Consider the following 57671-nt stretch of genomic DNA (forward strand, 5'->3'; position numbering starts at 1 on the left):
ATGCGCGTGAAGCGTGACACGGAGCGTCACGAGGCCCGCGAGCTCAACGTCACCGTTCTGCTGACCGGCGCGTTCGACGCCTCCTACACCTCGGACGACAATTCCTCGGTCATCGCGACGGACTCGATCAAGAATATCGTCAACATCGTCGCCCGCGACAATGTCGGCGCCGAGACCGAACCCTTCGCCGCCGCGCTGGCGACCTATTTCCTCGACCGTTATGCCCATGTCACGCAGGTCGACGTGACCGCGACCGAGACGAAGTGGGTGCGCATCGCGGTCGACGGCGTTCCCCACGAACACAGCTTCGTGCTGGATGGCAACGGCAATCCCTTCGTGAAGCTCGCCGCCACGCGCGAGGGCGTGAGCATGACGTCCGGCAACAAGGGCTTCACCTTCATGAAGACCACCAACTCCGGCTGGGAGAACTACTGGTTCGACGAGGCGACCACGCTGAAGCCGACCGCCGACCGCATGTGCGCCACCGCCATGGACGCCTCCTGGCGCTGGGCGAAGGCGCCGGCCTCCTACCCCGAGGCGAACGCGGCGGTGCTCGCCACCGTGCTCAAGGTCTTCGCCACGACCTACAGCCCGAGCGTGCAGAACACGATGTACCTGATGGGCGAGGCGGTGCTCGCCGCCGTGCCGGAGATCGCCGAGATTTCCATGGCCTGTCCGAACAAGCACTATCTGCCGATCGACCTCTCGCCGTTCGGCCGCTCCTCCGACGGTCAGGTTTTCACCCCGACCGACGAGCCCCACGGCCAGATCGAGTGCACGGTCGGCCGGGGCTGAGCGCGGGGAGCGAGCCGGGGAACAGCGGGGGGCGGCCATGGATCTCAACACCATCGATGCCGTCGTCCGCCCGCGGCATCGCGCTCAGCTGGGCGCTCTCGGGCCGGGCGATGCCTGGCTCGCCGGCGGCACATGGCTGTTCTCAGAGCCGCAGCCGCATCTGACCCGGCTGTTCGACCTCTCGCTGACCGGCTGGGAGCCGTTGCGCGCCGACGAGACCGGCCTTTCCATCGCCGCCACCTGCACCGTCGCGACGCTCGACGCCTTCGAGGCGCCGCCCAGCTGGCGCGCCGCGCCGCTGATCGGCCAGTGCTGCCGGTCCTTCCTCGCCTCCTTCAAGATCTGGAACATGGCCACGGTAGGCGGCAATCTGTGCATGTCGCTGCCCGCCGGGCCGATGATCTCCCTCTGCGTCGCGCTCGAGGGGATCTGCACCATCTGGACGCCGGACGGCGGCGAACGCCGCCTGCCGGTGGTCGATTTCGTCCAGGGGCCGCTGCAGCCGGCGCTGCGGCCGGGCGAACTCTTGCGCAGCATCGAGCTGCCGCGCGAGGCGCTGGGCCGGCGCACCGCCTTCCGCCGCGCCTCGCTCACCCGGCTGGGGCGCTCCGGCGTCCTGCTGATCGGCACGCTGCCGGCGGCCGGCGGCCTCGTGCTGACCGTCACCGCCTCGACCCGCCGGCCGGTGCGGCTTGCCTTCGCCGACATGCCCGGCGCCACCGAGCTGTCGGCCCGCCTCGCCGAGGCGATTCCCGACGCGCTCTATTATGACGACGTCCACGGCCGTCCCGACTGGCGCCGCCACCTGACCTTCGATTTCGCCGAGGAGATCCGGCAGGAACTGGCGGAGGCGCGCGCGTGAGCCTCACCGTCAACGGCCAGACCCACGATGCGACGCCCCGTCCGGGCCAGTGCCTGCGCACCTTCCTGCGCGAGCTCGGCTGGTTCGGGGTCAAGAAGGGATGCGACGCCGGCGACTGCGGCGCCTGCACCGTGCATCTCGACGGGCGCCCGGTGCATAGCTGCCTCGTCCCGGCCTTCCGCGCCGAGGGCCGGGCCGTGACCACCGTCGAGGGGCTGGGCGGCCCGGCAGCGCTGCACCCGATGCAGCAGGCCTTTCTCGACGCACAGGGCTTCCAGTGCGGCTTCTGCACCGCCGGCATGCTGATGACGGCCGCCTGCCTCGACCAGGCCCAGCGCAACGACCTGCCGAATGCCCTCAAGGGCAATCTGTGCCGCTGCACCGGCTACCGGGCCATCGGCGACGCCATTGCCGGCCTGAACCATGTCGAGGCCGAACCCTTCGGCGGCCCCTGCGGCCACAACCTGCCGGCCCCGGCCGGCCCCGGCGTCGTCACCGGCAAGGCTCGCTACACCATGGACGTCGCGCCCGAGGGCGCGCTCTCCGGCCTGCTGCACATGAAGATCCTGCGCTCGCCCCACGCCTCGGCCCGCATCCGCGCCATCGATGCGCGGGCCGCGCGGGCGCTGCCGGGCGTGGTCGCCGTGCTCACCCATGAAGACGCGCCGGACCGCCACTTCTCGAGCGCGCGGCACGAGCACACCACCGACGACCCCGACGACACGCGGGTGCTCGATCCGGTGATCCGCCATATCGGCCAGCGCGTGGCCGCCGTCGTCGCGGAGAGCGAGGCCGTGGCGGAAGCCGCGTGCCGGCTGATCGAGGTGTCCTACGACATCCTGCCGGCCGTGTTCGATCCCGAGGAGGCGATGCAGCCCGGCGCACCCGTCCTCCACGACAAGCCGGCTTCCTCGCGCATCGCGAACGCCGGCCGCAACATCGCCGCCGAGCTTCATGGCGAGGTCGGCAATGTCGAGCGGGGCTTTGCCGAAGCTGATCTGGTGCATGAAGCGGTCTACCGCACGCAGCGCGTCCAGCATGCGCATCTGGAGACGCACGGCTGCATCGGCGGGTACGACACCGACGGCCGGCTCACCATCCGTACCTCGTCGCAGACGCCGTTCCTCACCCGCGACGCGCTCGCCACGCTCTACGATCTGCCGCGCGACAAGGTGCGCGTCTTCACCGAGCGCGTCGGCGGCGGCTTCGGCGGCAAGCAGGAAATGCTGACGGAGGACATCGTCGCGCTGGCCGTGATGAAGACCGGCCGCCCGGTGAAGCTCGAATATTCGCGCCCGGAGCAGTTCGCCTCGTCCACCTGCCGGCATCCGATGCGGATCACGGTCAAGGTCGGCGCCAAGCGCGACGGCACGCTGACCGCCATCGCCGTGCGTATCCTCTCGAACACCGGCGCCTACGGCAATCACGGGCCCGGCGTGCTCTTCCACAGCGCGGGCGAATCCATCGCCCTCTACCGCTGTCCCAACAAGAAGGCGGACGGCTATGCCGTCTACACCAATACACCGCCCAGCGGCGCCTTCCGCGGCTACGGGCTGAGCCAGTCGACCTTCGCCATCGAATCCGCCATGGACGAGGTGGCGCGCAAGCTCGGCATCGATCCCTTCGCCTTTCGCCGGCTCAACGTCGTGCAGCCCACCGACCCGATCCAGTCCGCCGGCCATGCGGAAGACGACCTTTTCTTCGGCAGCTACGGGCTCGACCAGTGCCTCGATCTGGCGGAGAAGAGCCTCGAGCGTGCCCCCGCGCCCGATCTCGGGCCCGACTGGCTGATCGGGCGCGGCATGGCGGCGTCGATGATCGGCACCGTTCCGCCACGCGGGCATCGGGCCGAATGCCGCATCCGCCTCGCCCCCGACGGCACATATGAGCTTTCCGTCGGCACCGCCGAATTCGGCAACGGCACCACCACGGTCCATGGCCAGATCGCCGCCGCCATGCTCGGCGCAATGCCGGCTCAAATCCGTATCCGGCAGTCCGACACGGATGTCGTGACCCACGACACCGGCGCCTTCGGCAGTGCCGGCACGGTGGTCGCCGGCGCCGCCACACGGCTGGCCGCCGAAGCGCTCGCCGGAGCGATCCGCAACTACGCCAGCGCCTATGCCGGCGTGGAACGTGCCGCCTGCCGGCTGTTCGGCGGCGAGGTGGTGGCCGGCAAACGCCGCATCCCGCTGTCCGAGCTCGCCGACGCCGCGCGGCGGGACGGCCGGGGACTGTCCGGCATCGGCAGCACCAACGGCACGCCCCGCTCCATCGCCTTCAACGTGCAGGGCTTCGCCGTCGCGGTCCACCGCCGCCATGGCGAGATCCGCATCCTGCACAGCGTGCAGGCGGCCGACGCCGGCTTCGTCATCAACCCGATGCAATGCCGCGGGCAGATCGAGGGCGGCGTCGCCCAGGCGCTCGGCGCCGCGCTCTACGAGGAACTGCTGGTCGACGAGGAGGGGCGGATCGCCAATCCGACCTTCCGCGGCTACCACATCCCGACCTTCGCCGACACGCCCCTGACCGAGGTGCTGTTCGCCGAGACCACGGACCGGATCGGCCCGCTCGGCGCCAAGTCGATGAGCGAAAGTCCCTACAATCCGGTGGCGGCCGCCCTCGCCAATGCGATATGCGACGCCACCGGCGTACGCCTGCGCGAGACGCCCTTCACCGCCGACAAGCTGTACCGGCTGGTGCTCGACGCGAATCAAACCCGCGCCGACGCACCGGCAATGACCGACATCGCCGGCAACAACGCGGCGTTTCCACCAGAGGGGTGAGCTAACATGCTCGAGAAACTGTTCGCGCTGAAGGATCACGGCACGAACGTCAGAACGGAAATTCTGGCGGGCATCACGACCTTCGTGACGATGGCCTACATCATCTTCATCAACCCGATCATCCTGGGCGATGCCGGCATGCCGCAGGGCGCGGTCTTCGTCGCCACCTGCATCGTCGCCGCCGTCGGCACGCTGATCATGGGCCTCTACGCCAACTACCCGATCGCGCTGGCACCCGGCATGGGCCTCAACGCCTATTTCGCCTATGTCGTGGTGCTCGGCATGGGCTACACGTGGCAGGCGGCGCTCGGCGCGGTGTTCATTTCCGGCACGCTGTTCCTGCTGGTGACGCTGTTCCGCCTGCGCGACATCATCGTCAACGGCATCCCGCATTCGTTGCGCATCGCCATCACGGTCGGCATCGGCCTGTTCCTGGCGATCATCTCGCTGAAGAACGCCGGCATCATCACCGGCAGCCCGGCGACGCTGGTCACGCTCGGCGACCTGCACAAGCCGGAAGTGGTGCTGGCGGTGATCGGCTTCATCGTCGTCGCCGTGCTGTCGGTGCTGGAGGTGAAGGGCGCGCTTCTGATCGGCATCCTGACGGTGACGGTGCTGAGCTTCATCTTCGCCGGCAACACTTTCAAGGGCATCGTCTCGGTGCCCCCTTCCATCGAGCCGACCTTCTTCGCGCTCGACGTGAAGAGCGCCCTCTCCGGCGGCATTCTCAACGTGGTGCTGGTCTTCTTCCTGGTCGAGCTGTTCGACGCCACCGGCACGCTGATGGGCGTCGCCCGCCGCGCCGGCCTGCTAACGCCCGAACGCGAGGGCCGGCTGAGCAAGGCGCTGATGGCGGACAGCAGCGCGATCTTCCTCGGCTCGCTGCTCGGCACCTCCAGCACCACCGCCTATCTGGAAAGCGCCGCCGGCGTGCAGGAAGGCGGGCGCACCGGCCTCACCGCGGTGACGGTCGCCGTGCTGTTCCTGGCCTGCCTGTTCATCTCGCCGCTCGCCGGGTCGGTTCCCGCCTACGCCACCGCGCCGGCGCTGTTCTACGTCGCCTGCCTGATGCTGCGCGAACTGGTTGACCTCGACTGGGAAGACACGACGGAGGTCATACCCGCCTGCGTCACCGCGCTGCTGATGCCCTTCACCTACTCGATCGCCAACGGCGTCTCCTTCGGCTTCATCAGCTATGCCGCGCTGAAGCTGCTGACCGGTCGCGCGCGGCAGGTGCATCCGGTGGTATGGGTCATCGCCGCCGTGTTCCTGTTCAAGTTCATCCACGAGACGGCGGGGCACTGAACGCCACTTCCGGGTGTCGGGGATCCTCCCCGGCGCCCGGCTCACGGGAAGCTAACATGGTGTCCTCCCTTGCGGCTCTTCGCGGACCCGCCGTCACCCTCGTCGACGATCCGTTCGCACAGGCCTCGCGGGCCTGCCTCCAGTATCACGAGGATGCGCTGGTCCTGATCGAGGACGGAACGATCCGCGCCTTCGGTCCCTATGCCGAGCTCAGGGACATGGTGCCCGATGGCATCACCCCGGAGCACTTTCCCGGACACCTGCTCGCTCCCGGCTTTATCGACACCCATGTGCATTATCCGCAGCTGCAGATGATCGGCGCCTTCGGCGCGCAGCTGCTGGAATGGCTCGACACCTACACCTTCCCGGCCGAGATGAGCTTCGCCGACGCCGCTCATGCCGAACGGGTGGCGAAGCTGTTCCTACGCGAACTGCTGCGCGCGGGCACCACCACGGCAATGGTGTACTGCACCGTGCACCCTCATTCCGTGGATGCCTTTTTCGCCGAATCCGAGCGTTTCAACACGCGGATGATCGCCGGTAAAGTGCTGATGGACCGCAACGCGCCGGCGCCGCTGCTCGACACCGCCCAGCGCGGGCACGACGAGAGCCTCGCCCTGATCGAGCGCTGGCACGGGCGCGGGCGGCAGCTCTACTGCGTCACCCCGCGCTTCGCGCCCACCTCGACCGACGCGCAGCTCGAGGCGGCGGGCGCGTTGCTGAAGAGCCGCGACGGCCTCTTCCTGCAGACGCATCTGTGCGAGAACCCCGGCGAGGTGGAATGGGTGCGCGAGCTCTTCCCCGCGCGCTCCTCCTATCTCGACGTCTACGCCCATGCCGGGCTCGTGCGTCCACGCTCCATGTTCGGCCATGCCGTGCACATGCACGAGCACGATTTCTGCACCTGCCACCAGACCGGCGCCGGCCTCGCCCATTGTCCGACCTCGAATCTCTTCCTCGGCAGCGGGCTGTTCAAGCTGTTCGAGGCGACCGATCCGCGCCGGCCGGTGAAGGTCGGGCTCGGCACCGATGTCGGCGCCGGCACCAGCCTGTCGCAGCTCCAGACGCTGAACGAGGCCTACAAGGTCGCCGCGCTGGCCGGGCACAAGCTCGACGCGGTGCAGGGCTTCTACCTCGCCACGCTCGGTAGCGCCCGGGCGCTGGGCCTCGACGACCGGCTCGGCAGGCTGGCGCCGGGCCACGAGGCGGACATTTGCGTGCTCGACCCGCACGCCACTCCGCTCATGGCCTTCCGCGCCGGCTATTGCGCCTCCATCGAGGAGCTGCTGTTCATGCTGATGACGCTGGGCGACGACCGCGCCGTGCGCGCGACCTATGTCGCCGGGCAGCGCGTCTATGATCGCGACCGTGCCGGCGATCCCTTCCATCTTCCCGATGCCGCGTGAGCATTCCCGTGAGGCAGCCGTGACCGACCGCATCCACCTCGACGCCCTCAACGCCCTCGACGAAGCCGGCTTCGTTGCCGCCCTCGACGGCATCTTCGAGCACACGCCCTGGGTCGCCCGCGACGCCTTCGCCAGCCGCCCCTTCGCCACGGTGACCGACCTTCATGCCGCCCTCACGAGGGCTGTGGAGGCTCGGCCGGAAGCAGCGAAAGCCGCCTTCATTGCCGCCCACCCCGACCTCGCCGGCAAGGCCGCGCGCGCCGGCGATGTAGCACCCGCGTCGATCTCCGAGCAGGCGGGGCTCGGGCTCGACCGGCTTTCCGATGCCGAATACGAACGCTTCGAGCGGCTGAACGGCGCCTATCGCGCGCGTTTCGGCTTTCCCTTCGTCGTCTGTGTGCGGCGCCAGACCCGCGACGCCGTGCTGGCGGCCTTCGAGACGCGCCTCGCCCATGATCGCCCGCAGGAACTCGCCACGGCGCTGCGGGAGATCGGCTACATCACCCGCCTGCGGCTGGTCGAGCGCGTGGAGGGCCCCGGCGTACCGAACGTCGCCGGGCGGCTGTCGACCCATGTGCTCGACACCCATCGTGGCGGGCCGGCCGAAGGCGTGCGGGTCGAACTGCACGAGGTCGGCGCCTCCGGCCGGGCCCTGCTGAAGGACACCCTCACCAATGCCGACGGGCGCACCGACACGCCGCTGCTCGGCGGCGACCCGCTGCGTGTCGGTACCTACGAACTGGTCTTCCACGTGGGACCGTACTATGCCGCGCGCGGTCTCGATCTGCCCGAGCGTCCGTTCCTCGACGCCGTGCCGATCCGCTTCGGCATCGCCGAGCCGGAAGGCCACTATCACGTGCCGCTGGTCGTCACGCCCTGGAGCTACGCCACCTATCGCGGCAGCTAGCCCGTCAATCGGCTCGCAAGCGGAGCCCCGGCGAGATACGCCGGATCAGCTACCGGCTGCCTGCGCGACGGATATCGCGACGCAGGTCGCTTCCGACGGCAGCAGCATGACCTGACCCCCGCCATTGGCGAGATCGTAGACCCGGACCGCGCCGAGATTGGTGGCCAGCGAGCTGTCCTGCGGCAGCGCCGCGACGACGGCGTCGCACGACTTCTGATAGGGCACGACGCGCACCAGCGCGCCCTCGCACCCCGTTCCCGTCGGCGCAGCATAGACGATGCCCGCCGCCGGCCCGGAATAGTCCGGTGAGGTAATGTTCAGGCCGAGCACGGAATGCACCGCGTGCTTGTCGGGCTCGGCCGTGTTCCAGTGCGACTGGATACTGTATTGCGCGGAGCCGGAGAGAAGCTGGCCGAGCACCGGAAAGACGGTGCCGCAGGCCTTCAGCCCGGCCTCGCGCGCATGGGCGAGGAAGGGCGTTTCCGGAAGCTGTGGATCGGCCGCCGTCGCGCCCGGCATCGCCGGCCGTCCGAGGAAGCCACGCACGGCCGGAATCTGCGTCGCTCCGAGGACCGCCGCCACAAGCACCGCCGCGCCAAGAAGCGACAGCAGGACCATCCGCTGCCCCGGCCGCGGCGCCACGCCGACATCCCTCTTGGCGGCGTCAGGCGCCGTGGCAGCCCTCGACATGATCCGGTCGCGGATGGATTGCTGCGTCATCGCTTCATTCATTTCAGTTGATCGTCCCGAGCGCCTTGGCGAGGCCTTTCAACGAGGCCGTCACGGTGACGCGCTCGCCGGATGCCATGGCATAGGAGACGGTTACCGGGGCTTCCTTCCCGATCTGCTCGCGCAGGACCGGCCCGACAGGGACCATGCCGACGCAGACCGCCTGGTTGCAGCCCTCGAGCCGCACGGCGACGGGCTGCTTGCGCCCGGAAAAACCGAGCGAGATCTCGCCATTCGGGTCCGCCTGCGGCGCCGTGCGCAGGATCATGAAGGGCTTGCCCTCCTGCGTCGCCGCCAGCGACCAGCTGAAAACCAGCGCGCCAGAGCGATCCTCGATCACCTGGCTCACATTACAGACCATCTGCTTGGCCTTCAGGTTCTCGTCGCAGACGAGCGTCCAGTTCTCGAACGGCGTGGTGACGCGACGATACTGACCGAGAGGCACGCCCTCGGGGACCACCACCTCGGACGCACGGATGCGGTAGGCGGCGGGGGCCGGTGCGGAAGCTGCCGCCGGGGCCGAAGGGTTCTCCTGTCCGACGGCGCGCGCGCCGCCGGACAGGAGCAGACAGGCCACCAGCATCAGGTGGGGGAGTGGGGCCTGCCTGATCACGACAACCTCAGTTGAGCGTGAAGCTGATGCCGCCGCCGACGCCCCAGTTACCGCCGGTGGTCGTGCCGGAAAGGTTGCTGCGGATGCGGCCGTCCTCGCTGGTGTAGCCCGCGCCGATGGCGACGGCCCCCTCGCTGCGCCAGTAGCCGCCGCCGACCGCCACGCTCGCCTTGCCCGGGCGGTCATCGTAGCGCAGCGAGGCCGCCGCAAGACCGATCGCCGCCGCCTGCCGCGCCTCGGTGCGGACTTCGCTGATGCCCTGATTCAGCTGGCCGAACATGTAGTCGGTGTAGGCGTTCGCCTGGTTCAGAGTCTGCGCCGCCACCTGGTTGGTGTAGCTATTGGCGGTCTGGACCGCCGCGGCGGTGCGGTTGTCGGTGTAGGTGTTGGCCTCGATCAGCGTGTTGCCGAGACCTTCGTTGAGCTGGCCGACATTGACCGCATCGGTGTTCTTCACGCCGGCGGCGACGTTGGAGATCAGCACCGGCGCGTTGGGGTCGCCGCCGAGCAGGGTCACCGTGTTCGACTTCGTCCCGTCGGGGTTCTTGTCGTACTTGACCGTGAACTCGTCGAGCTCGCCGATGCCGGTCTCCACCGCCTCGATCGCCTGATTGGTGGCGTAGAGCTGCGAACCGTTGATCGCGTCTGTGCTGGTCGACGAGATCCGGCCCGCCGCCACATTGGTGACCGTCCGCTCAGCCCCCTCGGCACCCACGCTCACCGTACCCACCGGCGCGGTGCCGGCGAAGGCATAGTCCACGCCGTTGATGGTGGTGCCGGAGGTGCCGACCGCCGCCGCCGTGGTCGAACCCGCGCCCAACGCCACAGAATTGGCGGTGCCGGCTGTGGCGCCCTCGCCGATGGCGACGCTGCTGGCGCCGCTCGCCGCGGCCCCGGAGCCGACCGCCGTGGCACCCGCGCCCGAGGCGGAGGCGTTCACGCCGGCCGCCAGCGCGTTCGTGCCGCTCGCCCCGTCATTGTTGTAGTTGCCACCGGTCACGCCGCCATCATTGACGCTGTAATAGTGCGTCTTGTTGGTGATCACCGTGGTGTTCAGTGTCTCGATCGCCTGGTTGGTGGCATAGAGCTGCGAACCGTTGATCGCGTCCGTGCTGGTGGCCGAAATCCGGCCCGCCGCCACATTGGTGATCGTCCGCTCCTCGCCCTCATCACCCACGCTCACCGTGGAGAGCGGCGCGTTGCCCGCGAAGTTGTAGGTGATGCCGGCAATGGTCACGCTGGAGGTGGCGACCGTCACTGCCGTCACCGAGCCGTAGCCGAGGGCGACGTCGCCCTCGAACAGCGCCTGCGCGCCCTGGCCGAGCGCCGTCGAATAGTCGCCGCTCGCCGTCGAAAACTGGCCGAAGGCCGAGGAATAGTTCCCGCTCGCCGTGCTCGCCTGGCCGACCGCGGTGGAGTTCTCGCCCGTCGCCATCGCGACCTGACCGAGCGCGGTCGCGTAGTTGCTGTTGGCGATCGCCCCTTCACCGACCGCCGTCGTGAAGTCGGCGGTCGCCTGGCTGTTCTGACCGATGGCGGAGGAGAAATCGCCCGTCGCCGTGGCGACCTGACCGATGGCCGTGGCCGCCAGCCCTTCGGCCCGCGAGTACATGCCGACCGCCGAGCTGAGATCGCCCGTCGCGTTGGCGCCCTGACCGAGCGCCGTGGCGTACTGGCCGGAGGCGAGGGATTCGTCGCCCACCGCGGTGGTTGATTCGCCGGAAGCCTCCGACTCGCCGCCCAGCGCAACCCCGCGCGGCCCGCTGGCAATGGCTCCGCGCCCCAGGGCGATCGACTGATAACCGCTCGCTGAGGCATCCATGCCGATGGCAACGGCATTCCAGCCGGTGGCGCCATCATTGTTGTAGTTGCCGCCGCCAACCGAGTTGACGCTGAAATAATGCGTCTGGTTGTCGATGACGTAGTCATTCAGCGACTTCAGCTGCGCCACGTTCACCGCGTCGCTGTCCTGCGTGCCCGCCGCGACGCCGGTGATCTGGCGCGTCACGCCGTTGGCCGCGTCGCCGACGCTGACCGCGCCGCGGGTGCTGAACCAGGCCGCGCCCGTGTCGGTCGAGGCAAGACCTGTTAGCGGATCGTAGCCGGCAATACCGGCAGCCGTATTGGCAACCGAGCCGGAACCAAGCGCCACGCCGTTCTCGACGGTCGCCTGGCTATTTTGCCCCAGCGCGGTGGCTCCTACCGCCGTCGCGCTCGCCAACTGACCGATAGCCGTCGCATTCTCGCTATCTGCGGTGGAGGAGTGACCGACGGCCAGGGTATTGGCGCTCAGCGCCTTGCTGAATTGCCCCAAAGCGCTCGAATTGTCGCCCGTCGCCTCGGCGGCCTGCCCGAGCGCGGTCGCATAGGAGCCACTGGCTATGCTGTATTGCCCCATGGCCGTGCTGTAGGTGCCTGTGGCCTCCGCGTGCTGGCCGACGGCGGTGGTGTTCTCACCCGATGCAATGGAGCCTTCACCCACTGCGGTCGTCCAGATATTCGTCGCCTTGCTGTGCTGGCCCAATGCTGTCGAATGATCGCCGGATGCTTCGGCGACCTGGCCCACGGCCGTGCTGGCCAGTCCGCTGGCTACCGTGCCCATACCGACGGCCACCGACAATTCACCGGTGGACTGGGCTTCCTGACCCAGCGCCGTGGAGAAATTGCCGTCCGAGCGCGAGGCCATGCCGAGCGCGGTCGAGCGCTCGCCGATGGACTGGCTGAACTGGCCCACCGCGGTGGAGTACACCCCCGTGGCCTGGGCGGCCTGGCCCACGGCGGTGGTGTTGTAGTTGTTGGCGAGGGCGCCCTGGCCTATGGCGGTCGCATACTCCTGCGTGGCCTGGCTGAACTGGCCCAGCGCGGTGGAGAAAGCGCCCGTGGCATGGCTGTCTTGGCCGAGCGCGGTCGTGTACTGCTGCGAGGCCTCGCTGAACTGGCCCACGGCGGTCGATTCCCCGCCGGTGGCGCTGGCTTGTTGCCCCACCGCCGTATCCCGGTAGTCCTGGGCCAACGAACCCTGCCCCAGCGCTGTCGACTCCCCACCCTCGGCGCGGCTGAACTGGCCCACCGCCGTGGCGTGCCAGCCGGCCGCGCTGAACGAACCCACGGCCGTAGCCAGCTCGCTATAGGCATTCGAGGCTTCGCCCAGCGCGGTCGATGCAAATCCTTGCGCCTGCGCACCTCGGCCGAGAGCGGTCGCGGCCACATCCCATGCGGCGGCGTCCGTACCGACCGCCGTGGTGCCCCAGGCGGTGGCATTGGACCGCGTACCCAGTGCGGTTGAGGCGTCGCCGGTCGCCTGGGCGTTCTGCCCCGCCGCCAGCGTGTCGATGCCGGTGGCACCGTCATTGGCGTAGTTGGTGGCGTCCACCTGCCCGCGCACAGCGCCCGTGTCGTTGACGCTGAAGTAATGCGTCTGGCCGGCAACGACGGCGGCGTCCAGCGCCTTGAGCTGGGCGACGTTCACCGCATCGGTGTCGAGCGAGCCCGCCGCCACGCCGGTGATCTGGCGCGTCAGGCCGGTGGCGGCGTCGCCCACCGAAACCGCCGCCAGCGTGCTCACCCAGGTCGGGTCCGTGTTGGTGGAGGGCAGGCCCGTCGAGGGATCGTAGCCCACCGCGCCCGCCGCCGTGTTCGCCCGCGAGCCGGAGCCCAGCGCCACGCCGGTGCTCTGCGTCACCACCGCGCCATTGCCCAGCGCAACGCCGCTGTCGGCCAGTGCTTGCGCCAGGTAGCCGGACGCAACCGAATACTCGCCAGCCGCCTGCGCGCCAGCACCCAGCGCGGTTGCGCCCAGTGCCGAAGCATTGGCGTATATGCCCAGCGCGCTGGCATCGGTGCCGATGGCGCTTGCATTCGAACCGATGGCGGTGTTGCCGCTGGAGATCGGATGCAGCGGCGGATCGTCCACGCCACCCGCGATGGCGTTGGTACCGATCGCCACGTTGAAATGACCATCGGCGTTGGCGGCGTTGCCCAACGCCAGCGTGCCGTCCCCCTGGGCGCTGGCCGACCGGCCAATGGCAATGCCGCCATAGTTCAGGCCCGCTATGCCATCCGTCGCGATCGCGTCGCTGCCGATAGCAATGGTGTAGTCGCCCTGACCCTTGGCGTTCACGCCGATGGCCACCGCGTTAACGCCCGTGGCACCGTCATTGTCGTAGTTGCCGCCCACCACGCCGTTGTCGTTGACACTGAAGTAGTGGACTTCGTTGGCTTCCACCACGCCGGCCAGCGCGGTCAGCTGCGCCACGTTCACCGCGTCGCTGTCCAGCGAGCCGGCCGCGACGCCGGTGATCTGGCGGAACTGGCCATTGGCCGCATCGCCGACCGACACCGCGCCCAGCGTGCTGGTGGTGGCGTTGACCGCCGCGGCCTGCGTCGCGCTCGCGCCGGTCGGGACGAAGCCCACCGCGCCCGCTGCCGTGTTCGCCACGGAGCCGGAGCCCAGCGCGACGCCAGTGCTCTCGATCACCGTCGCGCCATTGCCCAGCGCCGTGCCGAGCGTGATGCCCGTCGCCGCGCTCAGGGGCGTGCCGCCGGCATCGGCGTTGTCGCCGAAGGCCGCGCCGCCGCCGCCCGCCTTGGAGCCGGCACCCATGGCCACCGATCCGGTGGCCAGAGCGCCGCGGCCGATGGCGATGGCGTCGACGCCGCTCGCCTCGCTGTCGGTGCCGAGCGCCAGCGCGTCCTCGGCCGTCGCCTGCGCGCGGGAGCCGATGGCCACCGTGCGATCGGCCGTCACATAGGCCTGGTTGCCGATGGCGACGACGTCGTTGAGCGCGACGGACGGGAGCGCCGTGACCTCATTGCCGTTGAAGTCGTAGAACCGGTCGGTCGTCTCGTCATAGATCATGCCGGTCGCCGCGCCGGAACCCAGTGCGACATTGTTGCTGCCCTGGATTCCAAAGCCGGCGACCTTGCCCGCCGCGTAGTTGTTGTCGCCCGTCACCGCCCATCCGGCGAACCGGCCCTGGGCGAGGTTGTCGTCGCCCACCACCTGCCAGCCGGCCTGCGGTCCGAGAGCGACATTGTAATCACCGGTCACGAACTCGCCGGTCGCGAAGCCGAGGGCAATGTTGCCGTCGCCGGTGACGCCGCTGCCCGCCACTGTGCCGAAGGCGCTGTTGTTGTTGCCCTGCGCGGTGCCGCCGGCGCTCGCCCCGACATAGGTGTTGTCGTTGCCGCCGGAACCCACGCCGGCCCCGGAGCCGATGAAGGAATTGCGGTCGCCCGTCGCCCCTTGGCCGGCCTGGACGCCCAGCGCGAAAGTGCCAAAGCCGCTGGCGACGGCACGGTCGCCGATGGCGATGGAACTCGCGCCGCTGGCGACGTTCCGGGTGCCGATCGCCGTGGCGTTGAGCCCGCTCGCCGTGTTGCCCGTGCCTATGGCCGTGGAGAAGTCGGCGGAAGCCTCGTTGTCGTAGCTACCAACCGCCGTCGCGTACCAGCCCGACGCCGAGGCGCCCACACCCGCCGCCAGCGAATTCTGGCCCGTGGCGCCATCATTGTTGAAATTGCCGCCGACCGTACCGGCGTCGTTGACGCTGTAATAATGCGTCTGCGCGGCCTTGAGCTGGGCAACGTTCACCGCATCGGTGTCCTGCGTGCCCGCCGCGACACTGGTGATCTGGCGCGTCCAGTTGGCAGCGACGTTACCGACGCTGACCGCCCCCGCCGTGCTGTTCCACGCCACCCCGGCCGGCGTGGCGCCGCCCGTCGGATTGTAGCCGGCGACGCCGAGCGCGGTGTCCGCCAGCGAGCCGGCGCCGAGGGCAACGCCGTACAGAGAGGAAGCGGTCGAGCTCGCGCCCACGGCAAGCGTGTAGTCGGCGCTGGCCTGCGCGCCGGAACCGAATGTCGCCGCATAGGTGCCGGTTGCCAAACTGCGGTAACCGGCCGCGACGCCCCCTTCCTTGGTCGCTTCGCTGCTGTTACCGAAGGCGGAGCTGTAGAGCGCCGTCGCCTTGTTGGCGTAGCCGACCGCGCTGCTCATCGTGCCGGTAGCCTGATTGCCCATGCCCACGGCGGAGGAGCCGGGACCCGACGCCGTGTTGCTGTTGCCGAGAGCCGCGGTGTTGTCGGCCGTCGCCTTGTTGTCGTAGCCGACAGCCGTCGAAAACCAGCCCGATGCCGTGTTGGCCTGACCAAAGACATTGCTGTTGGTGCCGCTCGCCACATTGTAGTCACCGACGGCGATGCTCGAAGTGCCCGTGGCTTGATTGCTGTAACCCGCGGCAAGAGACTCCATGCCGCCGACAGTATTCGCGACACCCACGGCAGTGGCGCGGCTTCCCGAAACCTGATTTTGACTGCCGACCGCGACGCCGTCCTCGCCGCTGGCAACCGCGTTCACGCCGATCGCAATGGAATTCGCGCCGGCGGCGCTCGTCCCCATGGTGCCTTGTGCGATGGCACCGGTGCCGAGATTCGTGGCGATCCAGTTGTTCAACACGGCCAGATCGACACCACCCAGAACGGCGGGAACGCCGCTCACCGTGGCGAAAGCGCCATTCGCGGTCGGCACCTGACACGTCCAGGCAGTCGTATCGAAGGGACCACCGAACCCGGGCCGCGAGCAGGTGCCGCTGGGAGTCACTGTCATGTCCGCCAGCGCCGGCGCGGCAAAGCCGAGACTCGCCACCAGCGCCCCGCCGATGCCCAGCATGCCGAGCGCACGGCGCCGATCCATACCGAGCTGCGCGGAAGCCAACCGGAGCACCGCCATCAGCCTCCGCCGGACGGAACGGTTGTCCGCCGCCCCCAGCACCCAGTCATTCGCGAAAGTCCGCCCGGAAGCCCGCTTGCCGGTATCGTTGGCGTCGATCTTGTTGTTATCGATCATGCTGATGCTCCATCCTGATGCGGCTCGATCGACCGAGGCGGCGTGGTTGGCGTCTTGATGGGGGAAGCCGCATCGGCGGCTCTTTGCTGTTCACGCAGGTTCTGGCCGTCTCGCAGCCCGATCTGCTCGATGGCCTCGAAGGCCTTGGCGACCCAGTCCGTCGAAGGCTGGGGCACCTGTTCCAGAGCCTGCGTCGCCTCGGCCGGCGGCAGCACCCGCAGAAGCAGGTTGCGGCAGGCCGAAAGGTGCAGGGAGGGCGCCCCCTCGCCATAGAACGGCGTGGTGAGCCCGAGAATGAAGCGTGCGAAGAGGTAGCCCTTTTCCGGCGTGGAGAGTTCCTTGCCGTAGCGCACGTCCAGCGCGTTCCAGGCCGAGACGGCCTTCGGCGCCAGCATCTCGACGACCGGGTCGAGCCGGGGTTTCGTCAGCGCGTTCATGCGACGCCTCCGACGGTCTCGAAGGCATCCAGCGCGGCGATGTGATAGCCCTGAAGATGCGTCGCGCCCGCCGCGCTCGCGCAGGCCGCCTGCTCGGATGTCTCCACGCCCTCGACGACCACGATGGGCGCGAAGCTCAGCGCGAATCCCACCATGTGGTGGAGACTGTCCTGTCCGCCGGAGGACGGGCGCACGTCGCGGACGAACGACTTGTCGATCTTGATGATGTCGAAATCGATGAGCTGGACGAGGCGCGGCGAGGAGAAGGCGACACCGAAATCGTCCATCGCGACCCGGCAGCCCCGGCGACGGATCTCGGCGATCAGGCGCGCGGCCAGCGAGAGGCAGCCCAGTGCCTGCGTTTCCGTGAGTTCGAGCACGAGGCGCGACAGCAGGTGGGGACGCTGCAGCAGCGGCCCCAGAATCCCGTCCCAGGTCGTTTCGTCGGCAAGGCTTTCGGCCGATAGGTTACACCCGAGCACCGCGCTGGCATCGGCGTCCAGCCGGTCGAGGATCAGCGCCACCACATGGCGATCGAGAAGGGGAAGGCTGCGCGACCGCTCCAGCACCGGAAGGAACTGGTCCGCCCGCCAGACGATGCCGTCGCGGTCGCACAGTCGAGCAAGACACTCATTGTAGAGCGTCGCGCCCGCCCCGTCGGCCGCACGCACGGGTTCGGTGGCCAGTGACAGCCTCCCCTCCGCAAGAACCTCGTGCAGCACGACGACATCGAACACTTTCGGAAGAGCCCCCACCCCTCGCGCGGATATCCGACAATTCAAGTATTTTCGAGAGCCCCCGCTCCCTCCTCAAGTCATCCTGAGGATACCGAATTGCTTCACGCCCCCAGCGTGCCCTCTATCAAAATCGGGCATTGGCCGATGACCACGCACAAACTCTGATATCGAATATGTACGGAGAATCGAGCAGCTGTATATCTCGGAAATACCGGATTTTTTACTTGAATTAACTATTTTGTTTCAAACCTATCGCAATTTCCGCTGCGATCACAATTTTGCGCCAAAGCATCGCAAGCGACCGAAATTGATAGGGCGACAGATGGCGAGACTGAGAGAGAGGCAAGGGGTATCTAGGTACGATGGATCGGCGTCATGCAGGTGTTCATCCAATGCTTACGCAAGGGATAGAATGTCGATCGTAGTCCTATGGACGACTTTTGTCGTATTCCTTCTTCGGACTTTGCGATTCGTGCGGGTGCGAAGACCGGAATGGCATCGGCCTGGAAGCGCAATGAATACGAAATGCCAGATAAATATCCGCTGGAACTTCAAGTCAGCACCGATCTCGCCGACAAAGCTGGATCGCCACCCTGTGTTCCGAGGGTCCACCTTTCTGCCACAAGCAGGCGTATCAGCCTTCCTCGGAATGATGCTCGGAGTCGCTCAAGCCGCTGCCGTTCAGCGATCCCAGATCAGGAGCGATGTCATCCACCTGCCGCAGCCGGCGATATTCCTTCGGCATGGTGCCCCACACCCGCTTCATCATCGCCGTCATGTGGCTGTTGCTGGAAAAGCCGGCGATTTTCGCCACTTCGCTCAGCGGCGCCTCGGTCTTTATGATCAGGTGCCGGGCGTAGGTGAGCCGCGAGGAGATCACGTACTGGTGCGGCGACTGGCCGGTCGTGTGCTTGAAGGCCCGCGCGAAATGGCTGGGCGATAGCCCGGCGACCATCGCCAGACGTTCCAGCGGCAGGCTTTCGGTCAAATGGGCCTGGATGAAGTCGTTCACCCGCCGCCAGGCGTTCGGCGAAAGACCTCCGTTGAACATCGACGTGGATCGTCCCTTCAGCGACGAATAATTGCGAAGCAAATAAGTTGCGAATACCGTGACCAGCGCGTCGAGACTCTCGGCACAGCCAAGCTCGGTCGTCTCCACCTCGCGACGCATCCAGCGTGCCAGCGTGTGCGCCTGCGCATCGACGAAGCCGAGCTTCGGCGGACGCAGTTCGAAAGTGTCGCGATCGAACTCCATGCCGGCTAACCGCTCCAGACGGGCGGGCTCGACGGCGACGAGCAGATTCTGCTTTTCCACCAGCCAGCGGGCAAAGACCTCGCTCTCGACGGGAATGATCTCCAGCGCGCCCGCCGGCGCGAGACCTTCCATCCGGCGGTCGCTGTTGAGCGCGACCTGCCGGTCGGGCTGCGCCGTGAACAGAACCAGCGCCATGTGTGACGCGGCCGTGAACTGGATGGAGTTCGGTCCCGTATGGGTACGGGTCACCGCTCCGCCATTGAGTTGGAACTTCGGGCCCCACTCGTCCGGCACACCACTCAGCATTGAAAACGCCCCTGCTATCCAACCCTGGCTGGATGCCGGCCTTTCATCCCCGCAAAAGGTGACGCCTCTCCGACGTGTCCTTCCAGGGACACGAACAGGCTTCGCCGGCTCAACAAGCCCGAAGCACGTCGGATTCTGGTCGAGGAAAAACCGTTCCAGCAAACTAAAGCCCGGCTAATGCCGAGGCTAGTTCCGCAGTCACGGACTATTTCAGATTACGCTGTATCGGAATACTGCTAATTTAAGAGCACCGTGCTGCCGAATAGGCAGCAGGAATATGACAGCCGCCGCACGGGGCGCCACCATGGCTCTCGTTCATATTGAGTGCGTGTTCAAGATACCGGCTACTGCCTGATATTCAATATTTTTCTTTCGATAATTTGCATAGAAACGCCTCGAAAAACCGACCGGAGCGACACGCAAACAGACTCGTTCCAGGCGATCGGTAACGAAGGACGGATAATCGCTATGCCGGCAAGATAGTTTGCAGGCACGCGATCCCCCCCTTTCGCCAAGCCCTGCACCAGCGACAGGACCCATCTCGGAAAGGCGGGCCGGGCATCGCTCCACGCGAGGCCCGGCCGGTTCTCAGGAGCGATACCCCCGCCCACTCTGGATGCGTTTCAGCGCAAGCTCGAGCGCGTCCACGTCATCCTTCGTATTGTAGAAGGCGAGCGAGGGGCGCACCGTGCTCTCCAGCCCGAAGCGGCGCAGGATCGGCTGCGCGCAATGATGCCCGGCGCGCACCGCGATGCCCTCGCGGTCGAGCGCGACGCCCACATCCTGCGTGCGGCAGCCGTCGAGCACGAAAGAGAGCACGCTCGCCTTCTCCTTCGCTGTTCCGATCAGCTCCAGCCCGGGGACGGTGAGCAGCTTCTCTGTCGCGTAGAGCAGAAGCTCGTGCTCGTAGCGGGCGATCACCTCCATGCCGATGGCCTCGACATAGTCGATCGCCGCCCCCAGCCCCACTGCGTCGGCGATGTTGCCGGTGCCGGCCTCGAAGCGCTCCGGCGGGCCATTGTAGATCGTCTTCTCGAAGGTGACGTCGGCGATCATGTTGCCGCCGCCCTGCCACGGCGGCAGATCCTTCAGCACCTCGGGCTTGCCGTAGACGACGCCGATGCCCGTGGGCCCGAACACCTTGTGGCCGGAGAAGACAAAGAAGTCGGCATCGATCGCCTGCACGTCGACCGCCATATGCGAGACCGACTGTGCGCCGTCGACCAGCGCCCGGACGCCGTGGCGATGGGCGATGGCAACCAGCTCCTTCACCGGCACCACCGTGCCGAGCGCGTTCGACACCTGCGTCACCGCCACGAGCCGGGTGCGCGGGTTGATCAGCTTCTCGTATTCCTCGACGATCACCTGGCCGGTGTCGTCCACCGGCGCCACACGCAGCTTCGCGCCCTTTTCGGCCGCGAGCTGCTGCCAGGGCACGATATTGGCATGGTGCTCCAGATGGGTGACGACGATCTCGTCGCCCTCCTTCACATGCCGGCGGCCATAGGTCTGGGCGACCAGGTTGATCGCCTCGGTCGCCCCGCGCACGAAGATGATGTCCTTCACCGAACCGGCGTTGAGGAAACGCCGCACCTTCTCGCGCGCCGCCTCATAGGCGTCGGTGGCCCGTGCCGCCAGCGTATGGGCGGCCCGATGGATATTGGAATTCTCGTGCTCGTAGAAGCGGCTCAGCCGGTCGATCACCGCCTGCGGCTTCTGCGTGGTCGCGGCATTGTCGAGCCAGATCAGCGGCTTGCCGTGCACGCTCTGCTGCAGGATGGGAAAGTCGCGCTTGACCGCGTGCGGATCGAAAGGCCGCGAGGCCGGACCGAAGTCGGGCACCAGCTCGGGACGCAGGCCCGAGGAGAGGCCACCGAAATCCGGCGTCCGCTCTGCCGGATGCGCCAGTTCGGACGGCAGCGCCGGAACGCCGCCGGGAAGCGATGCGCCCGCAGGTACGGGAGCACGCGTTTCTCCTTCCCTTAGGAAATAGAACCCGTCCGCACTCGGCTGGGCGATACTTCCGGGAACGGACGGCGCATCGGCGCCCGTCGGAGGACGACGGGAATCGAGCGCCACCACATTGCCGAGCCCCGCCGGCACGCCGCTGAAATCGAACGGAGCCGAGAAGGCCGGGAAGACCGAACCGGAAAGTCCCGATGCCGGAGTACCGCCCAGCTGCGGCAGGCCGGGCGAGCCCGGCACCGCGACGGCGGCGGGCGCGACCGATGCCGGGATGTTCGGCGTCGGCACCGCGGAGGGAATGGTGACGGGCGGCACATCGGGCGGCCCGACCGGCGGCTGCACGGGAATGTGCGGGGCCACGGTCGTCACCGCCGAGGCGCCGGGGATGTTCCCTGGACTCGGCGGCGAAGACGGCAGAGTGACGACATGCGGCGCCGCATCAGGAGCCGACTGGAAGAAGGCATTCGCCAGCTGTCGGAGCACGCCCGGATGGGGCCAACCCGGTGCGGCCTGCGCGCCCTCGCCGGGAAGCTCCAGCGAAAGCGGCTCCACGCCGCCCTCCGGCGCCGGGACCACCGCATCGGCCGCGAGTACTGGATCAGGCGTAGGTGTCAGGATAGGCATGATACTTGCCGACCTCGACGTTCTCTAGCACCGCCAGCGCATCGTGCGTCAGCACGGCCGCCGAGCAGTAAAGGGAGATGAGATAGGAGGCGATCGCCTTGCGGTTGATGCCCATGAAGCGCACCGACAGGCTCGGCGCCACCTCGCCCGGCACGCCCGGCTGGAACAGGCCGACCACGCCTTGCTTCTTCTCGCCCGTGCGCAGGAGCAGGATGTTGGTCTTGCCGTCCTCGTCGACGAACAGCTTGTCGGACGGCACCAGCGGCAGCCCGCGCCAGGTGAGGAAGGGCGTGCCGAACAGCGTCACCGTCGGTGGCGGCACGCCGCGACGGGTACACTCGCGCCCGAAGGCGGCGATGGCGCGCGGATGGGCGAGGAAGAAGGCGGGCTCCTTCCACACCTTGGTGATCAGCTCGTCGAGATCGTCCGGCGTCGGCGCGCCGGTGCGGGTGCTGATCTTCTGCGTCGGCGCCGCGTTGGCGAGCAGGCCATACTCGGCGTTGTTGATCAGTTCGCTCTCCTGCTTTTCCTTCACCTTCTCGATCAGCAGACGCAGCTGTTCCTGGATCTGGTCGTAGGGGTGCGAGTAGAGGTCGGAGACGCGGGTCTGCACATCGAGGATGGTGGTCACCGCGTTGAGCGAGTACTCGCGCGGCGCCTCCTCGTAATCGACGAAGGTTTCCGGCAGATCGGGATCCTGGTCGCGGCGCGGCGAGCATTCGACGGCGGCGTCGATGTCGCCCCCGGCTTCCTTGACCCGGTTGAGCCGGTAGATGCCGGCCTCGACCGGCGTCCAGGGCAGGAAGGACACGAGCCAGCGCGGCGTGATGCCGGACCATTGGGCACGAGTCTTGGTGGCATTGGCAAGCTGCCGTGCGGCAGCCTCGCTCAAGGTTCGGCGAAGGGCAGGCTCTTCAGTCATCAGGCACCCCGTTCAGATGAAAGTCCGGGCCGTTCGGGCACCGGGGAGATGGCACCGGCACCGCTGCTGGAGCGGGTCTGTGCCTGTGTGATGTGGCTGCCGGGCGGCACCGAATGGGTGAGCCAGACATTGCCGCCAATGCTCGATCCGCGGCCGATGGTGACGCGCCCCAGCACCGTCGCACCGGCGTAGATCACCACGTCGTCCTCAATGATCGGATGGCGCGCCTTCCCCTTGATGAGCGCGCCGCGCTCGTCCGCGGGAAAGCTGCGCGCGCCCAGGGTGACGGCCTGATACAGGCGCACCCGCTCGCCGATCTCCGCCGTCTCGCCGACGACGACACCGGTGCCGTGATCGATGAAGAAGCTGCCGCCGATCGTGGCGCCCGGGTGGATGTCGATGCCGGTGCGCGAATGGGCAATGTCGGAGATCAGCCGTGCCAGAAAGCTCGCGCCGAGCTCGTGCAGGGCATGCGCCAGCCGATAGTGGATCACGGCGGTGAGGCCGGGATAGACGAGCAGCACTTCCGAATAACTGGTAGCGGCCGGGTCGCCGTCATAGGCGGCGCGCAGGTCGCTGACGAGAAGGCCGCGTATGGCGGGCAGCCGGGCGGCGAAGTCGCGGGTAATCTCCACCGCCTGCCGCTCGAACTCCTCCTCGCTCAGGTCTTCCTGAATGGAGAAGGGCAGGCTGCGCTTCACCTGCTCGCTCAGGCCGGTGAGAGCATCGTTCAGCGTCGCGCCGACGAAATAGTCGATGGTCTCCGCAGTCAGGCCGGGCTGGCCGTAATGAGCGGGAAAGAGCGCCGCGGCGAAGCCCTGCAGTGCGGCGACGATCGCCTCCCGCGAGGGCGGCGGACGCAGCCGGCCGCGATGGCGGATATTATGGCTGACGTCGCGCGAAAGCTTGAGGCCCGCGACCACGGCATCGAGGTTCCAGCGCGGCGGAGAAGGTTCCGCACGGGGAGGAGCGCGGTCCGGCTGCCGTGCAATCCGGTCGACCCCGCCCAGCTCGACATTCTTCGCGGCCATACGCATCCCTCGCCGCAGCGCGCACCGTGGCGCCACCGCCATCGACACTATGCGTGGCATGAGACCGAAAGGTTGTCTAGTTGATTTATAGAAAATAGAGGTAAGATAGATCCCCGCCTCCCGAACCGTCCGTCGGGCGCGGAGCCCGGCGATTCGGCAAAGCGCATTGGCGACCTATCTAACGGACAGCCTATCTATGAACGGGCACGCACGGATGCGCGGCCCGCAGCACGGCGCGTGCCGCCAGGGAGTGACATGAGATGCGATTCACCGACGCCTTCCGCTCGAAGACCCTGATTGCCGCCGGCCTCGCCGCCCTGCTTCAGCTCGCCGGCCCCACGGTAGCACGGGCGGACGATCTCGCCGCCATCAAGCAGGCGGGCGTGATCAAGATCGGCACCGAGGGCACCTATCCGCCCTTCACCTATCACGACAGCAGCAACAAGCTGGTCGGCTTCGACGTCGAGATCGGCCAAGAGATCGCCAAGCGCCTTGGCGTGAAGGCCGAATTCCTCGAAGGCAAGTGGGATGGCCTGATCGCTGGGCTCGACGCCGGCCGCTACGACGCCGTGATCAACCAGGTCGGCATTACCGAGGCGCGTCAGGCCAAGTACGATTTCTCCAAGCCCTATATCGCCTCAAAGGCGGTGCTGATCGTCCGCGACGGCGACGAGTCGATCAAGGGCTTCGCCGACCTGAAGGGCAAGAGGTCCGCCCAGTCGCTGACCTCGAATTTCGGCAAGCTGGCCGAGAAATACGGCGCGACCCTCGTGGGAACGGACGGCTTCGACCAGTCGATCCAGCTCGTGCTCAACGGCCGGGCCGACGCCACCCTCAACGACAGCCTGTCCTTCCTCGACTTCAAGAAGCACAAGCCGGATGCCAAGGTGCGGATCGTTGCCGAGGAGAAGGACGCCGACTATTCCGGCGTCATCGTGCGCAAGGGCAATCCCGAGCTCGTCGCGGCCATCAACAAGGCCCTCGACGAGATCCGGGCCGACGGCACCTATGCGAAGATCTCCGACACCTATTTCGGCGCCGACGTTTCCAGGTAAGGCTTCGAGGAAACGCCCCGCCAAGGGGATCGATGCGGGATCGGCTCGTCGGCCGGTCCCGCCGCATTGAGGGGTGACGAACGTGCCCTACTGGCTCGACCTGATGCTGCAGTCGCTCGGCCCGCTCCTGTGGGCCGGCCTCGTCTTCACCGTGCCGCTGACGCTGCTTTCCTTCGCCCTGGGCCTCACGCTCGGCTTCCTCACGGCGCTCGCCCGCCTCTACGGCCCGCGGCCGCTGGTGGCGCTGGCGCGCTTCTATGTCTGGATCATCCGCGGCACGCCGTTGCTGGTGCAGCTCTTCGTCATCTTCTATGGACTGCCCAGCGTGGGCATCCTGCTCGACGCCTTCCCGGCGGCGCTGATCGGCTTCACCATCAATGTCGGCGCCTATACGTCCGAGATCGTCCGCGCAGTGATCGCTTCCATTCCTCGCGGGCAGTGGGAAGCCAGCTACTCCATCGGCATGAGCTGGTCGCAGGCCCTGCGCCGCACCGTCCTGCCGCAGGCGGCGCGCGTGGCCGTGCCGCCCCTCTCCAATTCCTTCATCTCGCTGGTGAAGGACACCTCGCTCGCCGCCGCCGTCACTGTGCCCGAACTGTTCCAGGCAGCCCAGCGCATCGTCGCCACCACCTATGAGCCGCTCATCATCTATATCGAGGCGGCGCTCATCTATCTCGCCCTGAGCTCCGTGCTCTCCGCGCTGCAGGACAGGCTGGAACGGCATCTTGCCCGCTCCAGCGGCACGCTGGAGGCCGCGGCATGATCCGTCTTACCGACATCGTGAAGCGCTTCGGGGACCTTGAGGTGCTCCGCCGCGTCAATGTCAGCGTGCGCGAAGGCTCCGTCACCGCGCTGATCGGCCCTTCCGGCTCGGGCAAGAGCACCCTGCTGCGCTGCGTGAACCTGCTGGAGTTCCCGGAAGCCGGCGAGCTCGTGCTCGGCGAGGAGACCGTGCGCTTCACCGGCCGCCCGCCAGAGCGCGAGACGATCCGCCGCGTGCGGCGCCAGACCGGCATGGTGTTCCAGAACTTCCAGCTCTTCCCCCACCGGACCGCGCTGGGCAATGTGATGGAAAGCCTCGTCGTGGTGCTGAAATGGCCGGAGGCGCAGGCCCGCGCGCGGGCGCTCGAGCTGCTGGAAAAGGTCGGCCTCGCCCACAAGGCCGATGCCTTCCCCGCACAGCTTTCCGGCGGCCAGCAGCAGCGCGTCGCCATCGCCCGCGCGCTGGCCTCCTCGCCCCGCGTCCTGCTCTGCGACGAGCCGACCTCGGCGCTCGACCCCGAACTGGCGCTGGAGGTGGTGGAGGTGCTGGCCCAGCTCGCCCGCGAGGGCTCCACCATGATGATCGCCACCCACGATCTGCGCCTCGCCGCCAGCGTCGCGCATGAGGCTGTGCTGCTGGAAGCCGGGGAAGTGGTGGAAAGCGCCCCGGCACGCGAGCTGTTCACCAACCCGAAGCACGAGCGCACCCGGCGCTTCATCTCGACGCTGGGAATCGACGCGCAGCTCCCGGAAGCACGCTGCGCCACACCGTGAAGATCGATTAGCAATGGCTCACGGCGGGAGGGAGGAAGCCGTGGCCTCCCGGAAGGGAATCGAACCCCTGACCCCAGGTTTAGGAAACCTGTGCTCTATCCTGCTGAGCTACCGGGAGTGACCGCGCGTAGATGAACCCAATCGAGGCTTCGGATCAAGGGGCGCACGCCGCGCGCCTGTGGTCCGCGCGAACGGGTGGGCGTGGCGGCGGCTTTGAGCTATGCTGCAACACCGCGATGATGATCGATCGCAACGATAGGAAGCGCTCCGGCCTGGATGGCAACATCCCGGGGAAGGGGCGTTTTCCGGCGTTTGTAGACCGGAAATGATCATGCCGGGACGTTTGGATGTGTCGTCTATGACTGCCCGCTCCGCTGCGCCGGCCCTGCGTACCCGGAGCCGCTGGCGTGCGCACGCGTTGAGCTGCCTCGTCGGCGCGGCCGTGCTCTCGGCTGTCCTGTCGGCGCCCGCACTGGCGGCAAACTGCCCCGGCACCTATGACGGGCGGGGCCGCGTCGCCGGACTGGAACCGGGCGGCGACTTGCGGTTGGCGGACGGCATCGTCCTGCGCCTCGCAGGCCTCTCGCTTGCCGGTGCGTCCGGCGAACCGGCTCTGCGTGCCGCCCTGGAGGAGATCGCCCTCGAACGCGACATCGAGTTCGCGACGGCCGGCAAGGATCGCTACGGACGGCTCGTCGGCATTGTCTGGCTGTCAGGTCACGCGGCCACGCTGCAGGACGAACTTCTCGCGCGCGGCATCGCCGCCGCCCGACCGGAGAAGGACGTTCTCGGCTGCATGCCGGCATGGCTCGATCGTGAGCGCCCGGCGCGCGACGCGAAGCTTGGCATCTGGGCGGAGCTGCCTCTCGATGCCCGCGACATCGCGGCCATCCGTACCCGCGAAGGGCGTTTCACGATCGTGGCGGGGCGCGTGCGAAGTGTTGGAAACGGACGCCGGGTGGATTACCTCAGTTTCGGCCCGGTTTGGCGGCAGGACATGACCGGCCGGCTGGAGAAACCGGCGCGAATCGCGCTTGAAGCCCGTGGCACGACGCTGGCAGAACTCGCCGGGCGACACGTGGCGATGCGCGGTACCGTGCTGGAGGCCGGCGGGCCGGCGTTCGACATCGTCTGGGCCGAGCAGATCGAATGGTCCGGGGCCGCACCGGGAACGAGGCAGGCAGGGGAACGGTGACAGAATCCGTGCGCAGCTTGGGGGCAGACCGCAGAGCGGGGGAGACGGCGTCCCGACGCCCGTCTCTGCGCGCATTCGTGCGCGCCCTTGCGCTCGGCGGCACTCTTCTCCTCGGCGCCTGCGCCGCGCTCGAGGAATCGCGCACCGCGAATGCGCCCACCCCGCCCCCGCGTCTCGACGAGGTGCTGACCCCGGCGCAGCGGCAGGAGCACGAGCGGCTCGTCTCCTCCTATGGCGGTGCCTACAACAATCCGAAGCTGCAGAAGCAGATCGAGGACGTGGTGACACGGCTGGTCGCGGCTTCCGAGCGGCCGAACCTGCATTACCGCGTCACCATCCTCAATTCGCCGGCGGTGAACGCCTTCGCCCTGCCCAATGGCTCGCTCTACGTGACGCGCGGCCTTCTGGCGCTCGCCTCCGACAATTCCGAGCTGGCTTCGGTGCTGGCCCATGAGATGGCGCACGTCATCGCCAATCATGCCGCGACGCGCGAAGATCAGATGAAGCAGGCCGTGCTCGTCAGCCGCGTCATCTCCGACGTGGTCAACGATTCCGACCTCGGCGCGCTGGCGCTCGCCCGCAGCCGCATTTCGCTCGCCAGCTTCTCGCGCGGCCAGGAACTGGAGGCGGACGCCATCGGCGTGGGCATCAGCGCCCGCGCCGGCTTCGACCCCTATGGCGCGGAACGCTTCCTGACCACCATGGGCCGGCAGGCCTCGATACGCTCGACCTCGATGAGCCAGAGCGCCAGCACCGACACCTCCGACTTCCTGGCAAGCCATCCCGCCACGCCCGAGCGCATCTCCATCGTCATGGCCAACGCGCGCGAATACGCCTCTCCCTCCAAACCGGGCGAGCGTGACCGCAAGCAGTACCTGTCGGCGATCGACGGGCTCGTCTATGGCGACGACCCGAAGGAAGGCTTCGTGCGCGGACGCCGCTTCTTCCACCCCAAGCTCGGCTTCACCTTCACCGCTCCGGAGGGTTTCACGCTGGAGAACACTTCCCAGGCCGTGCTGGGCGCCAGCTCTTCCGGGCGAGAGGCGCTCCGGCTCGACGCGGTGCGCGTCGCCGGCGACCAGAGCCTGGCGCAGTACCTCTCCTCCGGCTGGATCGAGGGTGTCGAGATCTCCACCGTCGAGAGCCTCGTGCTCAACGGCTTCCCCGCCGCCACCGCCGTGGCGCGGGGCGAGCAATGGTCGTTCCGCATGTTCGCGATCCGCTTCGGCAGCGACGTGTACCGACTGATCTTCGCCGCGCGGCAGCTCACGCCGGAACTCGACCAGGCGTTCCGTCAGGCGGCGGAGACCTTCCGCCGCGTCTCCATCGAGGAGGCCGACAACGTCAAGCCGCTGCGTCTGCGCATCGTCACCGCCGGCCTTACCGACACGCCGGAGAGGCTGGCGGCCAAGATGGACGTGCAGGACAAGGCGATGGAGCGCTTCCTGATCCTCAACGGGCTCAACCGCGGCGACAAGCTCGCCTATGGCGAGCAGTACAAGATCATCGCGGAATAGCCGCCGTCAGGCCGGGCCGAAGGCGCCGCGCGGCACGTCGGGATTGTGCGTCAGGGCGATGCGCAGCTTCTCGATGGCGCGGCTCTCGATCTGCCGCACACGTTCCTTGGAGATGCCCAGCCGGGCGCCGAGCACTTCCAGCGTCTCGCTTTCCTCGTCGAGCCGGCGCGCCTTGATGATGCGGAACTCGCGCTCGTTGAGCCCACGCAGGGCCCCTTGCAGCCAGCGACGGCGGCGCTCGCCGTCGATCTCCATCGAGACCTGTTCGTCCGGCAGCGGATCGTCCGCGACGAGCTGGTCTAGACGTTCGACCCCGTCATCCTCGCCGGGGGCCAGCGGCGCGTTCAGCGACAGGTCGGGAACGTTGAGGCGGGCATCCATGCGCGCCACCTCGATGGGGCTGACGCCGAGGCTGGTGGCAATGGAGCGGTGCATCTCCTCGCGCGTGGTCAGGCCGGTGCGATCGCTGTCGCGCTCCAGCCGGGCGCGTATGCGCCGCAGGTTGAAGAACAGCGCCTTCTGGCCGGAGGAGGTGCCGCCGCGCACGATCGACCAGTTGCGCAGCACGTAGTCCTGAATGGCGGCGCGGATCCACCATGTCGCGTAGGTCGCAAAGCGCACCTCATGCGACGTCTCGAAGCGCGACGCGGCCTCCATGAGTCCGATATGCCCCTCCTGGATGAGGTCGGACATGGGCAGGCCGTAATTGCGGAAGCGGCGGGCGATGGCGATGGCGAGGCGCATATGCGCATGGATCAGCGCGTGCAGGGCCTGCTCGTCATGTTCCTCGGCCCAGCGGTGGGCGAGCTCGTATTCTTCGTCGCGGTCGAGCAGCGGCGCCATCATCGCGGCGCGCGCGAGCTGGGTGCAGCGGCCGGCCTGTTCGCTCATGCGGCGTCTCCCCGAACCCGTCGGGGGCCCGCGGACGGCGCGTCTCCGATGGTCAACGGCCCCCGGACAAGCGCCGGGCGCCGGGCCCGGACGCGCTGTCAACGCCGGGAGCGAAGGAAGGTTCCTCGATGGGCCAGGCACAGGTCTGGAAAGCACACGGGTCCAGACAGCAAAAGGCCCGGCGCGAGGCCGGGCCTTTTCCGTCCAGATCGGAAAGCACCGCTCAGGCGGCGGCTTCCTCCGTATCGGTCTCTTCTTCGGCCGTCTCGGCCTCGGCTTCCGCCTCGCCCTTGCCGGTGCGGCGCGGGCCCTTGAGCAGGTTCTGCTCAATCAGCTTGATCGCCTCGGTCTCGGTCAGGTTGTCGACAGCAGCGAGCTCGCGCGCCATGCGGTCGAGAGCAGCCTCGTAAAGTTGGCGCTCGGAATAGGACTGCTCAGGCTGCGCCTCGGAACGGTAGAGGTCACGCACCACCTCGGAGATCGCGACGAGATCGCCGGAGTTGATCTTGGCCTCGTACTCCTGCGCGCGGCGGCTCCACATGGTGCGCTTCACGCGGGCACGACCCTTCAGGGTCTCGAGCGCCTTCTTGAGGATGGTCGGTTCCGAGAGCTTGCGCATGCCGACAGAGGCGATCTTCGGGACCGGAACGCGCAGCGTCATCTTGTCCTTTTCGAAGTGGATGACGAACAGTTCGAGCTTGAAGCCCGCCACTTCCTGTTCCTCAATCGCCATAATGCGTCCGACGCCATGGGACGGATACACGATGTGCTCGCCCGTCTTGAAACCCTGGCGGATGTTGTTGGACGGCTTCTTGGTCGACGTCATGCTGTGCCTGCTCCTGGGTCTCGGTTCTCACGGCGCCGCGTCGCCCTCGGCGCGCTGCCGCCTGCGGCTAGCCCGCAGGGAAAAGAAACACCCCGGCTTCCACGGATGCGGAAACCGTACTTCAGCCGTCGACGGAAAACTCAGGGAAGCCCGTCATGCGGTTGTCGCCGCATGCTGGACGAAGGCCCGACATCAATTCCGGGAGGGGCGCTCCGGTACGGGAGCGTTGCGCCATGGCAAACCCAATCGACTGCACGAGAGGGTATATAGCACGAATCCCGGAAGAATCAAAATGCTGCCGCAATGCAGCGCAAGCCGCACCGGCGCCGCTGAATCGGTCAGCGGGCGTCGGCGTCGGCGAATCGAGGCGGGCCGCAGGGGCGCGCGTTCAGTCCTGCTTACCCGGTTCGGGTGAGAGATACTGTAGCTTATCGGCTACACCATCCCACTCCTTGGCGTCGGGCAGCGGATCCCTGCGATCGGTGATGTTCGGCCAGACCTTGGCGTAGTCGGCGTTGATGGAGAGCCACTTCTCCAGCCCCGGCTCGGTGTCCGGCTTGATCGCCTCGGCGGGGCATTCCGGCTCGCACACGCCGCAGTCGATGCACTCGTCCGGGTGGATGACGAGGAAGTTCTCGCCCTCATAGAAGCAGTCCACCGGACATACCGAGACGCAGTCGGTGTATTTGCACTTGATGCAATTATCCGTGACTACGTAGGTCATTTATCCGGTCTCCGTACGGCGGGTGTGAATTGTCCCGCGGCGCTCACCTAGCGCACCTGCCGGAGAGTCGCAAGAAACATCAGGTCTTCACGGCGCATGGCTGTCCGGCGCGCCAGGGGTCTCCACTTCCACATAGGTCGTGGCCGCCGCCTGTGCATCCCCCCGCCGCTCGATAAATCCGGTGACCCGCCAGAGCCGTACGCGGGAATCGAGGGCAATGGTGAGCACGTCGCCAAGGCGGATCGTCTGGCTCGGGGCAGTGACGCGCGCGCCGTTCAGCCGCACGCGGCCGGCCTTCACCAGCGCCGCGGCGCTGGAGCGCGTGCGCATGCAGCGCGCATGCCAGAGCCAGACATCGAGGCGATGGCGCCGACTGTCCGGCTCGCCATGGCGGGAGGCGCCCTGTCCGGAGTCGCTGTCGGTCAAACGCGCCTCCGTGCCCGCGCCTCAGCCGCCGTTCTTCTCCGCTTCCATCCGCGCCTTGAGCGCGAGCAGGGCGGCGAAGGGCGAATCCGGATCCACCGGCTTGTCGCGGCGGCCGTCGTTGCGGTTGTCCTGACGCGGCACGGAGAAACGCTCCTGCCGCTCGCCGCGCTCTGGCCTCGGACGGTTGCCCTGCTCGCGGCGGTTCTCGTCGCGACGCGCCTCGCCGTCACCGCGCTCGGTGCGGCGCTCGCGCCGGTCCTCGCGGAAGGGGCGCCCGCCGCGCCCGCCATTGTCGGGACGCTCGCGACGATCGGGACGCCCGCCCTCGGCCGGCGCCTCGCCACGCCCCTGTTCACTACGTCCCGGCTCGCCACGACCCTGGTCGCCGCGCGCCTGATTGCCGTCGCGGCCGCCCTTGCGCTGATGATGCGCCGGGCGGTGCTGGCCCGGCGGACGACCGGGGCGCCAGACCTCGATCATGGCCGGTTCGGCCGGCGCAGCGACCTCGGCGTCGCCCGCTTCGGTTGCCGCCGCAGCCTCCCCGCTTCCCGCTTCCGTCTCGGTCGCGACGGCCGGGCTTTCCAGCGCGGGCTCGACCGTGTGGTCGAACACCGGATCGGTGAACACCTCGCCGCTCACTGCCGTCACACCGGCGGCAGCGGTCTCGACGGGTTCCGCCGGCTCGGGCGCGGGAACGTCTTCCAGAGCGGGCTCCACCGTCTGGTCGAAGGCGACATCAGTGCCGGCTGCTACCTCCGCCGCGGCCTCGTCCGCCTTCGACGGTTCGGCGGGAGCTTCCGCGGTCGACGCTTCCGCCACCGGGGCTTCAGCGGGAACATCCGAAGCCGCCGCAGGCGTCGCCTCGACCGGAGCCGGGCGGCGGTCCATGCGGTAGCCGAGCGAACGCAGGATCGAGGCGAAGTCCTCGCCGGCGCAGCCGGCCAGCGAGGTCATGGCGACGGTCGCGACGAAGCCGTTGCCGTCGAAGGCGCCCGCCGGCTTTTCACCGGACGTACCCGGACGCCAGGCCAGCGCCGGGCGGATGAGGTCGGCGAGGCGCTCCAGAATGTCGACGCGCACCGCCCGATCGCCGGCAACGCGGAAGCCGACGGCGCGGTACAGCCCCTTCTGGATCTCGGGATCCACGGGGATCGAGGTGCGCCCGCTGGCCGCCAGATGCGGAAGCTCGTCGAGGCCCTTCTGCTGCAGCCCGCCATGCTTGAGCGCCCAGAGCTGGGCGGCCAGCGCGCGCGGCGCCGGCTTCAGCAGGGTCGGGATGTAGATATGATGGGCGCCGAAGCGCACGCCATGGCCACGCAGCACCGCGCGGGCCTCCTGCGCGAGCGTCTTCATCTCCTCGGCCACCTTGTGGCGCTCCAGCACGCCGAGCGATTCGACGATCTGGAAGGCGATGCCGCGCGCGATGCCGGTCACGTCCTCGGCGGTGCCGAGCACCAGGAGCGGGCCGAGCAGCTTCTCGATATGCGCCTTCAGCCACAGGTCGAGGCGCGCCTGCACGCTGTCGCGCGCCGTACCGGTCAGGTGCTCGTCGGCGATGATCTTCAGCCGGGGGGCGAGCACTTCCTCGCCGGGAATGAGCTTGGCGACCGGATCGCCGATCCAGCGCAGCGTGCCGTCGGAAGAGAGCACGAAGGCATCGTCGGGTGCCTCGGAGAGACGGGCGGCACGCGCCTCGATCTCGCCGGCCAGGCCCTTCTGTGCGGCGGCGCGCAACGCTTTCGCCTCCGGTCCGCCGGCGGAAGCGTCCGCCGCGAACTGGAAGCCGAGCAGATGGCCGATCACATGGCCTTCCACAACGACGTCGCCGGTCTTGGTGATTTCTGTTTCGAGCATCGCGTTCTCTCGCAGGCGCCTCATCAGCACGCTGGTCCGGCGATCGACGAAACGGTGAGCCAACCGCTCGTGAAGCGCATCGGAAAGCCTGTCTTCCACACGGCGTGTGACGCCTTGCCAGTGTTCGGGGTCGTCGAGCCAATCCGGCCGGTTTGCCGCGAAGGTCCAGGTGCGGACCTGCGCAATGCGCCCCGACAGCGTGTCTATGTCACCTTCCGCTCGGTCCGCCAAGGCCACTTGTTTGGCAAACCAGTCGGTGGAGAGCCGTCCGCGTTGCATTAGATCGCTGTAGACGGTCGCAACGAGGTCGCAATGCGAGGCGGGGGAGACCTTGCGATAGTCCGGCAGCTGGCAGGCTTCCCATAGCCGCTCCACCGCATTCGCGCTGGTGGCGAAGCGCCGGATTGCCGGGTCGCCGGCGAGCCGCTCCAGCACCAGAACGTCGTCCGCGGTGGGCGCGCGGGTCAGGCCGTCCTCGCGTGGCGGGATGGCGAGAGAGCGGTTCAGGGTCTCGATCGAGGTGAAGTCGAGGGCACTGTTGCGCCATTGCAGCACCCGGTGCGGTTCGAAGCTGTGCGCCTCCAGCCGCTCGACCAGCTCGGCGTCGAAGGGCGAGCAGCGGCCCGTGGTGCCGAAGGTGCCGTCGCGCTGGGCCCGCCCGGCACGGCCGGCAATCTGCGCCAGCTCGCCCGGATTGAGCTTGCGGAACTGCCACCCGTCGAACTTCACGTCGCCCGCGAAAGCGACGTGATCGACGTCGAGATTGAGGCCCATGCCGATGGCGTCGGTGGCGATGAGGTAATCCACATCGCCGTTCTGGTACATCGCGACCTGGGCGTTGCGGGTGCGCGGGGAGAGCGCGCCGAGCACCACCGCGGCGCCGCCGCGCTGCCGGCGGATCAGCTCGGCGATGGCGTAGACCTCGTCGGCGGAGAAGGCGACGATGGCCGAGCGGCGCGGCAGGCGAGTGATCTTCTTCTCGCCGGCGAAAGTGAGATTGGACAGGCGCGGGCGCACCAGAATGTTCACGCCCGGCAGCAGCCTTTCCACCAGCGGACGCATGGTGGCGGCGCCGAGAAGCAGCGTCTCCTCGCGCCCGCGGCGGTTCAGGAGCCGGTCGGTGAAGACGTGCCCGCGGTCGAGATCGGCGGCGATCTGGATCTCGTCCAGCGCCACGAAAGCGACGTCGAGGTCGCGGGGCATGGCCTCGACGGTGGCCACCCAATAGCGCGGATTGGCGGGCTTGATGCGTTCCTCGCCGGTGATCAGCGCGACGTTGTGCTCGCCCGCGCGCTCGACCAGCTTGCCGTAGACCTCCCGCGCCAGCAGACGCAGCGGCAGGCCGATCAGCCCGGAGGAATGGCCGAGCATGCGCTCAATGGCGAGGCTGGTCTTGCCGGTATTGGTCGGGCCGAGCACCGCCGTGACGCCACGGGCGCGCAGCGACGGCGGCAGCGGTCGGGTCTCGGGACGGGAATGGCCCGGCGGGGCGGCGATGTTCATGCGGCGATGTTCACGAAACCGATCGGGCGGCGGGCCGGCAGGACGGCCCTTTTAGCACAGGAATTTCCCATATGGGGATGCGGGGGCGCGATTGCCCGTTCGGGGTTTTCAGGCGGCTTTGCAACGGTAGCGAGGGGGTAGCGTTTTGCGTAGCATCCGGGGCGGAGTGTAGCGCTACAGGGCGCTACGTCGCGCTACACCGTGCAACCCGGCGCTACTGCACCCCGGCCTTGGCCGGAGCGGCGCGCTTGCTCACCACCGGCTCGGTCTCGAAAGCCTCCGCCTGCAGCTCCGCGATGCCGATGGCGGTGCTGACGGAGGCGCGGAACGGCACCAGCATGCGCGTGCCGGCGACGGGGGCCAGCCACACATAGATGTCCTTGTTCCTCATCATGTACTTCACCGCCGTGCGGTCCGGCTTGTGGCCGGCGACCGGGCGGTAGGCGACGCGGCAGACCACGGCCGGGCCGGCATAGCCCTTTTCGGCCTTCACGTTCTCGGTGCGCTCGTAGCTGAGGGCCAGATCGTAGCGCTGGCGGCCGTCGAAGATGGACAGGACGCGCTCGCACGCCTTGGGCGACAGCGGATCGGCGCCGCCCGGCACCATGATCAGCGCCGCCGTCATCGGATCGAAGACGCCCTTCTTGTCCTTGTCGGCGATCGGCACCCGGTCGGGCGAGGGGAAGACCGGCGGCTCGACCCGCATGTCGGTGACGGCCGAGCCGTTCATCACCAGCCGGATCGCCTCCGACTTCTTGTCGGACACCGCCTCCATGGCGAAGCTGCGCGGGGCGAGCGCGCCGCGCTCGACGCTGCCGCGCGCGCCGGCCGTGCCCTTGCCGGGCGAGACCGCCTGCACGACGCCGGTGAGGCGCCCGCTGCCGGAAGCGATGTAGGAGCGGTCGTCGACCTCGACCATCAGCGCCGCCTTGCCGAGCTCCAGCCCGCCAAGCGACATGCGGTAGCGCGCCTCGAGACGTCCGTCCGCGAGGGCACCCGTGATCGTCGCGCCCGCTCCGGCGAACGCCATGACTGCCGTAAGGCAGACCCGCTTCATGAAGGCTTCCCGAATCGTTCCGGCCGCTCTGCCGAAACGTCATTTACTCCCGTTTCGGATGCCGTTGGAAGGCGGCGGAACTGTGACTCCCGCCGGTCACGAAGCCGCTATCATCGCCGGCGCCATCCCCGCGCCGCCGGCGGCGACGGATGGCGGGCGATGCGCAAGGCGGCCTTGACGGCGCTGGGGCCGTTCCTTATAGGAGCGCACTCTTAATTTCCACGGATGCCGCATGCGGGATCGTCGGGCTCTTATAGCCTGCGGCGCATCGGCTGCGAAGAACAAGGAAGTCCACGATGTCCCGTCGTTGCGAACTTACCGGCAAGGCGGTTCTGACCGGCAATCTCGTCAGCCACTCGAACCGCAAGACCCGCCGGCGTTTTCTGCCGAACCTGGTGAACGTGACGCTCACCAGCGACGTGCTGAAGCGGTCGGTCAAGCTGCGCGTGAGCGCCAACGCCCTCAAGACCGTCGATCATCGCGGCGGCCTCGATGCGTTCCTCATCAAGGCGCGCACCGAAGAGCTGTCTCCGAAGGCCGCCGAGCTGAAGCGCGCCGTCGTCAAGGCGAGCCAGGCCGTCGCCGCCTGAGCGCGATGAACGCCTCCGGCACCGGATTCCCGATCTCGAAGCTCGTCGTCCCCGTCATCGCCATGATGGCGGTGGTGGCGGCTTCGAACGTGCTTGTGCAGCACCCGGTCGAGCTGTTCGGCTTGCAGGAGGCGCTGACCTGGGGCGCCTTCACCTACCCGGTCGCCTTTCTCGTCAATGACCTGACCAACCGCCGCTTCGGCCCCGCCGTGGCGCGGCAGGTGGTCTATTTCGGCTTCGCCCTCGCGGTGGTGCTGTCGATCTGGCTGGCGACGCCGCGCATCGCGCTGGCCTCGGGCACGGCCTTCCTGTTCGGCCAGCTCCTCGACATCGGCGTGTTCAACCGGCTGCGCCGCATGAGCTGGTGGCAGGCGCCGCTGGCCGGCAGCCTGTTCGGCTCCGCCGTCGACACGGCGCTGTTCTTCTCGCTGGCCTTTGCCGGCGACGCGGCAATGTCCTTCCCCGTCACCTATGCCTCCACCGGCATCACGGTGCCGCTGTGGGTCGGCCTCGCCTATTTCGACTTCCTGGTGAAGCTCGGCTGCGCCCTGCTGGCGCTGGTGCCCTATGGCGCGCTGATGGGCTGGCTCAAGCCCTGGGGCGGCGCGCAGGGCGCCAACACGCTCTCGCGCTGAACGCCCTCTCCTTTCCGATCCACCGACGACCGCGACGCTCGTCCACGGCCGCTGTCCACTACCGCTAGTCCACGACCGCGAAGCGCAGCAGCAGCGTGCGCTGGAGCGCGGAGAAATTGTCGTCGGAGACCAGGGTCAGGATGAGCTCCCCCGCCGCGTTGCGGTGCAGGGCGAGACCTTCCATGTTGTCGATCGCCGCCAGCCGGTTGGCGGTGATCACCACCTCGCCCTCGACGCGCGCGCCCGGCCTGATCTCGCTCAGCGGGAAGCGGCGGATGCGCATGGCGACGCCGCGCAGGAAATCGAAGCGCCGCTCCAGCAGATAGACCGTGCCGTCATCGGCCAGCGCCGCGTCGGTCGCCGCGAAATCGTCGCTGCGGCGGATGGAAAAGCGCCCGGCGGGCACGGGCTTGCCCAGCGGCGCGAACAGGAAGCCCGGCAGGATGCCCGCATCGTCCGGGCTCTCCTCGCCGATGACGACGATCGCCGACGGCGTGCCGTCCGGCGGGGCGAGCAGCGCTTCCGGCCCCTGATTGCCGCCGAGCGTCGCCAGCGCGGGATCGGCCAGCAGCCGGCGACCGGCGGATGTCAGCGGATCGTCGCCGGGAAACAGCCACAGCTCCTGCCGGCGCTCGATGCCGACGAGATAGCCCGCCTTGGTGCGGGCGAGGGATTCCGCGTCGCCGCGCCGCCGGCCGGCGAGCGTGCCGCCGCCCGCCGCGCGCAGGCGCGCCAGCCGGGCATCGGCGATGCCGGTGGGGCGGTCGCCCTCGGAGCGGATGCGGCCGGACAGCCAGAAGCCGCGATCGGTGACGGCGACGAAGCCCGCCCCGTCGGGATCGACGACGAGGCCGGAGAGCCCGCCGAAATCGGCCGCCGCCGAGGACAGGACCAGCCCGCCGCGGAACTCCAGCGCGCCGAAGCGCGTGCCGCCGCCGGCCTCGAGCCGCTCGATGGGGGTCGCCGCGATCTCGATGCGGGCGGCGGATGGGGCGGCAGACGGGGCGACCGCCGCATCGGACTGCGCCTGAACCGGAAGCGGGGCGAGGCAGAGCAGGAGCAGCGCGGCGGCCAGCGGACGCGACGGGGCGGTGCCAGGCTTCGGGACGGACTTCAGCGCGGACATGGGCCTCCCGCCCCTCACCGGCGGGCCGGCAGCATGCGCAGCAGCAGCCCGTCCCGGCGCACGAACTGGTGCCAGAGCGCCGCCGCCACATGCAGCACGACGATGCCGGCGATCACATAGGCGAGCCCGACATGGATGCGGCCGGTGCCGAGGCTCTTGCCCAGCGCGGTGGTGGTCACGGCGCCGAGGACCGGCTGCACGAGGATGGCGAGATAGAGAACGCCATGGGTGGCATGGGCGGCGACCTGCGTGAGCCGGTCCATGCCCGCCGGCAGCGGCGGCGCCGCATGGGTGAGCCGCCAGCCGATGCGCAGCACCGCCAGCGCCAGCACCGCATAGCCCGCCACCAGATGGGTGCGGAACAGATAGAAGCGCGGATCCGTGCCCCGCTCGAAGAAGCCCCAGCCCCAGCCGGTGGCGAACTGGAGCAGCACCAGAGCGGCCACGAGCCAGTGCAGGAGGCGGGCGATCCGGTCGTAGCGGGCGGGCATAGGCGGGCCTTTCGGTTCCGGCGGGAACGTGGGGAAGCATCGAATCGGCGGCATGCGGGCCCGCATATTGCGGCGCCTTTCATTTCCATGCCATGTCAGGGACTGGGGAGTTGACCGGGAGCATCCGTTGACGCGCGCGCAATCGATGGGGAAGCCCGCCACGGGTGCGGCCGCCAGGGCGAAGCCGGGCGTCGGCAAATCCGTTGTCGGCACGCCCATTGTCGGCAAATCCACTGTCGGGAAGCCCGCCGCCGCCGCGCGCCAGGGCCGGCCGAAGACCGCCAACCGGCTCAAGCGCATCGAGGCCAAGCACGCCGCCATCCTCGACGCGGCGCTGGCGCTGTTCTCGCGCTACGGCCTGCACGGCACCACGGTGGAGGAGATCGCCCGCACCGCCGGCGTCTCCAAAACCAACCTCTTCTACTATTTCGCCTCCAAGGAAGACGTCTATGTCGGCGTGCTGAGCCGGCTGCTCGACCTGTGGCTGGAGCCGCTGCGCGAGTTCCAGCTCGACAGCGACCCGATCGAGGGCATCCGCGAGTTCATCCGCCGCAAGATGCTGTTCTCGCGCGCCCACCCGGAAGCCTCGCGGCTGTTCTGCCTGGAGATGGTGCAGGGCGCGCCGCTGCTGCGCGGCGAGCTGGAGACCTCGCTCAAGGCGCTGGTCGATTCCAAGGTGCCGGTGATCGAGGCCTGGGTGGCGGCCGGCAAGCTGGCGCCGGTGGACCCGCACCACCTGATCTTCGCGCTCTGGGCGACGACGCAACACTACGCCGATTTCGCCTCGCAGATCGACGCGCTGCTCAAGACAGGGCTGGACGACGACCGCTTTGTCGAGGAGGCTACCCGCAACGTGCAGCGCATCGTGCTCGACGGGCTGCGCGTGAGGAACGAGGGCTGAATCGTCGCCCCTCCGCGCGGCGTGGGAACACCGCGCCGCCCCTCCGGCCTTGAAAGGAATTCGCGATGAGGCGCCGCGCGCTGCTTCGTTTCGCCGCCGGCGCGGCGCTCGCCCTGACCCTGCTGGCGCCCGGCCCGCTCGCCGCCCCGCTGCGCGCGGCGACGCCCGACGCGGCGCCCGCTCCGGCCTCGAAGCCGCTCGACGTCGACGCGCTGCTGTTCGACCCCGAGGCGCCGGTCGCCGGCAACCCGAAGGGCGACGTCACCATCGTCGCCTTCTTCGACTATAATTGCGGCTATTGCCGCAAGGCCTCGCCGGCGCTGGAGAAGCTGGTGGCGGAGGACGGCAATATCCGGCTCGTCTACAAGGATTGGCCGATCCTGGCGAAATCCTCGGTGGTGGCGGCGCAGCTCGCCCTCGCCGCCAAGTACCAGGGCAAGTACGACGCCGCCCACGCGACGCTGATGAAGATCCCCGGCCGCGCCTCGACCGAGCGCATGAGCGCGGCGCTGGCGGAGGCGGGGATCGACCGGGCGCGGCTCGCCAGCGATCTGAAGACCCACGCCAAGGCGATCGGCGCGCTGCTGGCGCGCAACAACGAGCAGGCCGAGGCGCTCGGGCTGCCCGGCACGCCGGTCTATCTGGTCGGCCCCTACAAGGTGGCGGCGGCGCTGGACTATCAGGGCTTCAAGGACGTGGTGAAGGACGCCCGCGACCGGGCGGCGGAGCGCTAACCCTCCGGCAGGTTGCCCTCCGGCAGGTTGCCCCCCGGCAGGCCGCCCTCCGGAAAGTCGCCCTCCAGCAGGGCGGCGGCGCGGGCGAGCGCCTCCTCGCGCGCGCCGGAAGTGTCGAGGCGCACCCAGTCGAGCGGGCCGACGTCCCGCCCCGCCTGCCAGTGCACGACATCCGCCGTGGCGTCGGAGGCGTCGCCCCGCCGGGCGTCGACGCGCTGCGCCAGCGCCGGCACCGGGGCTTCCAGCCACAGGCCGAGGAAATCGACCCCGCATTCATAGGCGACCTCGGCGATGGCCTCGCGCTCGTCGGGACGCTGGTGGACGGCATCGACGACGACGCCGTGCCCGGCGGCGAGGATCGCCTCGGCCCGCGCGCGCAGCGTCGCGTAGACGCGGTCGGTCGCCTCCATCGAATAGGCGTCGGAGGGCAGGCGCTCCAGCTCCGGCGTGCCGTGCAGGCGCTTGCGCTCGACATCCGAGCGCAGATGCACCGCCCCCGGCACCGGCCCGACATGCGGCGCCAGCCGGGCGGCGAGCGTGCTCTTGCCCGAGCCGGACAGCCCGCCAATGGCGACGAGCCGCACCGGGCGCGGCCGCAAGGCCTCCTCGGCGAAGGCGAGATAATCCTGCGCCTCCCGCGCCGCCGCCGCGCGCGCCGGCCCGCTGCGATGGGCGAGCGCGGCGGCCGTCACCTGCGCGCGGATCGCCGCCCTGAGGGCGATGAACAGCGGCAGCGCCGCGAGGCCGTCGAGCGGCGCGTCGTCCCCGCAGGCGACGAGGTAGCGGTTCATCAGGTAGTTGGCCTCGAAGGCGAGGCCGCGCGCGCCGATGTCCATCAGCAGGAAGGCGAGGTCGTAGAGCCGGTCGGTGGTGGCGAGCGCCTCGTCGAATTCCAGCGCGTCGAACAGCACCGGGCGGCCGTCGATCCGCACGATGTTGCGCAGATGCAGGTCGCCATGGCAGCGGCGCACCTCGCCGCCCGCCGCCCGGCGCGCCAGCAGGGGCCCCAGCCGGTCGAACGCCTCGGCGAAGGCGGTGTCGAGCGCCGCCACCCGCGCCGGCGGCAGGATATCGGGCGCCTCGGACAGCCCGTCGACGATGCCGCGCGCCACCGCGCGCAGGGCCTCGCCCGACGCGCCCTCGGCGCGGGGCGCGCGCCGGTGCGCCTCCTCCACCGCCAGCGCCAGCGCGGCGAGCAGCGGGGCGGAGAGCCCCTCGCGCCCGGCGACGCGGTCGAGCGTCTCTTCCTCGTCGAAGCGGCGCATGTGCACCGCCCATTCCACCACCTCGCCGTCCGCCGGATCAGCATCGACCCGGTCCGCATCGGTCAGATGCAGCGCGCCGGCCCGGCGCACGATGGGGACGATGCCGAGATAGAGGCCGGGGGCGGTGGCGCCGTTCAGCTCGACCTCGCGGGCGCAGGCCCGGCGGCGCTTCTCCAGCGTCGAGAAATCCATGAAGGAGAAGCGCACCGCCCGCTTGACCTTGTAGACGTCGGCGCCGGCGAGGAAGACCGCCGCGCCATGCGTGTCGATGCGCCGGACGGCCTCGCGCAGCCCATAGGTGGCGGGATCAGCGAGCAGGCGGAACACCGGCTCCTGATCGGCGACGACATGACCGGCGGCAACATGGTCTGCGGCAACGTGATCTGGGGGACGCGCACTCATCGCACGCACTCTACCGCACCGCTCCGTGCGCCGGCCATACGGCAAGCTGCGCAGCCGGCGCCCCGAAGCGTGCCGCCCCCTCGCGCCCGAGCCCGTGCCCCCTGCCTCTCGCATGCGATTGCGGTGGGATGTGGGGCCGTTTCGCCGTAAAGCAGGGCACAGAACCCCGGCCCTTCCATGCCGTCCTCCGTGCCGCCCTCCATGCCGCGCCCACTCCGACAGGATTTCCCGTGACCGACGCTCCCCTTCCCCGTTCACCGGCTCCCCGTTCGCCGGGCTTCGGCAGCGACAATGTTGCCGGCGTCTCGCCCGCCATCCTCGCCGCGCTGGCCGCCGCCAATGACGATTCGATGCCCTCCTACGGCACGGACGACCTCTCGGCCCGCGTCGAGGCACGGCTTTCCGCCCTGTTCGAGCGCGAGGTCGCGGTGTTCCTCGTGTCCACCGGCACGGCGGCCAACGCGCTGGCGCTCGGCGCGCTCACCCCGCCCTGGGGCGCGGTGCTCTGCCATGCCGAGAGCCATATCGAGAACGACGAGTGCGGGGCGCCGGAATTCTTCACCGGCGGGGCCAAGCTCGTCCATGTGGCGGGCGAGGCGGCGAAGATCGACCCGGACGCGCTGGCCGAGGCCGCCGGGCACAACCGGGGCGACGTGCACTGCGTGCAGCCGGCCGCCGTCTCCATCACCCAGGCGACCGAACTCGGCACGCTCTACGGCGTGGAGCAGCTGCGTGCCATCGGCGCGGTCTGCCGCGCGGCGGGGCTGAAGCTGCACATGGACGGCTCGCGCTTCGCCAATGCGGTGGCGGCGCTCGGCGTCTCGCCGGCGGAGCTGACCTGGAAGGCCGGCGTGGACGCGCTGTCCTTCGGCGCCACCAAGAACGGCGCCATGGGCGTGGAAGCCATCGTGCTGTTCGACCGCGCGAAGGCGGACGAGCTCGCCTTCCGCCGCAAGCGCGGCGGGCACCTGACCTCCAAGATGCGCTTCCTCGCCGCCCAGATGGACGCCTATCTCGACGGCGACCTCTGGCTCGCCAATGCCCGGCAGGCCAATGCGATGGCGGCGCGCCTCGGCGCGGGCCTCGCCGCCCTGCCGGGCGTCGCGCTGCAGGCGCCGGCCGAGGCGAACATGCTGTTCGTGCGCCTGCCGCAGAAGATGATCGACGGCCTGCTGGCGCAGGGCTTCCGCTTCTACACCGACCGCTGGGGCGCGGGCGTGGTGCGCCTCGTCACCTCCTTCGCCACCACGGCGGAGGATGTCGACCGGCTGCTGGAGGCGGCGGGGAAGCTGGGCTGAGCCGAGCACGTGGCTCGGGGCCGGCCGGCGGCCGGCCTCTCCCCCAACGAGGGATCGCCGGATGGCTTTTGTGCCCAGCGGACAAGGCGTGGAGGACCGGGCCGAGCCCGGCCATGACGGTGTTCGGAGGCGGAACGCTCACACCACGGACGACACCGCCTCGGGCGACTGGGTGAGGGCGTGGGCCATGAAATCCAGCGCCGAGCGGATCTGCGACCGGGTCGCCGGCCCGCCGAGGCAGACGCGCACCGCCTCGGTCGGCGTGCCGCCGGCCGCGAAGACGTCGCTGGCGACGACGCCGATGCCGGTGGTGCGCATGTGGCCGACGAAGGCCGAGCGCGTCCACGGCTCCGGCAGCTCGATCCAGAGATTGAAGGCCAGCGGATCGGCGCGGAAGCTGCCCGGCGGCAGGATATCGGCGGCGAGCGCCTGACGGGCCTGCGCCTCCGCGCGGATGAAGCGCAGCAGCGTGTCGGCGGTGCCGTCCTCGATCCAGCGGGTGGCGAGCGCCGTGGTGAGCGGCGAGGCCATCACGTTGGCGGTGCGCAGGGCGCTGGCGAAGGGATAGCCCGAGCGCGCATCCGGCACCACGACATAGGCGGCGCGCAGCCCGGCGCCGATGCATTTGGCCAGCCCGGCGATGTGCCAGGTGAGGTCCGGCGCGATGGCGGCGAGCGGCGCCGGGCCATGGGCGGGGATGAAGCCATAGGCGTCGTCCTCGACGATGGGCACGCCGAAGCGCCGGGCGACCTGGGCGATGGCGGTGCGCCGCGCCTCGGGGATGGTCAGCGTGGTCGGATTCTGCAGCGTCGGGTTGATGTAGAGCGCCTTGGGCGCGTGCTCGGCGCAGGCTTTGGCGAAGGCGTCGGGATCGATGCCGTCGCGGTCCATCGGCAGGCCGACCAGCCGGAGCCCGAGCTGGGCGGCGATGGCGCGCGCGCCGGGATAGGTGATGGCCTCGCACAGGATGGTGTCGCCGGGCTTCGCCAGCAGGCCGAGAATGCCGAGCAGCGCGGGATGGGCGCCCGGCGTGACGAAGACGCGCTCCTGCGCCGGCACCAGCGCGCGCCGCCCGAGCCAGGCGGAGGCGGCGTCCTTGTCGGCCGCGGTGCCGCCGAAGCCCTGATAGCGCAGCAGGTTGACGAGATCGCGGGCGACCTCGGCGAGGCCGTCCTGCATGCGCTCGATGAGCGCGGGATCGTCCGGCTCCGGCGGCAGGTTCATCGACAGGTCGACCGTGCCGGGGCGCGCCGGGGCGGCGGCGCGCGGCCTGGGGCGCGGCGCGCCGGTGACGAAGGTGCCCTGCCCGACGCGCGATTCCACCAGGCCGCGCTTCTGCGCCTCCACATAGCCGCGCGCCACGGTGGTGAAGTCGATGTCCAGCCGGCCGGCGAGCTTGCGCTGCGGCGGCAGGCGATCGCCGACGGCGAGGCGGCCGGCGCGGATGTCCTCGGCGATCAGGTCGGCAATGGCGAGGTAGCGCGGCTTGTCGGAACGGGAGAGATCGGGAACCCAGTCGGCCATGGTCGTCACGCGAGGTTGTCGGGCGCCGGGGCGGCGCCGAATCCGTCATAGCATAATTGACTGTATAATGTTGCAGAGGTGGCCTGTCACCTCTGGTCCACAACTTGCTGCGTAAGGGGTGTTACGCACCGCCTTTCGTCGCATGCGCATGAAGTGGGCATTTTCCCGCCTTTTCCTTAAGCTCCCGCATGGGTTTTGATCAGCTCGCCCCGAAGCCGGGAGATCTGATTGAATGTATTATTGAATGTAAATTGAATGTTTTGATGATTCTTTTTGCATTCTGTCAATTGGCACATTGATTGCAATTCCCTCTGGCGCAAGCCGGCAGCACCGCCGGCGCCTGCCAGTCAAGGAGAGCGACATGGCCACCATCACCGTGCCGGCCCACCAGAAGGGCGACGTGCTCGTCGACTACGAGGACAAGAAGTTCGAGGACGTGAAGGCCGCCCCCGGCGAGAAGGCGCTCGTCACCTTCCACACCGTCGCCTTCGAGGGCTCGATCGGCCTGGTGAACCTCCTGCAGGCCTCGCGGCTGATCCAGAAGGGCTTCGAGACCTCGGTGCTGCTCTACGGACCCGGCGTGACGCTCGGCGTGCAGCGCGGCTTCCCCAAGCTCGGCGACGAGGCCTTCCCCGGCCATCTCAACTTCAACGGCCGCATCGAGAAGATCATCAATGACGGCGGCAAGGTCTATGCCTGCCGCTTCGCCCTGCAGGCGCTCTACGGCCATGGCGAGGGCGCGCTGATCCCCGGCGTCATCCCGATCTCGCCGCTCGACGTGCTCGACATCGTGCTCGTCCACCGCCGCGACAACGCCTTCATGCTCCACACGTGGACGCTGTGACCCGGACGCTGTAGGCGCCGAACCGCTCAGGGAGGCCGCGATGGCCGAGAAGCGTATCGTGAGGGTGGGCGCGGTGCAGATCGCGCCCGACCTCGACAGCCTGGAGGGCACGCTCACCCGCGTGCTCGCCGCGCTGGACGAGGCGGCGGGGAAGGGCGCGCAGCTCGTGGTGTTCCCCGAGACCTTCGTGCCCTGGTACCCCTATTTCTCCTTCGTGCTCCCGCCGGTGCTGACCGGGGCGGAACATCTGCGGCTCTACGACAACGCGGTCATCGTCCCCGGGCCGGTGACGGAGGCCGTCGGCGCCGCCGCCCGCCGGCTCGGCGTGGTGGTCGTGCTCGGGGTGAACGAGCGCGACCACGGCTCGCTCTACAACACCCAGCTCATCTTCGACGCCGATGGCAGCCTCAAGCTCAAGCGCCGCAAGATCACCCCGACCTTCCACGAGCGGATGATCTGGGGCCAGGGCGACGGCGCGGGGCTGAAGGCGGTCGACACGGCGGTCGGCAAGGTCGGCGCGCTGGCCTGCTGGGAGCACTACAACCCGCTCGCCCGCTACGCGCTGATGGCGCAGCACGAGGAGATCCACGTCGCGCAGTTCCCCGGATCGCTGGTGGGACCGATCTTCGCCGAGCAGATCGAGGTGACGATCCGCCACCACGCGCTGGAATCGGGCTGCTTCGTGGTCAATGCCACCGGCTGGCTCACCGACGAGCAGATCGCCCGCATCGCGCCGGAGGAGAAGCTGCGCAAGGCGCTGACCGGCGGCTGCATGACGGCGATCGTCTCGCCCGAGGGCAGCCATGTAGTGCCACCGCTGACCTCCGGCGAGGGCATCCTCATCGCCGATCTCGACATGGGCCTCATCACCAAGCGCAAGCGGATGATGGATTCGGTCGGCCATTACGCCCGGCCGGAGCTGCTCAGCCTCAACCTCGACAACCGGCCCGCCGTGCCCGTGCACGCCGGCGCTTTCCCCGTCCAGACAGGGAGTGCTTCCGATGAAACCGATGGACCCGGCGACCAATCTCGCGCCGATGCCGACGGAGCACCTGATCAACGAGTTGCAGTCCTACGGGGTGCGGCTCGTTGATCCCAAGGCCGGAGCGGAGAGCCGGCGCGGCGGCGCCGGTCCTTCCGATCACAAGGCGCTGACCCTCGACGGCATGACGGTGATGGTGCCGGTGCACACCGCCCCGGCCTTCGACAGCCCGTACCTCGTCGAGAAGCCCGACGCCTACGGGCGAAGCCGCATCAGCCGCGACGGGCTGGTGATCGGCGAGGTGTCCTTCCCGCTGCAGCCGAAATTCTATGGGCTCTCCACGGCGGACGGCATTCCCTATTCCAAGATCGCCGTGCTGCACGGGCGCGACGTGCTGGCGACCACGGTGCTGCAGACCTGCATCCGCTACCAGAGCCGCACCAAGACCTGCCAGTTCTGCGCCATCGGCCAGTCGCTGGCGGCGGGACGCACCATCGAGCGCAAGACCCCGGCGCAGCTCGCCGAAGTCGCCAAGGCCGCCGTGGAGCTGGACGGCGTGAAGCACATGGTGATGACCACCGGCACGCCGCCGGGCAAGGACCGGGGTGCCGCCATCCTCACCGAGAGCGCGCAAGCGGTGAAGGCGGCGGTGGACCTGCCCATCCAGGTGCAGTGCGAGCCGCCGGACGATGACGCTTGGTTCGACCGCATGCACGCGGCAGGCGCCGATGCGCTCGGCATGCATCTGGAGGCCGTCACCGAGGAGGTGCGCGCCCGCATCATGCCCGGCAAGGCGCAGGTCTCGGTGGAGCACTATTTCGAAGCCTTCGAGGCCGCCGTGCCGGTGTTCGGGCGCGGGCAGGTCTCCACCTATATCCTCGCCGGGCTCGGCGATACGCGCGAGGACATCCTTTCCGTCTGCGACCGGCTGACCCGCATCGGTGTCTATCCCTTCGTCGTGCCCTTCGTGCCGATCTCCGGCACGCCGCTGGAAAGCCACAAGACGCCCTCGCCCGCCTTCATGAATTCCATCCTCGGCCCGCTCTCCGGCATGCTGCTGGCGACCGGGCTGAAGGCGATCGAGGTGAAGGCCGGCTGCGCCAAATGCGGCGCCTGCTCGGCGCTCTCCACCTATGAGCGGAGGGCCTGCTCGTGATCTTCGAGCCCTTCCGTCCCTTCATCGCAGCCGACTTTCAGGTGAAGTTCGCCACCGTGACGTGGGAGCGGCGCTGCGCCGCGCATCTGCGCCGGCAGGTGTTCTGCGAGGAGCAGGGCCTGTTCGACGGCGACGACCGCGACGCCATCGACGAGGCCGCCATCCCCATCGTCGCCGTCTCCATGCTCGGGCTGGTGGCGGACGACGTGGTCGGCACGGTGCGCATCCACGAGGCCGAGCCGGGCGTGTGGTGGGGCTCGCGCCTCGCCGTGGCGGCGGATTATCGGAAAGTGGGCGCGCTCGGCGCGGCGCTGATCAGGCTCGCCGTCTCCTCCGCCCATGCGCGCGGCTGTACCCGCTTCCTCGCCCATGTGCAGGCGCAGAACGGCCTGCTGTTCCGCCGGCTGCACTGGTCCATCGTCGAGGAGAAGGAGCTGCACGGCCGCCCGCATTACCTGATGCAGGCGGACCTCGCGCATTACCCGCCGATCCTCGACGCCGAGACCGGCTTCCACGCCCTCGCGCGCAATAGTTTGCCCCGGAAGGCGGCATGAGATGAGCACGCTCGCCCTCACCCCCATCGCTTTCGAGGCCGTCGCGGCGGCGCTGCGCGCTTCCAAGGGCATGGCGGCCAAGGCCGATATCGGGATCGCCGCCGCGCGGCTCGGATTGAGCGGGGCGGACGCGGTGGCGGTCGGCGACGACTGCGCGGCGATCCCCGACGGCGACGGCTTCCTGCTGCTCGCCATCGAGGGCTTCATGAACGGCTTCGTCGCCGGCGACCCATGGTTCGCCGGCTGGTGCGGGGTGATGGTCAACCTCTCCGACATCGCCGCCATGGGCGGGCGGCCGGTCGCCGTGGTCGACGCAGTCTGGGCGGCCGGCGAGGCGGAGGCCGCGCCGGTGCTGGACGGGCTGCGCGCCGCCTCGCAGCGCTTCGGCGTGCCGGTGGTCGGCGGCCACACCAACCTCGACACCGACCGGGGCCAGCTTTCCGTCGCCGTGCTCGGGCGGGCATCGAAGCTGCTCACCAGCTTCGACGCCCGGCCCGGCGAGACGCTGATCGCCGCCATCGACCTGCGCGGACGCTACCGCGAGCCCTTCTCCAACTGGGAGGCGGCGCTGGAGGCCCCGGCCGAGCGCCTGCGCGGCGACCTCGAACTCCTGCCCGTCATCGCCGAGAGCGGCCTCTCCCGCGCCGCCAAGGACATCAGTCAGGGCGGGCTCGTCGGCACGGCCGCCATGCTGGCGGAATGCTCCGGCGTCGGCATCGAGATCGATCTGTCGCGCGTGCCGGCGCCGGAAGGCGTCGATCCCGCGCGCTGGCTGATGAGCTTTCCGAGCTATGGCTACCTGCTCTCCGCCGCCGCGAATGATGTGCCGGCCATCCTGTCGCTGTTCAAGGGGCGCGGCATCGCCGCATCCGCCATCGGCGCGGTGACGGCGGACCGGCGCGTCACCGTGACGAACGGCGCCGCGCGGGAAACCATCTGGGACTTCGCGCAGCGCGCCCTGCTCGGCTGCGGGCCTGTCGCCGCCACGGCGGAGGACGCCGCATGAGCCGTTCGCTGCGCATCGCCCTCCTCGCCCATTCCACCAATCCGCGCGGCGGCGTGGCGCACGCGCTGGAACTGGGCGACGCGCTCACCCGGCTCGGCCACGAGGCGGTGGTGCACGCGCCCGACCCGAAAGGCGCCGGCTTCTTCCGCCCGAGCCTGTGCCGGACGGTGAGCGTGGCGGCCTCGACGGTGGGCGCCGATGTCGCCGAGATGGTGCGCATCCGCGCCGGCGATTATGTCAGCCATTTCGAGGATCCGGCGAACCGGGGCTTCGACATCTTCCACGCGCAGGACGGCATTTCCGGCAACGCGCTGGCGACGCTGAAGCAGCGCGGCTTCATCCCAGGCTTCGCGCGCACCGTCCACCATGTCGACGCCTTCCGCGACCCCGCGCTGGCCGAGCTCCAGCGCCGCGCCATCGTGAGCGCCGACCGGCATTTCGTCGTCAGCCGTCTCTGGCAGGGGCTGCTGGCGGAGATGTTCGGGCTTCCGGCGGTCCTCGTCGGCAACGGCGTCGACACCCGGCGCTTCTCGCCCCTGACCGACGGGCGCGAGCCGCCGCTCGCCGCCCGGCTCGGCCTCGGCGCCGGGCCCATCGTGCTCGCCGTCGGCGGGGTGGAGGAGCGCAAGAACACGCGGCGCCTGCTCGACGCCTTCGTCCAGCTCCGGGCGATGCACCCGCGCGCCCAGCTCGTCATCGCCGGCGGCGCCTCGGTGCTCGACCACCACGCCTATCGCGCGGATTTCGAGGCGGCGCTCGCCACTTCCGGCCTGCCGGCCGACGCGGTGATCCGCACCGGCCCGCTGGCGCAGGACGACATGCCCGCCCTCTACAGGCTGGCCGACGTGCTGGCCTTCGCCTCGGTGAAGGAGGGTTTCGGCCTGGTGGCGCTGGAGGCGATGGCCTGCGGCGTGCCGGCGGTGGTGTCGGCCATCGCGCCCTTCACCGAGCATATCGGCGAGGAGGAGGCGGTCTGGTGCGATCCGCTCAGCGCCGGCTCCATCGCCAACGCGCTGATGCTGGCGCTGAAGCCCGAGACGCGCCGGCGCCTCGCCGCCCTCGGCCCCCCCGCCGCCGCCCGCCACGACTGGGCGACGACCGCCCGGGCGCACCTGCCCACCTATGAAAGCCTCGCGGAGCCCGCCCATGCGTGAGACGCCCCATGCCTGAGATGCGCTTCACCATCCGCTGGCCCGACGGCACGGCCGAGAGCTGCTATTCGCCCTCACTGGTCATCCGGGATTATTTCGCTCCCGGTACGAGCTATCCGCTCGCGGACTTCCTGGAGAAGAGCCGCGAGGCGCTGACCGTCGCCAGCCAGCGCGTCGAGGCCCGCTACGGCTTCCCCTGCTCGCGCGCCCTGGGCCAGCTCGCCCGCATCGAGGCGGGCGCACGCACCTTCTCAGCCTTTCCCGATCCCCGCGTCACCGTCGAGGCCTTCGACGCGTGAAGCCTTCGACGCGTGACGCCCTGGAGATTCCTGTGATGAACGAGAACCGCATCGAGCACTACCCGGTGGTCATCGTCGGCGGCGGTCAGGCCGGCCTGTCGACGAGCCATCACCTGCGCGCGCAGGGCATCGACCATCTGGTGCTGGAGAAGCACAAGGCGATGCATGCGTGGGCGACCCAGCGCTGGGACAATTTCTGCCTGGTGACGCCGAACTGGCAGTGCGACCTGCCGGGGCATCCCTATCAGGGCGACAACCCCGACGGCTTCATGAAGAAGGACGAGATCCTCGCCTATCTCGCCGGCTTCCGCGCCAGGGTCGATCCGCCGATCCGCGAGGGCGTCACCGTCCGCCGGGTGAGCGCGCGCGCCGGGGGCGGCTTCCATGTCTCGACCACCTCGGGCGAGGTGAGCGCCGACAATGTGGTGGTCGCCTCCGGCGGCTATCACGAGCCGATCGTGCCGCGCATGGCCGAGCGCCTGCCGGGCGCCGTCGCGCAGATCCATTCCGCCGAGTACCGCAACGCCGGGCAGCTCCCCGCGGGCGCGGTGCTGGTGGTGGGCTCGGGCCAGTCCGGCGCGCAGATCGCCGAGGACCTGCACCTCGCCGGGCGCAAGGTGTTCCTGGCGGTGGGCAACGCCCCGCGCTGCGCCCGCTTCTACCGCGGCCGCGACGTCGTCGCCTGGCTCGCCGACATGGGCTATTACGACATGCCGGTGGAGGAGCACCCCCTGCGCGAGGGCGTGCGCGACAACACCAACCACTATGTGACCGGCCGCGACGGCGGGCGCGACATCGACCTGAGGAAGTTCGCCGCCGAGGGCATGGAGCTCTACGGCGCGCTGCGCGACTATGACGGCGGGCGGCTGGTGTTCGACACCAATCTGCGCGCGGCGCTGGACGACGCCGACCGCACCTATAACGGCATCAACGCCGCCATCGACACCCACATCGCCGCCCATAACGTCGCCGCGCCGCCGCCCTCGGTCTACGAACCGGTCTGGCAGCCGGCGGGCGAGCGGGAGACGCTGGACCTCGCCTCGTCCGGCATCGCCGCCATCGTCTGGTGCATCGGCTTCCGCCCGGATTTCCGCTGGCTCGACGCGCCCGTCTTCAACGGCGCCGGCCATCCCCAGCACCGGCGCGGGGTGACGGCGCGCGAAGGCGTCTATTTCATCGGCCTGCCCTGGCTGCACACCTGGGGCTCCGGCCGCTTCGGCAGCGTGGGGCGCGACGCCGAGCACATCGTCGCCCACATCGCCGCCCGCACGCTGAAGGAAAGCGCGGCATGAACGTGGCCGTCTCCCCCGACACGCTGCCCGGCGCCGACGCGGCGGCAGGGATCGCCACCGTCGAGACGGTGCGGCTCGGCATGCCGCATCTGGCGCTGGGCGGCCTGTCGGAGAGCTGGCTCATGAAGGATCTCGGCCACCGCCACTGGATGCTGCTGGCGCGCATGGCGGGACGGGCGGTGCCGGATTTCCGCGACGGCGACGGCGCGCCGGTCTACGCCGCCTTCTCGGCGCTGTCGGTGACCGGGGCGGACTTCGCGGCGCTCGGCGAGAACGACCTTCTCACCATCCGCTCCGGGATCGCGCGGGTCTCGCGCACCCAGTGCGCCAGCCGCCATGCGCTCAGCCGCGCCGGGCAGCCGGTGGGCGAGGTCGAGCTCGTCTCGGCCTTCGTGCGCCGGGCGAACGGCGGCGGCAATCATACCGTTGCCCGCGTGGCGCTGGACGGCTTCCCCCCGGCCGCCGCGCCGATGGCGGACGGCCTTGCCGGGCTGGCGGCGGAAATGCGCGCGGGCCGCCGCCGGGAGCATCTCGGCTTCGACCTCGCCGAACCCGCGACGGGCGGGGCCTTCGACATCGATCGATCCCTCGAGATCGACCCTTGCCCGGCGCAGGACTTCAACGGCGCCGGCTTTCTCTATTTCTCCAGCTTCGTCGCCTTCGTCGACCGGGCCGAATGGCATTTCGACAACCGCCGGGCCGCCCGCCCCACCACGCTGCGGCGCGACGTGTTCTTCCACGCCAATATCGACCCCGGCGAGCGGCTGCGGGTGCGCTGGCTGGCGGAGCGGCGCGACGGGGGAAGGCTCGCCCATCGCTGCCGGCTGGAACGCCTGGGCGACGGCGCGCGCCTCGCCGATGCCTTCACCCTGCGGGCCTTGTGAGGGAGAGGCGACCCGCTCGCCGACATGCGGACGGCCAATGTCATCCGGCTGTGAGAAATCGTACGAAAGCCCGTTGCATTCGCCGCGCGGCTGGGGCATAGAGACGGCCCGTTCGGGGCGGCAACCAATGCCGGATCGGACGACGGAGCGAGCGGGTGTAGCTCAGGGGTAGAGCACAACCTTGCCAAGGTTGGGGTCGTGGGTTCGAATCCCATCGCCCGCTCCAAAATTTCAAGCCTATCGATAGATTTGACGCAAGCCGCCAAAGGGCGGCTTTGTTGTTTCCGGCGTGGTGACCAGCAAGGCGGCTGTGCTCACCAACTCCCCGCCTGTGGATAACCGCCGTTTCCCCTCACGAAACGAAGGGCGTCACCTTCCGGCTGCGGATGATGCCCGCGCCATTCCGTGATCGCAGGGCCGCCGCCGCTCCGAGCGGTCAGCCATCGGGACGTCCCCGCCCGCACGGAGGGCACGGAAAGCCGTGTTCGCTTTGCGCTGAATCGGCGGCCGCTGGAGCCCTGCCGATCCCGAGGGGGAGGCCAAGGGGTCTTGCCTTGTTCACCGCATCGCCGCGCGATGGCGTGAGCCGACGGGCCCAGGCGGCCGACGCCGATGTTCCCACCAGGGCATAAGGGTCATGCGAAACGACGACTAACCACCTGCGAGCCTGACGGCGACACGCCCCCGGACCTTGCCATCCAGCAGGTCGGCGGCCATCGCGATCGCTTCATCGAGACGGATCTCCGTCGCGATCGCGTCGATCCCGGCGAGGGGCAGCTCCGTCGCGAGCCGCTGCCACGCCGCCGACCGCAGCGGCGCCGGGCAATACACGCTGTCCACGCCGGCGAGCGTGATGCCACGCAGGATGAAGGGGGCCACCGTGGCCGGCAAATCCATGCTACCGGCCAGACCGCAGGCGGCGACCGTACCGCCATAGCGCGTCTGTGCGCACGCATTGGCAAGCGTGGTGCCGCCGACGCTGTCGATCACACCGGCCCAGAGCTCCTTGCCCAGCGGACGACCCGGCGCCGCGAGCTCGACGCGGGGAATGATCCTCTTGGCGCCGATCCGCTCCAGATAGTCCGCCTCCTCCGGCCGTCCGGTGGAGGCGACAACGGTGTAGCCGCCGGCGGCCAGGAGCGAGATGGCAAAGCTGCCTACCCCGCCCGAGGCGCCGGTGACGAGAATCTCGCCCCCGTCCGGCTTCATCCCGTGCCGTTCGAGCGCCATCACGCACAGCATCGCCGTGAAGCCGGCCGTGCCGATGGACATGGCCTGCCGCATCGAGAAACGGGCCGGCAAGGGAACCAGCCATTCGCTCTTCACGCGAGCCCGCTCGGCGAGCCCGCCCCAATGGACCTCGCCGAGGCCGCAGCCGTTGACCAGCACCTTGTCACCAGGCGCGAAGCCCGGCGCAAGGCTGTGCGTCACCTCACCGGCCAGATCGATGCCCGGCACCATGGGGAATCGCCGGACAACCGGCCCGCGGCCGGTGATGGCGAGCGCATCCTTGTAGTTGAGGCTGGAATAGTCGACGGCCACCGTGACGTCGCCCTCCGGCAACGCGCTCTCATCCACCTCCGAGAGCCGGGCCTGGTACATGTCGTCGTCCTTGGTGACGAGTATGGCGCGAAACATCGGATGCTCCTCCCTCAGGCCCGAACGCGGTCATAGCGGAAGAGCTTCTCGGCATTCTCCCAGAGAAGCTTGCGGCGCGGCGCCTCGCGCAGCCCGAGCGCGTCCAGCTGGGGCAGCACCTCCTCATGGGTCAGCAACGGGAAGTCCGTTCCCCACACCACCTTGTCCTGCCCCCAGGAATTGATGAAGTGCACCATCTCCGGCTTCCAGTAGCGCGGCGCATAGGCCGTCGTGCCGAGAAAAACATTCGGATGCTTGGAGGCAAGGGCGATGGCCTCTTCCACCCACGGCCACCCGGTATGTGTGCAGACGATCTTGAGGTCGGGAAAATAAAGGGCGACGCGATCGAGGCGCACCGGCCGGCCGTTCTCGATCGGCATGAAATCGAGCGTATGGCCCATCGAGACCACGAGCGGCACGTCGAGCTCGACGCATTTCGCGTAGAAAGGAAAATAGAAGGCGTGCTCGGGGCCGAGGTCGAACCCGTGCGGATGGACATGGGCGCCCACGAAGCCCAGTTCGCGCACCGCGCGCTCCAGCTCCCGCACGCCTTTCAGCGCCGTGTGGGGATTGATGCCGAACAGGCCATAGGCGTAGCCGGGCGTCCGGCGGATCACCTCATGGACCTCGTCGGCCGTCACCGTCAGATAGGGATGCTGCTGGCGGTAGCTCCACGACGCGAAGGAGGCGATGTGGACGCGTCCTACGCCGACACGGTCGGCGTAGGACATGAACTGCTCGGGCGTAAATCCCTGCAGGTTGGCCGAACGTCCCAGGCTGTCGAAGACGCCTTGTTCCTCGTCATTGTCCCGGAAATGCGCCTTCATCGCCTCGGGCGTGTACAGATGGCCGAGTATGTCGATGGGCATGCCGGAACGGCTGTCGCCGGGAGACGGTCTGGAAGACATGGTCGATCTCTCTGGAACTTCCGGGACGAAGAAGGGGGGCGCGGAGATCACCGCGCCCCGGCTCTATCAATCGACGAGACCATAGATCTCGCGGGCCGCCTGCTCGGAGATGTAGCCGAGCGCGAGATCGCGGCGCACCGCCGCGCGGTCCCGCTGGCGTGGATCGCCATAGCCGCCACCGCCCGGCGTCTCCAGAACGAGATATTGGCTGTCCTCGACCACGAAGCGCTGCTTGGGGTGAACGGGCACGCCGTCACGCCCGAGCGTGCGGCCGATCTGGCCGGGAAGCCCGTCGAACAATCCCTGCGGACCGATGCGGGTCTTGTCGCAGACGAGATTGACGACACAGGAGCTTCCCTCGGGTACGACTTCCAGCGTCACCCGCTGCCCGAGGCCGCCGCGGAAGCGGCCGGCACCGCCGCTGTCGGTCAGCAGTTCCTTGCCGTAATAGATAAAGGGCGCCTCCAGCTCGAGCACCTCGACCGGAACGCAGCGTGTTCCCGTCGGGTACTGCATGGTCGAAAGGCCGTCCTTCGCCGAGCGGGCGCCGATGCCGCCGGCGATCAGCGCCACGGCCGCATAAGGGCGGCCTTCGCGGGTCTGGCCGTTGAGCGTGACGCCCCAGACCGAGCCGGCCCCGTCGGCCATGACCTTGTCCGGCCAGGCCTGCGCCAGCGTCTGCAGCACGAGGCCCGGGATCATCTGGCCGACCAGATGGCGCGCCGCAACCGGCGCCGGGAACGTGCAGCTGACGATGAGCCCCGGCGCCGCGTTCAGCTTGAAGGTCGAGAGACTGCCGAAATTGTGCGGAATCTCCCGCCCGATGGCGCAGCGCAGGGCGAAGGCGACGTAGCCGAACGTGTAGTTCTCGCAGACGTTGATGCCTTTGCGTATCTGCGGCGACGTGCCGGTGAAGTCGGCCTCGATCTCCTCGTCGCGAATATGCAGGGTCAGCACGACCTTGATCGGCTCGTCATAGCCGTCGAGGTTGAGCACCGAGGTATAGCTCCCGTTCGGCACCTCGCGCAGCGCCTGCCGCGCCGCCCGCTCCGAGCGCAGGAATATCTCCTCGACGACGGCGTCGAGGTCATGGATGGCGTATTCGTGGATCAGCTCGCGCATCGCGCGACCCGCCGCCTCGTTCGCCGCGTTCTGCGCGTCGAGATCGCCGACGACCGCGTCCGGCTCGCGCACATTCGCCCGGATGAGGCGGAACAGCGTGTCGTTGCGCACCCCCGCGTCGTACATCTTGCAGACGGGGATGAAGAGCCCTTCCTCGAACACGTCGTTGGCGCTGGCGCCGAAGCCGGTGCCGCCGATATCGGCATGGTGCGCCGTCGATGCGGCAAAGCCGATCAGGGTGCCGCCGTCGAAGATCGGGCTCGCGACGGTGATGTCGAAGAAGTGCCCCGTCGTCTTCCACGGGTCGTTGGTGATGAACACATCGCCGGGCTTCAGCGTGTCGATGGGAAATTCCGCGAGGAACTCCAGCACGGTGCGCGTCATCGGGATGAGATGGCCCGGCGTCCCGGTCTGGCCATGGGCCAGCATGCGTCCCTTGCGGTCGAACAGCGCCGTGGCGATGTCGCCCGCCTCGCGCACGAGGGGGCTGAAGGAGGTGCGGATGATGTTGACCGCCTGCTCGGTGACGAGCGAACTCAGCCGGTTCCAGAAGATCTCGAGAAGGACCGGATCGCTGTCGAGGCTGATATTCTGGTTTACTGTCATGACTGTCTCGCTTCACGCTTCCTGTCGATGATCAGGTTGCCGTCCTGATCGATCTGGGCGGTCCAGTTCGGCGGCACGATCACCGTGGTGTCGGGCTCCTCGAAGATCGCCGGGCCGGGCACGACCGTCCCCAGCGCGAGCTGGGGCCGCGC

General features: G+C 68.9%; 48 protein-coding genes and 2 tRNA genes (2 of these 50 cut by a window edge). 26 read left to right on the plus strand and 24 right to left on the minus strand.

What is annotated here, in order from left to right; all coding sequences use genetic code 11:
* The 6 genes in view from pucL to uraD are tightly spaced (at most 56 nt apart) and all read left to right on the plus strand, a layout consistent with a single transcriptional unit that may run on beyond the window.
* Window positions 1–795: the 3' portion of a factor-independent urate hydroxylase gene (gene pucL / locus FO470_RS01060; RefSeq protein ID WP_144341080.1), read on the plus strand. It extends 45 nt beyond the left edge of the window; 795 of the gene's 840 nt are visible here — the last part of the coding sequence; its start codon lies off the left edge, out of view; it ends in the stop codon at window positions 793–795.
* A gap of 37 nt (window positions 796–832) precedes the next feature.
* Window positions 833–1657 (plus strand): FAD binding domain-containing protein, encoded by an 825-nt coding sequence (locus FO470_RS01065; RefSeq protein ID WP_144341081.1) that lies wholly within the window; start codon window positions 833–835, stop codon window positions 1655–1657.
* A complete protein-coding gene (locus FO470_RS01070) occupies window positions 1654–4443 on the plus strand; it encodes a molybdopterin-dependent oxidoreductase (protein WP_144341082.1) in 2790 nt (929 codons plus the stop codon). The genes FO470_RS01065 and FO470_RS01070 overlap by 4 nt, the downstream gene beginning before the upstream one ends.
* A gap of 6 nt (window positions 4444–4449) precedes the next feature.
* Window positions 4450–5748 (plus strand): NCS2 family permease, encoded by a 1299-nt coding sequence (locus FO470_RS01075; protein WP_144341083.1) that lies wholly within the window; start codon window positions 4450–4452, stop codon window positions 5746–5748.
* Between the two features lie 56 nt (window positions 5749–5804).
* Window positions 5805–7154 (plus strand): guanine deaminase, encoded by a 1350-nt coding sequence (gene guaD, locus FO470_RS01080; RefSeq protein WP_144341084.1) that lies wholly within the window; start codon window positions 5805–5807, stop codon window positions 7152–7154.
* Window positions 7144–8061, plus strand: a complete 918-nt coding sequence (gene uraD / locus FO470_RS01085; protein WP_144342000.1) for a 2-oxo-4-hydroxy-4-carboxy-5-ureidoimidazoline decarboxylase — start codon at window positions 7144–7146, stop codon at window positions 8059–8061. The genes guaD and uraD overlap by 11 nt, the downstream gene beginning before the upstream one ends.
* 45 nt (window positions 8062–8106) lie before the next feature.
* Here the strand turns inward: uraD and FO470_RS01090 are convergent, their stop codons facing one another.
* From FO470_RS01090 to epsC, 9 genes are all read right to left on the minus strand, one after another.
* Window positions 8107–8781, minus strand: a complete 675-nt coding sequence (locus FO470_RS01090; protein ID WP_144341085.1) for a hypothetical protein — start codon at window positions 8779–8781, stop codon at window positions 8107–8109.
* Window positions 8782–8794: 13 nt separating this feature from the next.
* Window positions 8795–9373, minus strand: a complete 579-nt coding sequence (locus tag FO470_RS01095; RefSeq protein ID WP_144342001.1) for an invasion associated locus B family protein — start codon at window positions 9371–9373, stop codon at window positions 8795–8797.
* Between the two features lie 37 nt (window positions 9374–9410).
* Entirely contained in the window at window positions 9411–16250 is a 6840-nt protein-coding gene (locus FO470_RS01100) for a hypothetical protein (protein WP_144341086.1), read from the minus strand.
* Window positions 16247–16687: a hypothetical protein gene (locus FO470_RS01105; RefSeq protein ID WP_144341087.1), complete on the minus strand. Its 441-nt coding sequence runs from the start codon at window positions 16685–16687 to the stop codon at window positions 16247–16249. Before FO470_RS01105 ends, FO470_RS01100 begins: the two co-directional genes overlap by 4 nt.
* Window positions 16684–17424 (minus strand): EAL domain-containing protein, encoded by a 741-nt coding sequence (locus FO470_RS01110; protein ID WP_186291793.1) that lies wholly within the window; start codon window positions 17422–17424, stop codon window positions 16684–16686. Before FO470_RS01110 ends, FO470_RS01105 begins: the two co-directional genes overlap by 4 nt.
* A 634-nt stretch (window positions 17425–18058) precedes the next feature.
* Entirely contained in the window at window positions 18059–18874 is an 816-nt protein-coding gene (locus tag FO470_RS01115) for a helix-turn-helix domain-containing protein (protein ID WP_186291794.1), read from the minus strand.
* Window positions 18875–19573: 699 nt separating this feature from the next.
* Window positions 19574–21574, minus strand: a complete 2001-nt coding sequence (locus tag FO470_RS01120; protein ID WP_144341090.1) for a family 2A encapsulin nanocompartment cargo protein cysteine desulfurase — start codon at window positions 21572–21574, stop codon at window positions 19574–19576.
* Window positions 21549–22496, minus strand: a complete 948-nt coding sequence (locus tag FO470_RS01125) for a family 2A encapsulin nanocompartment shell protein (protein WP_144341091.1) — start codon at window positions 22494–22496, stop codon at window positions 21549–21551. Before FO470_RS01125 ends, FO470_RS01120 begins: the two co-directional genes overlap by 26 nt.
* Window positions 22496–23527: a serine O-acetyltransferase EpsC gene (gene epsC, locus FO470_RS01130; RefSeq protein WP_144341092.1), complete on the minus strand. Its 1032-nt coding sequence runs from the start codon at window positions 23525–23527 to the stop codon at window positions 22496–22498. Before epsC ends, FO470_RS01125 begins: the two co-directional genes overlap by 1 nt.
* Before the next feature lie 260 nt (window positions 23528–23787).
* Between epsC and FO470_RS01135 the strand changes: the two genes are divergently transcribed.
* The 3 genes from FO470_RS01135 (at window position 23788) to FO470_RS01145 (ending at window position 26118) form a co-directional block, all read left to right on the plus strand.
* Window positions 23788–24582 (plus strand): amino acid ABC transporter substrate-binding protein, encoded by a 795-nt coding sequence (locus FO470_RS01135; protein WP_144341093.1) that lies wholly within the window; start codon window positions 23788–23790, stop codon window positions 24580–24582.
* Window positions 24583–24664: 82 nt separating this feature from the next.
* Window positions 24665–25345 carry an amino acid ABC transporter permease gene (locus FO470_RS01140; RefSeq protein ID WP_144341094.1) on the plus strand — a complete coding sequence of 227 codons (681 nt, stop codon included), beginning with the start codon at window positions 24665–24667 and terminating at the stop codon, window positions 25343–25345.
* Window positions 25342–26118 (plus strand): amino acid ABC transporter ATP-binding protein, encoded by a 777-nt coding sequence (locus FO470_RS01145; protein ID WP_144341095.1) that lies wholly within the window; start codon window positions 25342–25344, stop codon window positions 26116–26118. The genes FO470_RS01140 and FO470_RS01145 overlap by 4 nt, the downstream gene beginning before the upstream one ends.
* Before the next feature lie 41 nt (window positions 26119–26159).
* Here FO470_RS01145 and FO470_RS01150 read toward each other — a convergent pair.
* A tRNA-Arg gene (locus FO470_RS01150) sits at window positions 26160–26236 on the minus strand.
* 213 nt (window positions 26237–26449) lie between these two features.
* Here FO470_RS01150 and FO470_RS01155 point away from each other — a divergent pair.
* Both FO470_RS01155 and FO470_RS01160 read left to right on the plus strand, forming a co-directional pair.
* Window positions 26450–27313, plus strand: coding sequence for a thermonuclease family protein (locus FO470_RS01155; protein ID WP_144341096.1), 864 nt, complete (start codon window positions 26450–26452; stop codon window positions 27311–27313).
* Complete coding sequence (locus tag FO470_RS01160; protein ID WP_472771022.1) at window positions 27268–28830, plus strand: M48 family metalloprotease; 1563 nt, start codon at window positions 27268–27270, stop codon at window positions 28828–28830. Before FO470_RS01155 ends, FO470_RS01160 begins: the two co-directional genes overlap by 46 nt.
* A 6-nt stretch (window positions 28831–28836) precedes the next feature.
* On the opposite strand, the gene FO470_RS01165 is transcribed toward FO470_RS01160, so the two are convergent.
* From FO470_RS01165 to FO470_RS01190, 6 genes are all read right to left on the minus strand, one after another.
* Complete coding sequence (locus FO470_RS01165) at window positions 28837–29721, minus strand: RNA polymerase factor sigma-32 (RefSeq protein WP_144341097.1); 885 nt, start codon at window positions 29719–29721, stop codon at window positions 28837–28839.
* A gap of 223 nt (window positions 29722–29944) precedes the next feature.
* Complete coding sequence (locus tag FO470_RS01170) at window positions 29945–30547, minus strand: CarD family transcriptional regulator (RefSeq protein WP_144341098.1); 603 nt, start codon at window positions 30545–30547, stop codon at window positions 29945–29947.
* A 388-nt stretch (window positions 30548–30935) separates the two neighbouring features.
* Window positions 30936–31271 (minus strand): ferredoxin FdxA, encoded by a 336-nt coding sequence (gene fdxA, locus FO470_RS01175; RefSeq protein ID WP_144341099.1) that lies wholly within the window; start codon window positions 31269–31271, stop codon window positions 30936–30938.
* An 87-nt stretch (window positions 31272–31358) separates the two neighbouring features.
* Window positions 31359–31697 carry an RNA-binding S4 domain-containing protein gene (locus FO470_RS01180; protein WP_272482960.1) on the minus strand — a complete coding sequence of 113 codons (339 nt, stop codon included), beginning with the start codon at window positions 31695–31697 and terminating at the stop codon, window positions 31359–31361.
* Between the two features lie 21 nt (window positions 31698–31718).
* Window positions 31719–35054 carry a helicase-related protein gene (locus tag FO470_RS01185; RefSeq protein WP_144341100.1) on the minus strand — a complete coding sequence of 1112 codons (3336 nt, stop codon included), beginning with the start codon at window positions 35052–35054 and terminating at the stop codon, window positions 31719–31721.
* 214 nt (window positions 35055–35268) lie between these two features.
* Window positions 35269–36111 (minus strand): DUF3108 domain-containing protein, encoded by an 843-nt coding sequence (locus FO470_RS01190; protein ID WP_144341101.1) that lies wholly within the window; start codon window positions 36109–36111, stop codon window positions 35269–35271.
* Between the two features lie 296 nt (window positions 36112–36407).
* Between FO470_RS01190 and rpmB the strand changes: the two genes are divergently transcribed.
* Together rpmB and FO470_RS01200 are read left to right on the plus strand one after the other, a co-directional pair.
* A complete protein-coding gene (gene rpmB, locus FO470_RS01195; RefSeq protein WP_144341102.1) occupies window positions 36408–36701 on the plus strand; it encodes a 50S ribosomal protein L28 in 294 nt (97 codons plus the stop codon).
* 5 nt (window positions 36702–36706) lie between these two features.
* Window positions 36707–37336, plus strand: a complete 630-nt coding sequence (locus FO470_RS01200) for a queuosine precursor transporter (RefSeq protein ID WP_144341103.1) — start codon at window positions 36707–36709, stop codon at window positions 37334–37336.
* 64 nt (window positions 37337–37400) lie between these two features.
* Here the strand turns inward: FO470_RS01200 and FO470_RS01205 are convergent, their stop codons facing one another.
* The gene (locus FO470_RS01205; protein ID WP_144341104.1) at window positions 37401–38462 is read right to left on the minus strand and encodes an esterase-like activity of phytase family protein; all 1062 of its coding nucleotides are present in this window, start codon (window positions 38460–38462) and stop codon (window positions 37401–37403) included.
* A 14-nt stretch (window positions 38463–38476) separates the two neighbouring features.
* On the minus strand, window positions 38477–38953 hold the full coding sequence (locus FO470_RS01210; protein WP_144341105.1) for a cytochrome b: 477 nt from the start codon (window positions 38951–38953) through the stop codon (window positions 38477–38479).
* 127 nt (window positions 38954–39080) lie between these two features.
* Here FO470_RS01210 and rutR point away from each other — a divergent pair, with 127 nt between their 5' ends.
* On the plus strand, window positions 39081–39854 hold the full coding sequence (gene rutR, locus FO470_RS01215) for an HTH-type transcriptional regulator RutR (RefSeq protein ID WP_246659434.1): 774 nt from the start codon (window positions 39081–39083) through the stop codon (window positions 39852–39854).
* A 65-nt stretch (window positions 39855–39919) separates the two neighbouring features.
* Complete coding sequence (locus FO470_RS01220; protein WP_144341106.1) at window positions 39920–40588, plus strand: DsbA family protein; 669 nt, start codon at window positions 39920–39922, stop codon at window positions 40586–40588.
* Here the strand turns inward: FO470_RS01220 and FO470_RS01225 are convergent.
* Window positions 40585–42255: a bifunctional aminoglycoside phosphotransferase/ATP-binding protein gene (locus FO470_RS01225; protein ID WP_144341107.1), complete on the minus strand. Its 1671-nt coding sequence runs from the start codon at window positions 42253–42255 to the stop codon at window positions 40585–40587. The genes FO470_RS01220 and FO470_RS01225 overlap by 4 nt on opposite strands.
* 230 nt (window positions 42256–42485) lie before the next feature.
* Between FO470_RS01225 and FO470_RS01230 the strand changes: the two genes are divergently transcribed.
* Complete coding sequence (locus FO470_RS01230) at window positions 42486–43553, plus strand: threonine aldolase family protein (RefSeq protein WP_246659435.1); 1068 nt, start codon at window positions 42486–42488, stop codon at window positions 43551–43553.
* Window positions 43554–43691: 138 nt separating this feature from the next.
* Here the strand turns inward: FO470_RS01230 and FO470_RS01235 are convergent, their stop codons facing one another.
* Window positions 43692–45077, minus strand: a complete 1386-nt coding sequence (locus tag FO470_RS01235; RefSeq protein ID WP_144341109.1) for an aminotransferase-like domain-containing protein — start codon at window positions 45075–45077, stop codon at window positions 43692–43694.
* A gap of 361 nt (window positions 45078–45438) precedes the next feature.
* On the opposite strand from FO470_RS01235, the gene FO470_RS01240 reads away from it, so the two are divergent.
* The 10 genes from FO470_RS01240 to FO470_RS01285 all read left to right on the plus strand — a co-directional run bounded on the left by FO470_RS01240 (window position 45439) and on the right by FO470_RS01285 (window position 53471).
* Entirely contained in the window at window positions 45439–45921 is a 483-nt protein-coding gene (locus FO470_RS01240) for an MSMEG_0572/Sll0783 family nitrogen starvation response protein (RefSeq protein WP_013168483.1), read from the plus strand.
* A 40-nt stretch (window positions 45922–45961) separates the two neighbouring features.
* On the plus strand, window positions 45962–47014 hold the full coding sequence (locus tag FO470_RS01245; protein ID WP_144341110.1) for a Nit6803 family nitrilase: 1053 nt from the start codon (window positions 45962–45964) through the stop codon (window positions 47012–47014).
* Window positions 46932–48059 carry an MSMEG_0568 family radical SAM protein gene (locus FO470_RS01250; protein WP_144342005.1) on the plus strand — a complete coding sequence of 376 codons (1128 nt, stop codon included), beginning with the start codon at window positions 46932–46934 and terminating at the stop codon, window positions 48057–48059. Before FO470_RS01245 ends, FO470_RS01250 begins: the two co-directional genes overlap by 83 nt.
* The gene (locus FO470_RS01255; RefSeq protein ID WP_186291795.1) at window positions 48056–48613 is read left to right on the plus strand and encodes an MSMEG_0567/Sll0786 family nitrogen starvation N-acetyltransferase; all 558 of its coding nucleotides are present in this window, start codon (window positions 48056–48058) and stop codon (window positions 48611–48613) included. The genes FO470_RS01250 and FO470_RS01255 overlap by 4 nt, the downstream gene beginning before the upstream one ends.
* Window position 48614: 1 nt before the next feature.
* On the plus strand, window positions 48615–49619 hold the full coding sequence (locus FO470_RS01260; RefSeq protein ID WP_144341111.1) for a sll0787 family AIR synthase-like protein: 1005 nt from the start codon (window positions 48615–48617) through the stop codon (window positions 49617–49619).
* Entirely contained in the window at window positions 49616–50773 is a 1158-nt protein-coding gene (locus FO470_RS01265) for an MSMEG_0565 family glycosyltransferase (protein ID WP_144341112.1), read from the plus strand. The genes FO470_RS01260 and FO470_RS01265 overlap by 4 nt, the downstream gene beginning before the upstream one ends.
* Before the next feature lie 8 nt (window positions 50774–50781).
* Window positions 50782–51069: an MSMEG_0570 family nitrogen starvation response protein gene (locus FO470_RS01270; RefSeq protein ID WP_144341113.1), complete on the plus strand. Its 288-nt coding sequence runs from the start codon at window positions 50782–50784 to the stop codon at window positions 51067–51069.
* A gap of 35 nt (window positions 51070–51104) precedes the next feature.
* The gene (locus FO470_RS01275; RefSeq protein WP_144341114.1) at window positions 51105–52361 is read left to right on the plus strand and encodes an MSMEG_0569 family flavin-dependent oxidoreductase; all 1257 of its coding nucleotides are present in this window, start codon (window positions 51105–51107) and stop codon (window positions 52359–52361) included.
* Window positions 52358–53245, plus strand: a complete 888-nt coding sequence (locus FO470_RS01280; protein ID WP_144341115.1) for a Pnap_2097 family protein — start codon at window positions 52358–52360, stop codon at window positions 53243–53245. Before FO470_RS01275 ends, FO470_RS01280 begins: the two co-directional genes overlap by 4 nt.
* A gap of 151 nt (window positions 53246–53396) precedes the next feature.
* Window positions 53397–53471: transfer RNA gene (locus FO470_RS01285), tRNA-Gly, on the plus strand.
* A 425-nt stretch (window positions 53472–53896) separates the two neighbouring features.
* Here the strand turns inward: FO470_RS01285 and acuI are convergent.
* From acuI to FO470_RS01305, 4 genes are all read right to left on the minus strand, one after another.
* Window positions 53897–54883, minus strand: a complete 987-nt coding sequence (acuI, locus tag FO470_RS01290) for an acrylyl-CoA reductase (NADPH) (RefSeq protein WP_144341116.1) — start codon at window positions 54881–54883, stop codon at window positions 53897–53899.
* Window positions 54884–54897: 14 nt separating this feature from the next.
* Window positions 54898–55791, minus strand: a complete 894-nt coding sequence (locus FO470_RS01295; RefSeq protein WP_144341117.1) for an amidohydrolase family protein — start codon at window positions 55789–55791, stop codon at window positions 54898–54900.
* Window positions 55792–55857: 66 nt separating this feature from the next.
* Window positions 55858–57519 (minus strand): hydantoinase B/oxoprolinase family protein, encoded by a 1662-nt coding sequence (locus FO470_RS01300; protein ID WP_144341118.1) that lies wholly within the window; start codon window positions 57517–57519, stop codon window positions 55858–55860.
* Window positions 57516–57671 carry the 3' portion of a hydantoinase/oxoprolinase family protein gene (locus FO470_RS01305; RefSeq protein WP_144341119.1) on the minus strand. 1932 nt of this gene lie beyond the right edge of the window, so 156 of the gene's 2088 nt are visible here — the last part of the coding sequence; its start codon lies beyond the right edge, outside the window — the gene reads right to left on this strand; it ends in the stop codon at window positions 57516–57518. The genes FO470_RS01300 and FO470_RS01305 overlap by 4 nt, the downstream gene beginning before the upstream one ends.

This window comes from Ancylobacter moscoviensis (assembly GCF_007559435.1).
GTDB lineage: Bacteria > Pseudomonadota > Alphaproteobacteria > Rhizobiales > Xanthobacteraceae > Ancylobacter > Ancylobacter moscoviensis.

Coding starts and splice junctions, on each gene's coding strand:
- FO470_RS01065 (WP_144341081.1), top strand. CDS start 833: ATGGATCTCAACACCATCGATGCCGTCGTCCGCCCGCGGCATCGCGCT.
- FO470_RS01075 (WP_144341083.1), top strand. CDS start 4,450: ATGCTCGAGAAACTGTTCGCGCTGAAGGATCACGGCACGAACGTCAGA.
- guaD (WP_144341084.1), top strand. CDS start 5,805: ATGGTGTCCTCCCTTGCGGCTCTTCGCGGACCCGCCGTCACCCTCGTC.
- uraD (WP_144342000.1), top strand. CDS start 7,144: ATGCCGCGTGAGCATTCCCGTGAGGCAGCCGTGACCGACCGCATCCAC.
- FO470_RS01090 (WP_144341085.1), bottom strand. CDS start 8,781: ATGACGCAGCAATCCATCCGCGACCGGATCATGTCGAGGGCTGCCACG.
- FO470_RS01095 (WP_144342001.1), bottom strand. CDS start 9,373: ATGCTGGTGGCCTGTCTGCTCCTGTCCGGCGGCGCGCGCGCCGTCGGA.
- FO470_RS01100 (WP_144341086.1), bottom strand. CDS start 16,250: ATGATCGATAACAACAAGATCGACGCCAACGATACCGGCAAGCGGGCT.
- FO470_RS01105 (WP_144341087.1), bottom strand. CDS start 16,687: ATGAACGCGCTGACGAAACCCCGGCTCGACCCGGTCGTCGAGATGCTG.
- FO470_RS01115 (WP_186291794.1), bottom strand. CDS start 18,874: ATGGCGCTGGTTCTGTTCACGGCGCAGCCCGACCGGCAGGTCGCGCTC.
- FO470_RS01120 (WP_144341090.1), bottom strand. CDS start 21,574: ATGCCTATCCTGACACCTACGCCTGATCCAGTACTCGCGGCCGATGCG.
- FO470_RS01125 (WP_144341091.1), bottom strand. CDS start 22,496: ATGACTGAAGAGCCTGCCCTTCGCCGAACCTTGAGCGAGGCTGCCGCA.
- epsC (WP_144341092.1), bottom strand. CDS start 23,527: ATGGCCGCGAAGAATGTCGAGCTGGGCGGGGTCGACCGGATTGCACGG.
- FO470_RS01135 (WP_144341093.1), top strand. CDS start 23,788: ATGCGATTCACCGACGCCTTCCGCTCGAAGACCCTGATTGCCGCCGGC.
- FO470_RS01145 (WP_144341095.1), top strand. CDS start 25,342: ATGATCCGTCTTACCGACATCGTGAAGCGCTTCGGGGACCTTGAGGTG.
- FO470_RS01155 (WP_144341096.1), top strand. CDS start 26,450: ATGCCGGGACGTTTGGATGTGTCGTCTATGACTGCCCGCTCCGCTGCG.
- FO470_RS01160 (WP_472771022.1), top strand. CDS start 27,268: ATGGTCCGGGGCCGCACCGGGAACGAGGCAGGCAGGGGAACGGTGACA.
- FO470_RS01165 (WP_144341097.1), bottom strand. CDS start 29,721: ATGAGCGAACAGGCCGGCCGCTGCACCCAGCTCGCGCGCGCCGCGATG.
- FO470_RS01170 (WP_144341098.1), bottom strand. CDS start 30,547: ATGACGTCGACCAAGAAGCCGTCCAACAACATCCGCCAGGGTTTCAAG.
- fdxA (WP_144341099.1), bottom strand. CDS start 31,271: ATGACCTACGTAGTCACGGATAATTGCATCAAGTGCAAATACACCGAC.
- FO470_RS01185 (WP_144341100.1), bottom strand. CDS start 35,054: ATGAACATCGCCGCCCCGCCGGGCCATTCCCGTCCCGAGACCCGACCG.
- FO470_RS01190 (WP_144341101.1), bottom strand. CDS start 36,111: ATGAAGCGGGTCTGCCTTACGGCAGTCATGGCGTTCGCCGGAGCGGGC.
- rpmB (WP_144341102.1), top strand. CDS start 36,408: ATGTCCCGTCGTTGCGAACTTACCGGCAAGGCGGTTCTGACCGGCAAT.
- FO470_RS01200 (WP_144341103.1), top strand. CDS start 36,707: ATGAACGCCTCCGGCACCGGATTCCCGATCTCGAAGCTCGTCGTCCCC.
- FO470_RS01205 (WP_144341104.1), bottom strand. CDS start 38,462: ATGTCCGCGCTGAAGTCCGTCCCGAAGCCTGGCACCGCCCCGTCGCGT.
- FO470_RS01210 (WP_144341105.1), bottom strand. CDS start 38,953: ATGCCCGCCCGCTACGACCGGATCGCCCGCCTCCTGCACTGGCTCGTG.
- FO470_RS01220 (WP_144341106.1), top strand. CDS start 39,920: ATGAGGCGCCGCGCGCTGCTTCGTTTCGCCGCCGGCGCGGCGCTCGCC.
- FO470_RS01225 (WP_144341107.1), bottom strand. CDS start 42,255: ATGAGTGCGCGTCCCCCAGATCACGTTGCCGCAGACCATGTTGCCGCC.
- FO470_RS01235 (WP_144341109.1), bottom strand. CDS start 45,077: ATGGCCGACTGGGTTCCCGATCTCTCCCGTTCCGACAAGCCGCGCTAC.
- FO470_RS01240 (WP_013168483.1), top strand. CDS start 45,439: ATGGCCACCATCACCGTGCCGGCCCACCAGAAGGGCGACGTGCTCGTC.
- FO470_RS01245 (WP_144341110.1), top strand. CDS start 45,962: ATGGCCGAGAAGCGTATCGTGAGGGTGGGCGCGGTGCAGATCGCGCCC.
- FO470_RS01250 (WP_144342005.1), top strand. CDS start 46,932: ATGGACCCGGCGACCAATCTCGCGCCGATGCCGACGGAGCACCTGATC.
- FO470_RS01260 (WP_144341111.1), top strand. CDS start 48,615: ATGAGCACGCTCGCCCTCACCCCCATCGCTTTCGAGGCCGTCGCGGCG.
- FO470_RS01265 (WP_144341112.1), top strand. CDS start 49,616: ATGAGCCGTTCGCTGCGCATCGCCCTCCTCGCCCATTCCACCAATCCG.
- FO470_RS01270 (WP_144341113.1), top strand. CDS start 50,782: ATGCCTGAGATGCGCTTCACCATCCGCTGGCCCGACGGCACGGCCGAG.
- FO470_RS01275 (WP_144341114.1), top strand. CDS start 51,105: ATGAACGAGAACCGCATCGAGCACTACCCGGTGGTCATCGTCGGCGGC.
- FO470_RS01280 (WP_144341115.1), top strand. CDS start 52,358: ATGAACGTGGCCGTCTCCCCCGACACGCTGCCCGGCGCCGACGCGGCG.
- acuI (WP_144341116.1), bottom strand. CDS start 54,883: ATGTTTCGCGCCATACTCGTCACCAAGGACGACGACATGTACCAGGCC.
- FO470_RS01295 (WP_144341117.1), bottom strand. CDS start 55,791: ATGTCTTCCAGACCGTCTCCCGGCGACAGCCGTTCCGGCATGCCCATC.
- FO470_RS01300 (WP_144341118.1), bottom strand. CDS start 57,519: ATGACAGTAAACCAGAATATCAGCCTCGACAGCGATCCGGTCCTTCTC.